36 protein-coding genes (1 of these 36 only partly in view) are annotated in these 41,814 nt (G+C 58.5%); 20 read left to right on the top strand and 16 right to left on the bottom strand.

Annotated elements, in window-relative coordinates; all coding sequences use genetic code 11:
- The 9 genes from COA55_RS02255 to COA55_RS02215 form a co-directional block, all read left to right on the top strand.
- The coding region (locus COA55_RS02255; RefSeq protein WP_290500427.1) for an MFS transporter at nucleotides 1–609 on the top strand (609 nt) is incomplete at its 5' end.
- The gene (locus COA55_RS02250; RefSeq protein WP_290500426.1) at nucleotides 606–1,538 is read left to right on the top strand and encodes a 2-dehydropantoate 2-reductase; all 933 of its coding nucleotides are present in this window, start codon (nucleotides 606–608) and stop codon (nucleotides 1,536–1,538) included. The genes COA55_RS02255 and COA55_RS02250, both read left to right, overlap by 4 nt.
- A 96-nt stretch (nucleotides 1,539–1,634) precedes the next feature.
- The gene (locus COA55_RS02245; protein WP_290500425.1) at nucleotides 1,635–4,148 is read left to right on the top strand and encodes a TonB-dependent siderophore receptor; all 2,514 of its coding nucleotides are present in this window, start codon (nucleotides 1,635–1,637) and stop codon (nucleotides 4,146–4,148) included.
- A 54-nt stretch (nucleotides 4,149–4,202) separates the two neighbouring features.
- A complete protein-coding gene (locus tag COA55_RS02240; RefSeq protein ID WP_156497107.1) occupies nucleotides 4,203–4,463 on the top strand; it encodes a hypothetical protein in 261 nt (86 codons plus the stop codon).
- Nucleotides 4,463–4,768, top strand: a complete 306-nt coding sequence (locus COA55_RS02235; protein WP_063521088.1) for a hypothetical protein — start codon at nucleotides 4,463–4,465, stop codon at nucleotides 4,766–4,768. Before COA55_RS02240 ends, COA55_RS02235 begins: the two co-directional genes overlap by 1 nt.
- A 1-nt stretch (nucleotide 4,769) precedes the next feature.
- Nucleotides 4,770–5,621: a PepSY-associated TM helix domain-containing protein gene (locus COA55_RS02230; protein ID WP_290500424.1), complete on the top strand. Its 852-nt coding sequence runs from the start codon at nucleotides 4,770–4,772 to the stop codon at nucleotides 5,619–5,621.
- Entirely contained in the window at nucleotides 5,522–6,409 is an 888-nt protein-coding gene (locus COA55_RS02225; RefSeq protein ID WP_290500423.1) for a PepSY-associated TM helix domain-containing protein, read from the top strand. Before COA55_RS02230 ends, COA55_RS02225 begins: the two co-directional genes overlap by 100 nt.
- A gap of 325 nt (nucleotides 6,410–6,734) precedes the next feature.
- Complete coding sequence (locus COA55_RS02220) at nucleotides 6,735–10,085, top strand: Ig-like domain-containing protein (RefSeq protein WP_290500421.1); 3,351 nt, start codon at nucleotides 6,735–6,737, stop codon at nucleotides 10,083–10,085.
- Nucleotides 10,086–10,099: 14 nt separating this feature from the next.
- Complete coding sequence (locus COA55_RS02215; RefSeq protein WP_231880690.1) at nucleotides 10,100–10,972, top strand: OmpW family outer membrane protein; 873 nt, start codon at nucleotides 10,100–10,102, stop codon at nucleotides 10,970–10,972.
- A 71-nt stretch (nucleotides 10,973–11,043) separates the two neighbouring features.
- On the opposite strand, the gene COA55_RS02210 is transcribed toward COA55_RS02215, so the two are convergent.
- The 4 genes from COA55_RS02210 to COA55_RS02195 form a co-directional block, all read right to left on the bottom strand.
- Complete coding sequence (locus tag COA55_RS02210; protein WP_063520846.1) at nucleotides 11,044–11,283, bottom strand: YheU family protein; 240 nt, start codon at nucleotides 11,281–11,283, stop codon at nucleotides 11,044–11,046.
- A gap of 132 nt (nucleotides 11,284–11,415) precedes the next feature.
- On the bottom strand, nucleotides 11,416–11,808 hold the full coding sequence (locus COA55_RS02205) for an MAPEG family protein (protein ID WP_290500418.1): 393 nt from the start codon (nucleotides 11,806–11,808) through the stop codon (nucleotides 11,416–11,418).
- On the bottom strand, nucleotides 11,805–12,983 hold the full coding sequence (gene mnmC / locus COA55_RS02200) for an FAD-dependent 5-carboxymethylaminomethyl-2-thiouridine(34) oxidoreductase MnmC (RefSeq protein ID WP_290500416.1): 1,179 nt from the start codon (nucleotides 12,981–12,983) through the stop codon (nucleotides 11,805–11,807). The genes COA55_RS02205 and mnmC overlap by 4 nt, the downstream gene beginning before the upstream one ends.
- A gap of 113 nt (nucleotides 12,984–13,096) precedes the next feature.
- Nucleotides 13,097–13,762 carry a hypothetical protein gene (locus COA55_RS02195; protein ID WP_231884025.1) on the bottom strand — a complete coding sequence of 222 codons (666 nt, stop codon included), beginning with the start codon at nucleotides 13,760–13,762 and terminating at the stop codon, nucleotides 13,097–13,099.
- 118 nt (nucleotides 13,763–13,880) lie between these two features.
- On the opposite strand from COA55_RS02195, the gene COA55_RS02190 reads away from it, so the two are divergent.
- Nucleotides 13,881–16,487: an ATP-binding protein gene (locus COA55_RS02190; protein WP_290500414.1), complete on the top strand. Its 2,607-nt coding sequence runs from the start codon at nucleotides 13,881–13,883 to the stop codon at nucleotides 16,485–16,487.
- On the opposite strand, the gene COA55_RS02185 is transcribed toward COA55_RS02190, so the two are convergent.
- Nucleotides 16,477–16,770, bottom strand: a complete 294-nt coding sequence (locus tag COA55_RS02185; protein ID WP_156496930.1) for a hypothetical protein — start codon at nucleotides 16,768–16,770, stop codon at nucleotides 16,477–16,479. The genes COA55_RS02190 and COA55_RS02185 overlap by 11 nt on opposite strands.
- A gap of 290 nt (nucleotides 16,771–17,060) precedes the next feature.
- Here COA55_RS02185 and COA55_RS02180 point away from each other — a divergent pair, with 290 nt between their 5' ends.
- The 3 genes from COA55_RS02180 to cmoB all read left to right on the top strand — a co-directional run bounded on the left by COA55_RS02180 (nucleotide 17,061) and on the right by cmoB (nucleotide 19,322).
- Nucleotides 17,061–17,507 (top strand): hypothetical protein, encoded by a 447-nt coding sequence (locus tag COA55_RS02180; protein ID WP_290500413.1) that lies wholly within the window; start codon nucleotides 17,061–17,063, stop codon nucleotides 17,505–17,507.
- Between the two features lie 115 nt (nucleotides 17,508–17,622).
- Nucleotides 17,623–18,354 carry a carboxy-S-adenosyl-L-methionine synthase CmoA gene (cmoA, locus tag COA55_RS02175; RefSeq protein WP_197468593.1) on the top strand — a complete coding sequence of 244 codons (732 nt, stop codon included), beginning with the start codon at nucleotides 17,623–17,625 and terminating at the stop codon, nucleotides 18,352–18,354.
- Nucleotides 18,354–19,322, top strand: coding sequence for a tRNA 5-methoxyuridine(34)/uridine 5-oxyacetic acid(34) synthase CmoB (cmoB, locus tag COA55_RS02170; protein ID WP_063519428.1), 969 nt, complete (start codon nucleotides 18,354–18,356; stop codon nucleotides 19,320–19,322). Before cmoA ends, cmoB begins: the two co-directional genes overlap by 1 nt.
- Here cmoB and COA55_RS02165 read toward each other — a convergent pair.
- The gene (locus COA55_RS02165) at nucleotides 19,277–20,035 is read right to left on the bottom strand and encodes a diguanylate cyclase (protein ID WP_197468592.1); all 759 of its coding nucleotides are present in this window, start codon (nucleotides 20,033–20,035) and stop codon (nucleotides 19,277–19,279) included. The two genes, cmoB and COA55_RS02165, sit on opposite strands and share 46 nt — an antisense overlap.
- A gap of 197 nt (nucleotides 20,036–20,232) precedes the next feature.
- Here COA55_RS02165 and COA55_RS02160 point away from each other — a divergent pair, with 197 nt between their 5' ends.
- Nucleotides 20,233–20,553, top strand: a complete 321-nt coding sequence (locus COA55_RS02160; protein ID WP_063519426.1) for a hypothetical protein — start codon at nucleotides 20,233–20,235, stop codon at nucleotides 20,551–20,553.
- A 63-nt stretch (nucleotides 20,554–20,616) separates the two neighbouring features.
- Here COA55_RS02160 and COA55_RS02155 read toward each other — a convergent pair whose 3' ends face one another.
- Entirely contained in the window at nucleotides 20,617–21,369 is a 753-nt protein-coding gene (locus tag COA55_RS02155) for a hypothetical protein (RefSeq protein WP_290500411.1), read from the bottom strand.
- A gap of 232 nt (nucleotides 21,370–21,601) precedes the next feature.
- On the opposite strand from COA55_RS02155, the gene COA55_RS02150 reads away from it, so the two are divergent.
- The 3 genes from COA55_RS02150 to COA55_RS02140 all read left to right on the top strand — a co-directional run bounded on the left by COA55_RS02150 (nucleotide 21,602) and on the right by COA55_RS02140 (nucleotide 23,790).
- On the top strand, nucleotides 21,602–22,822 hold the full coding sequence (locus COA55_RS02150; protein WP_290500410.1) for a hypothetical protein: 1,221 nt from the start codon (nucleotides 21,602–21,604) through the stop codon (nucleotides 22,820–22,822).
- A complete protein-coding gene (locus COA55_RS02145) occupies nucleotides 22,823–23,143 on the top strand; it encodes a hypothetical protein (protein ID WP_290500409.1) in 321 nt (106 codons plus the stop codon).
- 191 nt (nucleotides 23,144–23,334) lie between these two features.
- Nucleotides 23,335–23,790: a phasin family protein gene (locus COA55_RS02140; protein ID WP_063521673.1), complete on the top strand. Its 456-nt coding sequence runs from the start codon at nucleotides 23,335–23,337 to the stop codon at nucleotides 23,788–23,790.
- Between the two features lie 227 nt (nucleotides 23,791–24,017).
- Here COA55_RS02140 and COA55_RS02135 read toward each other — a convergent pair whose 3' ends face one another.
- Nucleotides 24,018–24,983 carry an NAD(P)H-quinone oxidoreductase gene (locus COA55_RS02135; protein ID WP_290500408.1) on the bottom strand — a complete coding sequence of 322 codons (966 nt, stop codon included), beginning with the start codon at nucleotides 24,981–24,983 and terminating at the stop codon, nucleotides 24,018–24,020.
- 45 nt (nucleotides 24,984–25,028) lie between these two features.
- Here COA55_RS02135 and COA55_RS02130 point away from each other — a divergent pair, with 45 nt between their 5' ends.
- Entirely contained in the window at nucleotides 25,029–26,057 is a 1,029-nt protein-coding gene (locus COA55_RS02130) for an MBL fold metallo-hydrolase (protein ID WP_290500407.1), read from the top strand.
- 177 nt (nucleotides 26,058–26,234) lie between these two features.
- Here the strand turns inward: COA55_RS02130 and COA55_RS02125 are convergent, their stop codons facing one another.
- The gene (locus tag COA55_RS02125) at nucleotides 26,235–27,629 is read right to left on the bottom strand and encodes a hypothetical protein (protein ID WP_290500405.1); all 1,395 of its coding nucleotides are present in this window, start codon (nucleotides 27,627–27,629) and stop codon (nucleotides 26,235–26,237) included.
- A gap of 249 nt (nucleotides 27,630–27,878) precedes the next feature.
- Nucleotides 27,879–29,036, bottom strand: a complete 1,158-nt coding sequence (locus COA55_RS02120) for an acyl-CoA dehydrogenase family protein (RefSeq protein ID WP_290500403.1) — start codon at nucleotides 29,034–29,036, stop codon at nucleotides 27,879–27,881.
- 370 nt (nucleotides 29,037–29,406) lie between these two features.
- Here COA55_RS02120 and COA55_RS02115 point away from each other — a divergent pair, with 370 nt between their 5' ends.
- The gene (locus COA55_RS02115) at nucleotides 29,407–30,609 is read left to right on the top strand and encodes a 3-oxoadipyl-CoA thiolase (protein ID WP_063520196.1); all 1,203 of its coding nucleotides are present in this window, start codon (nucleotides 29,407–29,409) and stop codon (nucleotides 30,607–30,609) included.
- A 128-nt stretch (nucleotides 30,610–30,737) separates the two neighbouring features.
- Nucleotides 30,738–31,904: an acyl-CoA dehydrogenase gene (locus tag COA55_RS02110; protein ID WP_290500400.1), complete on the top strand. Its 1,167-nt coding sequence runs from the start codon at nucleotides 30,738–30,740 to the stop codon at nucleotides 31,902–31,904.
- A gap of 1,116 nt (nucleotides 31,905–33,020) precedes the next feature.
- Here the strand turns inward: COA55_RS02110 and COA55_RS02105 are convergent.
- The 6 genes from COA55_RS02105 to COA55_RS02080 form a co-directional block, all read right to left on the bottom strand.
- Nucleotides 33,021–34,850, bottom strand: a complete 1,830-nt coding sequence (locus COA55_RS02105) for a long-chain-acyl-CoA synthetase (protein WP_063521100.1) — start codon at nucleotides 34,848–34,850, stop codon at nucleotides 33,021–33,023.
- Nucleotides 34,851–35,084: 234 nt separating this feature from the next.
- Nucleotides 35,085–37,043, bottom strand: a complete 1,959-nt coding sequence (locus COA55_RS02100; RefSeq protein ID WP_290500399.1) for an acetyl/propionyl/methylcrotonyl-CoA carboxylase subunit alpha — start codon at nucleotides 37,041–37,043, stop codon at nucleotides 35,085–35,087.
- A gap of 124 nt (nucleotides 37,044–37,167) precedes the next feature.
- A complete protein-coding gene (locus tag COA55_RS02095; RefSeq protein ID WP_290500398.1) occupies nucleotides 37,168–37,980 on the bottom strand; it encodes an enoyl-CoA hydratase-related protein in 813 nt (270 codons plus the stop codon).
- A 148-nt stretch (nucleotides 37,981–38,128) separates the two neighbouring features.
- Complete coding sequence (locus COA55_RS02090) at nucleotides 38,129–39,286, bottom strand: acyl-CoA dehydrogenase family protein (protein WP_063519686.1); 1,158 nt, start codon at nucleotides 39,284–39,286, stop codon at nucleotides 38,129–38,131.
- Nucleotides 39,287–39,434: 148 nt separating this feature from the next.
- Nucleotides 39,435–41,045: an acyl-CoA carboxylase subunit beta gene (locus COA55_RS02085; protein WP_290500397.1), complete on the bottom strand. Its 1,611-nt coding sequence runs from the start codon at nucleotides 41,043–41,045 to the stop codon at nucleotides 39,435–39,437.
- A protein-coding gene (locus COA55_RS02080) for an SDR family oxidoreductase (RefSeq protein ID WP_290500395.1) crosses the window boundary here: on the bottom strand, nucleotides 41,045–41,814 show its 3' portion. It continues 100 nt past the right edge of the window; the window shows 770 of its 870 coding nt (coding positions 101–870); the start codon falls outside the window, past its right edge; it ends in the stop codon at nucleotides 41,045–41,047. Before COA55_RS02080 ends, COA55_RS02085 begins: the two co-directional genes overlap by 1 nt.

Raw genomic sequence — 41,814 nt, 5'->3', positions numbered from 1 at the left:
ATGTCCATGGTGATCGGTGCCGGGGTGTTCGCATCCACCTATGTGACGCCGCTGTATTTCCAGCAGGTGCTGGGTGAGAGCGCCGCCAGCGCCGGCCTGATGCTGATGCCGGCGGGCCTGGCCATGGCCTTCACCTTTCCCGTGGCCGGGCACCTGACCGATCGTTTTTCCGAAACCCGTATCATGCTGGCGGGGCTGCTGTTGTTCGTTCTCAATATGCTGCTGATGGCCGGTGCCAGCCTGACTACCTCGGCGGTGTGGCTGGTGTGGTGGACCTTGCTGGGCCGGGTGGGTTTGGGGCTGATGATGCCGCCATCGTCCACCGGGGCATTGGGTTTGTTGCCGCCGGGCCTGATTCCCCAGGGCTCGGGCATCTTCAATTTTGGTCGCCAGATTGGTGGCGCGCTGGGCGTGAATCTGTGCGCCCTGTGTATTCAGTTTTTCAGTGAATCTTTTGCACAGACCCGGCCGGATGCGTCGGCGGCGCAATCCTTTGAGGCGGGTTTTGATATGGCATTTCTGCTGTTGCTGGCCATTTTTGTGGTGGCGCTGTTGCCGCTACGCAGCATGCAGCAGGGGATGCGACATTTGGGAGAGCAAAGAGCATGAGCAAGACCGGGAATAACAAGCCGGACATTCTGGTAATCGGCGCCGGCGCCATTGGCAGTTTTTATGGCGCGATTCTGAAGCGGGCGGGTTGTACCGTGAGCGTGGTACTGCGGTCGGATTATGACGCAGTAAAAGCTGACGGCTTTCGCTTTACCAGCCCCCTGGGTGAACTGTCGTGGACACCGGATCAGGTCTATCAACCGGGCGATACTCCGGGGCGCCTTCCGGATTATGTGTTGCTGTGCGTCAAGGTGCTGCCGGGGGTGGACCGGGCTGAACTGGTGCGTCCCTGGATGGGGGCGCAGACCGGGCTGGTGTTGATTGAGAACGGTCTGGATATCGAGCGTGAGCTGGCGGATGCCTTCCCGCGCAATCCTCTGGTGAGCTGCCTGGCGTTTATTGCGGTGAGTCGCACTGGCCCGGGTACCGTTAACCATCAGGCCTATGGGCAGCTGGTGATGGGCAATTTCCCCACGGGCTTTGATCACCACTGCGCGCAGTTGGCGGGCTTGTTCCGCGAGGGTGGTATCGATATCAACGAGACGGATGCTGTGGTTGGCGAACGGTGGCGCAAATGTGTCTGGAATACCCCGTTCAATCCGTTGAGTGTACTGGCCAACGGGGCCGATACCTTGGCCATGCTTGATGCGCCGGGCGGCGAAGGGCTGATTCGCACCTTGATGGAAGAGGTGATTGCGGTGGCCCAGGCCGATGGCTACCCCATGCCGGACGGCATTATCGAGAAGAACCTGTCGGGCACCCGTGCCATGGGCGCGTATAAAAATTCCATGGCGCTGGATTACCTGAACGACAGGCCCATCGAGCTGGATGCGATTCTTGGCAATGTGGTGGCCATCGCGGACCGCCTGAATGTGCCCGTGCCGCACTTGCGCACTGTGCTGGTGGCGCTGCGTATGCGCCAGGCATGACGACTCGCCACTGAAGCCAATAAAGCACCTCACTTGAGCAGGGTTCGCAATGTATATAGTATTGCGAATCATTTTCATTTGTATTGGGGTGTATTGATGAATTTCCGAATTAGCCGTCTCCACGGGGGAGTGCTGCTGGGGTTGGCTTCGCTGGCGTCAGCAGGGGCAGTGTTGCCGCAGAGCGTTTTGGCCGACAACGCCCAGAGTAGCGCGCACCAACAACAGCGGGTCCGTGTCGCCTTACCGGCCCAGGCCCTGTCACGCTCCCTGGCACAAATGTCCCGGCAGACCGGAATCCAGATTCAGCAGGCCAGTGGACTGGTAGGAAACACCGTGGTCAACGCGGTCAATGGCACCATGGCGCTGTCGTTGGCGCTGGATACCCTGCTGGCAGGGACTGGTATCACCTACCGTTATACCGATGACGGTGCGGTGCTGGTGGGCGAGCCTTCTGCGGCATCAAGGCAGGATGCCAGCACGTTGGCAGCGATCAATGTGTCCGCCCAAACCGAGGTAGAGGAGTCGGCTTGGGGGGCGGCGAGTCAAGGATACATGGCGACGCATAGTGCCACCGGCACCAAGACTGACGCACGAATTGTTGAAATTCCCCAATCCGTTTCCGTGGTCACACGTCAGGAAATGGATGACCGTGGCTCTGAAACGGTGATGGATGCCGTGCGTTATACCGCCGGGGTGCAAACCGAAGGGCAAGGTATCGACAGCCGGGTGGACGATATTCGCATCCGGGGTTTTGATGCCTCCAGCTGGAGCAATAATCTGTACCTGGATGGGTTGCGTATGCCCCGGGGTGGTCAGTGGACTACGCCGCAGATCGATGCCTATGGCCTGGAGCGGGTGGAAGTGTTGAAAGGGCCGGCTGCTGTGCTTTACGGTCAGGTGGCTCCAGGCGGTCTGGTCAACATGGTCGCCAAGCGGCCGACCTATGATCAAACCAACGAAGTGGTGCTGGAAGCTGGCAGCTTTGACCAGTACGAAGGCTCCTTCGATGTGGGCGGGGACCTGGGCAAAAGCGGCAAGGTGATTGGCCGTTTGGTGGGGAGCTACAACGACGGCGATTCCCAGGTGGATGAAACCGAACTGAGCCGCACCTACCTGGCGCCCAGTGCCACGGTATTTCTCACCGATGATACCGAGATTACCTTCCTGTCTTACTACCAGAAGGATGAGGGCGGCTCTACGTTCCAGTTTCTTCCGGTCAAGGGTGTGTTGGAGCCGACTCAATATGGCTACATTGATCGCAGCACGTTCCTGGGGGAGCCGGACTGGAATACCTATGATCGTGAGCAGTGGGCGATAGGCTACGATCTGACTCACTACATCAATGATGCTTGGTCTTTCCGTCAGAATGCCAAGTACAACCATGTCGATTCGCTTTTTAATACCGTCGTTTCTGCAACGTTCCCTCCTGCGAACCCCGGTGGTCTGCTGCCGGATAATCGCACCATCAATCGCCGCGCCGTTCGCGGTGAAGGCGATCTGGACAGCATTGCGGTGGATAACCAGTTCAAGGTGCTGTTTAACACCGGCGGGCTGCGTCATGACGTGATTATGGGGCTCGATTATCTGAATACTGACTGGACGCATACTCGTTTTGCCGTGACTGCCCCCATTACGCCGATTGATGTCTATGATCCTGTTTATGGTGGTGCCGCCGGCTTCGAGAACAATATGCGGGTGCAGAGTGATTATGATGTTAGCGATAAGCAGTTGGGTGTCTATCTTCAAGACCTGATCCGTCTCGACCAGTGGCGTTTTACCGTTGGTGCACGACAGGATTACTTTGATAGTAAGTCAAGAAACAAGGCCAGCGGTAGCCTTGATAAGGCCGACGATGAAGCCTTCACCTGGCGTGCCGGTGCTACTTATCTATTCGATAACGGTGCGGCGCCTTATGCCAGCTATGCCACTTCCTTCGAGCCGTTGACCGGTTTTGATACCAGCGAAAGCCCCTTTGAACCGTCTGAAGGCGAGCAGTTCGAATTGGGCGTCAAGTATCAGCCACCGCGCAGCAACAGCCTGATCACCCTGTCTGTGTTCGATCTTACCCAGACCAACCTGGTGGTGTCTGATCCCAACCCGCCGGTTTCCGCTGCCTGTAATGCGGATAATTCCTGCCGACGCCAAACCGGAGAAACCCAAACCCGGGGTGTGGAGCTGGAAGGCAAGGCCTGGCAGGAAGATGGGCTCAGCGTGACGGTGAGCTACACCTATCTGGATGCAGAAATTACCAAGGAAACGGACGCAACCTTGAAGGGCAACGACAAGGAATATGTGCCCAGGAATAGCGCGGCCCTGTGGTTGGACTACAAGTGGCAACAAGGTTTCCTGCGCGGTCTGGGGCTGGGGGCCGGTGCACGGTTCACCGACAGCCTGTATGGCGATGCAGCCAACAGCTACAAAGTGGACAGCTACACCCTGTATGACGCCTCCGTGCGTTATGACATGCGCTACGTCGGCCTCGATGGCGTCATGTTATCCCTGACGGGACGTAATTTGGCGGACGAGGAATTCCTCAGCTCCTGTAGCCAATATGGCTGTTCCTACGGCACCGCTCGCCATGTAACGGCGGGGGTCAGCTACCGCTGGTAAACCATCAGCCGGCCCGCCATTGAGCGCGGGCCGGCCTGATTGGATGGACAGGTTATGACATACCTTTTAACCGGTCTCGCCACGTTGGGTGCGGGCCTTTTCTTTTATCTGACGCTGAATAATCAGCAATGGTTAAAGCAGCCATTGTCGTCGCGCTGCCGACCGTTGGCGTTAGTCGTCCTCGTCGCCAGCGTCGCGGGGTGGATGTTTCTCATGGATAGCAAAGCCGGTTTCTTTGCGGTGCTGGTGGTGTTGATGCTGGTGTTTGGCACGTTACCGTTGCTGTCGCTGCTGAAAACCGGGGAGGGGAAATAATGGCCAAGCCCAAAACGCCGGCGATACAACCGGACTGGATCAGCAAAACGCTCGCCGGTGCCCTGTTGGGCTTCGCGCTGGCGGTGGCCATTAGTGGTCTGTTTGCCTGGTGGGGCCCCGGGGGCATAGGGGCGCCGGACAAGGTGCAGTTCAATATGTGGGCGATCTCTCTCTACTGGATGACCGTATGGAGCCTGGTCTACCTGTTCCGCACTGGGCTGCGTGCCTGGTTGGTACTGGGCAGCGCCACAACGGCAGCCCATGTTGCCTTGTTTATTACACCGCAGATTCTTGGGGCTGCCTGACATGCGTGCGGATATCATCAAGACCTACAAAACCCTCCATACTTGGACGGGCCTGATTGCCGGCATGGCGCTTTTTATCTGTTTCTTTGCCGGTGCCATGACCATGTTCAAGGGGACGCTGGATCGCTGGGCAAAACCGCCTGGTGCTCAAGCCCAGTGGGTGGCGGGGGATCAGTGGTTACTGTTGATGCAGAAAACCCTGGCAGCCCATCCAGAAGCGGCAAAGGGTTTTACCCTGCACCTGCAGCCCAGCGAGAATATTGGCGCGCCACTGGTGTGGGATGCCAACCCGGAACGCTCCCGTTTCGACCCCCAGGCGCCCTGGGGGGCTACCCTGGATGAACAGGGCGAATTGGTAACCGCACCGTTCAGCACCTCGCCCATGGCCAACCTGGTGGACATGCTCCACCAGACAGCCGGGATTCCGGGAGACGGGCATCATCTGTTCGGGGTCTATGTGATGGGAGCCATCGGCGTGGTGTATGCACTGGCGCTGGTGTCTGGTCTGGTCGTGTTGCTGCCGACGTTGGTGAAAGACTTTCTGGCCCTGCGCAGGGGCAAGAATCTGAAGCGTTTCTGGCTGGATGCCCATAACGTTATTGGCCTGACCAGTCTCCCGTTCCATCTGATGATTGCACTGACCGTCATTGTCTTTGCGTTCCATGACTTTCTCTACGATGCCCTGTCACTGACCACCTACAAGGAGCGCCCGCTGTTCGAAATGCATGAGCATCACGATAGGGGGGGGAAACCGTGGCAGGCAATCTCCTGCCTCCACAGACGCTGTTGGCTAACCTGCAACAAGCCGCTCCGGATTTTATTCCCCGGGAAATGCAGTATTTGGGGCCGGTGAGCGAACATGCGGAAGTGCGCATTGGTGGCGAAAATCTGGATCATATGGTGCGCGGGGCTGACCGTGGTTTTGCTGCCATGGACCCTTACACCGGGGAACTGGAAGGCACCGAGTACCTGCCCGGTCACGAGAATGCCTGGACGGACATCGTCATCAGTATTTTTGCGCTGCACTTTGGCAGCTACGGTGGTGCCTTCATGCGCTGGGTGTATGTCTTCATGGGGCTTGCTGGTGCGTTTCTGTTTTATACCGGCAACCTGTTGTGGGTGGAAACCCGGCGCCGCAAACAGCGTCGTAATGGTGGGCAAGTGGAACAAAAGCGCAGCACGCGTTTGATGGCCAGCGCTACCGTGGGGGTGTGCTGGGGCTCCGTGGCCGGTATCGCGATTGCCATGACTGCCGGCAAGTGGTTGTACCGTGGGGTCGATCCGGCATCGCTGTACCTGTGGGCGTATTACTTTGTCTTTCTGGCGGCGGTGGGCTGGGCGTTTGTCCGTGGTCCGGGGCGCAGTGCGGTGGAGCTGATTGCCTTTGCCGGGGTCGCCTGGTTGACCGTGCCGGCCACCGCTCTACTGGCGTACCTGTTCCCGGCCATGCCGGCATGGATACAAACCGCACCGGGGCCACTGGCGGTGGATGGTACGGCGCTGGTTGCGGGTGTATTGCTGCTGGAAATGGCCCGGCGTACGGCAAAGCGCGTTTTCCATGGTAATACCGACAGTGTTTGGTATGCCGGCAAACCGGCGGGCGAGCCGGGTAGTGTTGCCGCCAGGGTAGAACACGCCTGACGGGGTGCCAAATCCGTTGCAATATCGGTTTCAATCAGGCCGCAACATGATACTAATCGTCATGTTGCGGTTTTTTTTGTCACCCTTTTATTGGGCAATAAATTGATAAACACAAAAACGGTTATCGTCTACGAAGTGAGATATCACTCTGTAAAAGAAGGAGTTAGCGGTTGAGATAAATGTACTAAAAATGTCTTTTATGCCGAAAAGGTAAATAAAATACTGATTTTTATAGGTTTTTAAATTACAAAAGCTAACGTGCAGGGGCTGGCGCAGTGTCGCATTCATCCGTGACTATGTAGTCCGAAAACAAGAACAGGGTGACATGATGCGAACAATAAAATTCCCCACCATCGCCTGCCTGCTGCTTTTGCCGTTGCTGCATGCCTGTGAAGAAGAACCGGATGTGTTCGTGCCGCCGGATCCTGGCAATGCTCTCATTTACGCCTATCCGGCCAGCGGCATGGTGGACCTGCCTTTGGGTAGCAAGCTGCTGCTGACGTTTTCCAATGGCATTGATGAGGCCGCGGCCAAGGAAGATTGTCACCCTGACGGTGATGACTTTGTCGGCGCGCTTTGCCTGGCGGATAGCGAAGGCAATCTGGTCGATCTCAATAGCGCCGAAGTGTCGAACCGGGACCGTACCTTGACGTTTTCCATGGAAAGCCTGCGTGCCGGTGAGCAATACCGCCTTTGGGTATCACCGGAGATTGCCCCGGGGGTGGTGAACTTGGAGCAGGACGGTCCGCTGATCACCTTCCGCACTCGCCAATACGATCCGGTGCCGGACCAGGCGCCGGAGGTGCTGGTCATTAATCAGGAAAACCCCGAGGCCTATCTGCCCGACTCTGAAGGCGCGGCACGTTTTCCGTTCATGGATTTTTCGTCGGTACGCATCACCCTTACCGAACCACTGGTGCAAACCACCGTGCGCTACGGCGATACGGTCAAGTTGGAGCATCAGCAAACCGGTGAACTGGTGGATGTGAGGATTCTCAGTGAACGCCATTACATCACCCTTGATCCGAAGGAAGACTTGATCGGCGGGGATACCTACACGCTGACACTGGATGGCCTGGAAGATTTTGATGAGGACTTGTTGGAAACGGTCACCTATACGCTGACGCCCCGGCTGTCCAAAGATGATGTGGCGGACCGCAACCCGCCGATCAAGCAGTTGATGAAGGCCCAGCCTGCACTGGGAGATCCGGGGTATCCGCAAACCTCGCGCCTGCATGGGTTGCCGCTCAACCAGTTCAACCTGGAAACCGAGGCGCTGGGGATCACCCAGGTGAATGCCATGCCTCTGGTGCTGGAAGGCTGGATGGGGCGCCCGGATGAGCATGTGGAAGCGGTACCGGTGGTGGCCCGTGCCGGGCAGCAGCTGCGCATTACCGGTATTGACCCGATCCTGTTGGGCGGTGAAGTACGCACGCCCATGTTCACCGGTGACCTGATCGGCACCTTTGTCACTGACGTGACCGGCTATCTGACCACCAATCCCTATCGGCCTGAGGGCTTTCAGCCCGATGACGATTTTGCGCCGATGTATGTCTACATGAATTTCGATCTCGCCATGCATGCGGTGGAACCGCGAGGCAATGCATCGGTGAACCAGAATCTCATGCACGTCCAGGCGGTCGGTGTGGTGGACGTAAAAGATGGGGCGTTGACGTTTGAGGTCTTCCGCACTCTGGAACTGGATATTCTCAGTGGCGCGGCCAAGGTTAGCGCCGACTTTGCCTTGGGGGTGCGTGCCGATTCGGAATTCGAGTTTGATCAACTCAACCGCGACCCGCTGCAGGCCACTGGCTCCTTCCCCGAACATAATCAGGTCCAGGTGGAACCCAGCAACAATATCATTGTGGTATTCAACGAGCCGGTGAGCGATGACGGCATGGAGGGGGTTCAGCTGTTCCGTCAAAACAGCAGCGAGCCGGTGCCGATCCAGGTACGCAGCAGCGGTTCCAATCTGGTCATTACACCGCTCAATGAACTGGCGGCGGGGGAGCGCTATAACCTGGATCTGGGCGATAACCTGAAAGACATGGATATCTTCGATCCCTCGCACCTGGAATTTGTGCCCGGTGATGCCACCGACGGCAGCGGTCAGATTGTTTTTGATACCGCCAGCTACGCGGCCAACGCGGATGCACCGGTGCTGCCGCCCGTGGTGCTGGGGCTGTATCCGGGTATCGGTTGTGCCCTGGAAGACCGTGGCGTCGAGCAGCAGGATGCCCAGGGGAACACCCTGGAAATGGCTGGGCGCTGTGCCGGCGGCCTGGCAGAAGATTCACTGTATTACCCGTTCTTTTACGACGTCAGCCGCCCCATTGAAGTGAGCTTCAATATGCCCATGGAGCTGGCGTCCATGACCTTTGGCACCATTGCTGCGGATGGCGAGTCCTGTGAAGGCGGAGCCATGTGTCTGGCTGAAGCAACGGATAGCGGTTGGGAGTCTATTCCGCTGTCTGCCCGTCGTAACAGCCTGCGTCTGCGTGCGGTGCCGCCCCCCAACACCATGGTGCCGGGGAAGGCATATCGGCTGGTGATCAACGGTGGTGACAATGGGGAGGACGTATTCCGTAGCCATGACCGGTTCGACAATCTGGGTATCAATACGGATCCGCTCAATGGCATGGGCACCTGTGGCTCTCTGTCCAATATGCCCTGTGAAGGTGGCCCGCCAATTCTGATTGATTTTACCGCGACGGCTGACGTCGGGGCGGCTTATGCCACCGTGCTGACACGCAAGTACACGGACGTAAACGGTAACGGGGGTCAGGATGCCGATGAACCGGAGGCGGAAAAAAATCATGGCCGGGGGTTCGTCAAAAATACCGGTGGCCTGATTGGTGGTGCCAATCTGGATCAGGGCGACCAGATATTTACCCATGCGGCCTTGCCCATGGCCTTTTTGCCCAAGGCGCCGCTGGACTTGAGTTACATCGGTCTGGTGGATGAAGGCAATGGCCGTTGGTGTGCCACCCAGGAGGATGCGGATGGTGATGTGTATTGCATCCAGACGGTGGGTGATACGGCCATTCCGGTGGAAATCAATGCCCAGCATGTGATGGGAACGTCACTGACCGCCAACGCCAATCTGGCGATCCCGGTGCTGGGTGATCTTATTCCCTTGCCGCTGGAAACCGGTGCGCTGGTGCTGCGTTTCCGGCCCTATGACGACATGCCGCCGCAGCCGTTGCGCGGTTTTGTTATCAATGCCATCGATCCCGACACCGGTGAGGAAATGGAAGACCCGGTTTTCATTACCCGCCTGGATGCCTGGCTTGATGCTCCGGATGTTCGTCTTTTTTCAGCACTGATTCCTGGTGGCGCAGCCATTCCCAATGTGGCTGACGCCAACGTGAGAAGCCTGCCGGTGTCCGCCTACCTGAATGGGCCGGTGAAGTTCCTGCGCAATGGTCAGATAACGCTGGAATCCAGCAATGCCTCGGCCATTGCGGCCTCACTGAATCTGAGTATCGACCTGGGTGCCCTTATCCCGGTGTTGGGCGACCTGCTTGATCTGATTATTGGCGGGGTGCTGCCGGAAGAGGGGGTTGGCTCTCTTGAGCTGGGTATTGGCAAGGATGACTTCCGTATCCGTGTGGTCAACAACCCGGCCCACGCACGCTTTACCTCGGTGGGTCAGGAAAATGCGGGAGACCAGTAACAATGAGAACAACAATGAGCCATAAAAAACGTTTTTATCTTGCTGTTGTATTGGGGCTGCTTGGCGCTAATGCCTCTAATGCCTCTGCTGCTCAGGATCTTTACGGGCCGGACTATCCCGGGGTGAAGTTCACTCAGAAACTGTTCGGCGAGGACCGGCTCTACTTTCGTCTCGGGGCGATCTACATGAGCCCGGATGTGAAGACCAACTCCATTACCCTGAGTAACTTGTCGGAAATCGCGGAAGTGGCGGTGGAACCGGGGGAACAGGAAGGGGATGCGTTCAGTGATCCGCTCACCATCCCGGCGGCCACCATTGGTTATAAGCTGCGTTGGGGCGTCTGGGGCGGTGGTTGGTCGCTGGAGACCATGGCCGCCATGCCGCCGACTCTTGAACTCAAGGCCAAGGGGCGCATTGCCGATGTGCCTCTGGTGACGGAAGCGAATGGCATCCCTACCGGTGTGCCAGCGCTGGGAGAAAAAGTGGCGGAAACCAAGGTGGCGCCTCCCATGGTGACATTGGTTAAGCGTTTTCGTAACGAGCGAAATTTCCGCCCTTATGCCGGGTTGGGAGTGGTGTATTTATTCACCTATGACAGCCACGTGACTAACCCCATTCTTACTGAAGTGGGCGAGCCGGAATTGGAAATCGAGAACAAGTTTGGCTGGGTTGGCCAGGTGGGGGTGGACTGGCGGATGACGGACTACTGGTGGCTGGCGGCGGATTTTAAATACATCAGCGTGAAAGATGTTTCGGCCACGGTGGAAAGAACCTTCATCCGGGCGCCAGGTTTGCCGCAGTACCAGTATGCGGAGGTGGGGGACGCGGAGTTCAACGCTGACATGAATGTCTATGCGTTCAGTCTGGGAGTGGGATTCACCTTCTGAAACCCGTTGCCAGTTGGGTTGCTCCGCAACGCGGCGTAACCCAACCATTCGTCAAAAAAACGAGGCAGGTATCACAGGCTGTTTTCTATTTCCGCGAGTTGCTCCTTGCTCAGCACGGAAACACTCTCGGTGGTCTCATCGAAGACCACAAAGACCTGTTCCTTTTTCAACTGTTCACGCACTTGTTCTACTTTGGTGGCGGTGGAAATTTCCGTGTCGCCGTAGTCGGTGCCGTCCCGGGTGACGAATTCTTCAATCAGGTTGTGAAGGGTATCCGCAGGCAAGTCTTTCCAGGGAACAATGATGGGCATAAATCCAGTTCTATAAAAGTGAATAGGGTAAGGGCCGAATTCGATAACGTGTGCAGCCCCTGAATTTCAGTTTTCCGCTTTTGTCTTTTTCTTTAGCGTCAGGCATCAGGCTTGGGGCGTCGTGCTTGCGTCTTATGACAACAGCAACTGGATGCCCGCGCCGATGATGACAATCCAGGACGACAGGACGCCGAGCTGGCGGGGCAGGTTGGCGCTGCTGCGGGGCACCAGCATGCCATAAGCGTAGGACAAGCGCCCGGCCAGCAGCAGGATGCCGTACACGTGCAGGGCGCTATTGCCGCCGCCATTGATTTCCAGCAATGCCATCAGGATCAGCGCCAGCGGAATGTATTCCACCGTGTTGCCGTGGGCGCGGATGGCACGGTTCACGTCTTTATGGCCACCATCGCCCAGGGAGACTTTTTTCCCCAGCCGGTAACGGACCACGTTGGCGGCCAGGGCGATGACTAGAAAACCGCACAGGGCGGCGTACAGGGCGGTGACTGGCAAGCTTACTAGGGTCATGGTTTCCACTCAGGTTGTCTTTTTCGTTTGCGAACAATAAACCGCGAAGGGTCCAGGGCGTCAACCAATTGTGCGTCCACGGGCAGCGGCTGCCCGGTAATTTTGCTGGCCAGCAAGTCGGCGCACAGCGGCGTGCCGGTAATGCCACGGCTGCCGTGGGCCAGGTTCAGGTAGAGGCCGGTGGCCGTGCGATGTGGGTTGTCGGTGGCCACGGGCAACGGGCCGCACAGAGGAACAAAGTCAAGGCTCTGGCAACGAAAGGCCACGCGCCGGTCCTGGATGATAATGGCTTCCCCGCCTAACGCCTGCCAGTGTCCGGGCAGGTAGTGTTTCAGTTGTGCCAGGTTGTCAGCGTCGTCTGCATCGGTGGGGGCGGGTTGGCTGTCGTGTAGATTGAAGGTGGCACCCACGCAGTGCAGATCATCCAGTGCGGGTGTCAGGTAGCCGCCATGGCATTGCGCCTGCTGCCATTGCCGGGACGCCTCGGTGGCCTGGCAATAACTGACCTGACCCCGAATGTGCTTGAGCGGTAGCCAGCCCAGCCCTGGTAGCTGCTGGCTGGCGCCGGCGGCGCAGACTATCACGGCGTTGGCATGCAGCCGGGTGCCTTTGTCCAGCGTGACGCTGGCGGGGGAGCCTTCCTGTAGTGACGTCACGGAGTCATCAAGCAATGTAATCGCTGGATGGTTGAGAAGGTGCCGGCACCAGCGATCCGGGCGCAGGTAACCGCCGCCCACCAGTTCCACTCCATTGCCGGCCAGCGCCGGGCGAAGCAGGTCGGCAGGCCAGGCACCGCTGTCCATGGCGGCAGTGAATTTGTCCCGTTGTTTGTCGTTTACAAAGTGCTGAATGACGCCATTGAGCTGGCCGTCCTGGTCACTGGAGGGAAAGCCGTAATGGTGGAGCCAGCGCAAGGCATGGCGGTAGCTCGTCTGGTAGAAACGATTCTGTGGTGTCAGGTGTGGGCTGGCGGTGCTATAGACGACACCGGCCAGATTCCCGGACGCGCCGGCGGCAATGCCCTGCGGATCCAGGACGGTCACGGTCCAGTGTTGCTCGGCCAGGGCGCGGGCTGTAGTGGCGCCGGCCAGGCCGGCGCCGATGACGATGGCGTGCCGGGATGTGCTGGGCTGGTCGGTTGGGTGCTGGGTGAGGAGGGTGCCGGTCTTGGTCATAGCAAATGTGGTCCCTCTAGTCGGACCGGGATCAGCGCAGTGAATAGGGGAGCGGTCATGGAATCCGTGTGGTAGGCGGCGTCGCTGTGAGGCCCTAGGGTAACACGCTGCGATTACGGAGCTGGCACGTTCTGGGCCGCCTTGAACTCAGCCAGTACACGTTTTGTCTGTTGCAGTAACCAGACGGTTTTCTGCCGGTAGCTGGCGTTGCTGATGCGGATGAAGTTGTCGTTGATCAAGGTGACCAGTAACGCCTGGTTTTGAATTGGGCGGTTGGGTTCTACCCAGCGCATTTGGGCCTGGGCACTGGGGTTGCCTTCCAGGTCCACCAGTCGCTCACTGATGATGCTGAGCGCGTTGGCGCTGTTGCTGAGTGCCTTGTCGACCCGGCGCTGGCGCAGTTCACTGTAGTAGCCCGCCACGGCGCGCCGGGGTTGCATGGTGTCCCAGCCCGCAGGCAAGCCGGACAGGGTAAGGGAAAGCTGTTCCTTGCCATCCGCATCCCGGTAACGCAGGGTGCGCGCGTGCTCGGAACTGATTTCGCCGTCGAATTGCAGGCCCGCCAGGGTCTTGGGCGCCTGGTAGAGATCCAGTTGTGCTTTACGGTCTGGCAGTGCGCGGGCCTGGTTCTCCGAACCGGTGGCTTTAAGGGTGGCCTTGTCCAGTTTTTGCACGTGAAGCGGTGAATCCGGGGTTTCCTCCACAGGCTTGTCGGCGCAGCCAGAGAGTAGGCTCACCAGTGTGAAGACTGGCAAGAGATAGCAAACTTTTACATTCATGGATCGCAGCATAGGGCAAGGTAAATATCTTGTTAGAAGGGATATGCCGTTGTGTGCAGAGATGTGGCAAAGCATAAGTGTGGCAAACTACGAGCATAACCGTTTTCAGGGCAGGCGGATGGAAAAGCCATCACATAATATGTCGCCAGACAGGCCACGGTCATCAGCACCGGGGTTGCCGGTTGTCGGCCTGAGAACCAGTGCGGCCATGTTGTTGCTGTTTGCGCTGATCACCGTGCCATTCGCCATCGCCTCGGTCCTTCTGATTCAGCATCGCCTGGGCATGCTGGATACCTACGATACCATGCGTGAGGACGTGCGCCTGTTCGATGCGGGTCTGGCCGCGTTCCCGCCGCTTAACGACATGCGCGACCTGGCGCCGGTCGCTATTCACACCCAGGAACCGGAAATCGTGTCCCGCTTTGAACTCAGCCGCTCCCGTGCCGGCAGCCGTTTGCTGGACTTCCTGCAGCGTGTCCGGCAGCGGGATATTCCGGGGCTGAATGATCAGGGCGGGTTGCTGAGCGAGGCCTGGCGCGACCTGACGGTGAAAACCGGTATTCCCCTTGAGGATGTGGTTGGCCCTTTCGACAACGTGAACCAGATTACCCAACGGTTGAGCAATGCCTTGTCCACGGTGTTGTTTGTGTCGGATCTGTCCATTGGCGAGGGGCTGGAACCCAATGAGGTGCTGTCTTTGCCGCTGGGGTCATTCCGCCAGGCCCAGGAAGATATCGGCCTGATCCGGGCGCTGGCTCTGTATGTGAGTCTGCGTGGCGGTTACCTGGGGGACAATGACGCCCGGCGGTTGGAGAATGCCTGGCAGCGTTTGCAGCACCAGGTGACTATCATCGATAGCGAAATCAAGGCGCTGGTGGCACGTACCGGTGCCATTGAGTTGCAGCAGCAGTGGCGCTTGGTGCAGGGCGGTTTGCTGTCGTTTCTGGAGTGGTCCGAGCAGGAATTGATTCTGGCGCCACGCATTCAGGTCTCCTGGGAAGAGGCTTACGACCACAGCCGCAGTGCCATGAAATCCCTCGACGGGCTGTCCGCCACGTTGATTTCCCTGGCGGACCAGCTGCTCAGCAATGTTCGCCAGGAAAAGGCCCGGGCCACGGTCTGGATGATGCTGGGTATCGTGCTGCTGTATGGGCTGGTGTTGGGGTTGGCGTTGTGGGTGTACCGGGCCAATTACCGGGCGATCAATGCCCGTGCCGAGAGCCAGGCCAAGGGCCTTTTCCTTGCCCGCATGAGCCACGAAATCCGAACGCCGCTGAACGGCGTGATCGGCCTGGCGGAATTGTTGCGCGAGACCGACCCGTCGCCACGACAGCAGGAATATATCAGCCTGATTGATAGCGCCGGCCGTACCCTCACAGCGCTGCTCAACGATGTGCTGGATTTCGCCAAGATTGAAGCAGGCAAACTGCAATTGGTTGAAGAACGCTTTGACTTGCCGACGCTACTGGCGGAATGCGTGCAGATGTTCAATTTGCCGGCCAGTGATAATGGCACCCTGGTGATTCTGGATGTGGATCCGCACACTCCTTCGGATGTGGTGGGGGACGCGATCCGGCTACGCCAGATCCTGATCAACCTGGTCGGCAACGCAGTGAAATTTACCCGCAATGGGCGGGTTGTATTGTCCCTGGTGTGCCGTCGCAGTGGCGGCGAAGCCCCGCTGTTCACCTTTGCGGTGACCGATACCGGCATTGGCTTGACCCAGGACGAGCAAGCGCAACTGTTCCAGCGTTTTTCTCAGGCTTCCGCCAATACCGCCCGTCGCTATGGAGGTACCGGGCTGGGGCTGTCCATCAGTCGCGAACTGGTGGGGCTGATGGGCGGAGAGATCCATGTGCACAGTACTCCGGGGCTGGGGTCCCGGTTCAGCTTCAGTATCCAGATGACCAGCGAGCAGGGTGACATCCCGATGATGGCGGAGCTGCCGCCAGCCAGTTGGCTCTGGGATGTGCAGGGAAGCCTGGTGGATTGGCTGGCCGATGACCCGCGTTTCGACACCGTGAAAGTGGTGAGGAGCATGGGGCAACTGGCGGAGGTGAACGGGGAGATCCGCAGTGGTGTTCTGCTGATCAATGGCCTGCCTGAGCAGGCGCTACTCGACGAAGCGCTGCAGATGGTGCGCCTGAATCCGGCCCGTATCCAGGTCTTGTTATTGCTTGGCATGCGTAGTGAAACGCCGGACTGGCTACCCGGGGAGGTGCGTGTGCTACGTCGCTCGGTGGTGACGGTCAGTGACCTCCAGCAGCTACTGGGGAGCTATGTACCCGGGGCGATCCCGATTGTCACTGAGCCGGTGGCGGTGGAATCCATCTCCAGTTTGCGTGTTCTGATTGTGGAAGATAATCCGGTGAATCAGATGGTCACCAAGGGCTACCTGGAGCGGCTGGGCGTTGCGCACATCATCGTCGCGGAGGATGGCCAGCAGGGGGTCGATTGTTTTGATGCTGAAGAGGGGGGGCTGGATCTGGTGTTGATGGATCTGGATATGCCGGTGATGGACGGATTTACCAGCGCCCATCATATCCGCGAACTGGAAATTCAGCATGGTTGGCCTGCGTGCCAGATATTGGCACTGAGCGCCCATGCCATTACCGAGCACGGAGGTCGGGTGCCCAGGGCGGGGATGAACGGGCAATTGATCAAACCCTTGACTCTGACGGCAATGAAACAGGCCCTTTCCCAGTATCTGGGTGTTACGGCATAAGGTAGATCAAGGTGTCCTGCATGGCCGGGGGGAGCAGAGGCGCAGACCATACCAGCGCTATCAGGCCTGCCAGAATCGCGCTTTCGATGCGCCAGGCCCGATGACGGCGTATGGCGTGCAAAAGGCAAGCGCAGGCTGCCAGCATCATGCCACTGAAAAAGCTGGCCATGCTGACCAGTTGCCATTGAACATCATTGAACGTCAGGCCGATGCCGCAGGCGGTGAGCGCTGCAGCGCAGACGGTGAGGAATGAAAATGACGAGTGATGATGAGTTGTTTGCATGTCCAGCATCCAAAGATAATCCCCATGGTTACGATTGATGCAAGCAAGCACCGTGCCGAAACCTATCCTTTCTACTTTGATGCTAATCCTTATTTATGAACTGTCTGTGAAATTGCTAGCCTCATTGGGTTAGCTTTTGTCATCTTTCTATCATGTTAATGATTAAAAATGGTTAACAAGTGTACGTATTAGTTCGTATAATGCGGGCCGCAGTAGCGGCAATCGTGATTTATTGATTTCTTGCTGTGCACGCCTATGGGGGCTGGCAACAGGAAGAAATGGGGTTAAATATGCGTTTTTTTGCAATTGTTCTGACTCTTTCCGTTATGTTGCCTGCCCAGGCTCAGTTAAATCCGGCGGTTGAGGGGCGCCTGTGTCAGGCGGCGTCTCAGGACAGTGCCTTTGGCGCGCTGGTGGATCAGTTGATTGAAAGCGGAGACGTGCAGATGACTGCCGGGGAGTCTCTGCTTTCCATCCATTGCCCGGATGGGCAAACGGTGCTCTCCCATATGGTCAAAGGCCGTCAGGCGGAGAACCTGGAATATGCGGTGATTGATATGGGCCTGAGTTTGTCGGCTTCCCGGGTAAGCCTGAATGGGCAGACAGTAAGCCTGGGGGATGCCCTGACGCGCCTGGGCGCTGACAGCGATACGGCGACCCGGAATTTTGTCGATAGTTACCTGGATGACCTGGCCGACGAAGACTTTAATCCCAACTTGCGGGTCAGTCTGAAGTAATCATCGTTCCTGTCGCCCCGCGTTTCCCGTTTTTTCAGACGGCTGCATCCGCAGCCGTTTCTCCCCGGCTCCCCACACCGCTATAATCGGCCCGCAGATGAATACCGGGGCCTCTATGTCAGACCAGCATGATCGCATTTACGCCACGTCCCACCAGCAGGTGGCGCGTTTTTCCTTCGACGATACGGTAGTGCGGGTTTTCCCCGACATGATTCGTCGTTCGGTGCCCGGTTACCCCACCATTATCGATATGATCGGGGTGCTGGCGGCCCGTTATGCCCAGCCCGATACCTGTCTGTACGACCTGGGGTGCTCTCTGGGGGCGGCCGCCACTGCCATGGCGTCTCTGACCGGCGACACCCGCAACCCTATTGTGGCCGTGGATAATTCCCGTGCCATGATCGAGCAGGCCGCCACCTTGCTTTCTGATGCAGGACAGGCCCACCGGGTGACCCTGGAAGAAGGTGATGTGGCTGAGATGGCATTCGAGCCTTGCTCCATGGCGGTGCTTAATTTCACGTTACAGTTCATCGCCCCGCAAAAGCGTGATGCCCTGATTCAACGCCTGGCAGATGCTACGGTGCCCGGCGGCATTCTGGTGTTGTCGGAAAAAATCCGCTTTGCCAACGAAGCTGAAAATGCCTTGCAGACCGAACTGCACCATGCCTTCAAGCGCAATAATGGTTATTCGGATCTGGAAATCAGCCAGAAGCGTACCGCGCTGGAGAATGTGTTGATCCCGGAGACTCTGGCGGACCACGAGGCGCGCCTGAAAAAGGCGGGCTATCGGCATATTCATGTCTGGTTCCGTTGTTTTAATTTCATGTCATTACTGGCCGTGCGCTGATGCTTACCGATTACCTTCAGGCCTGTGAACGCGGGCTTGCGCCCCTGTTTGCTCCGCAACCCCTGGCCGCAGTGATGACGCTGTCCCGGGAGCGTCTGGTCGACCGTCCCCACGGGGATTTGCCCCGTTGGCTGGCGGCACTGGAGGCGTTGCCAGCGGGGCCAGCTGAGTGCGCCCTGGATCAGAACACACTGACCATTGGTGCTGCCGGTGAGCAAGACGAGGACGGGGTAAAGCAGGCGTTGCAGGGGTTGATTCCCTGGCGCAAGGGCCCGTTCGAGTTCTTTGGCGTGCCTGTGGAAACAGAATGGCGTTCTGACTGGAAGTGGCAACGGGTGGCGCCGCATTTGTCACCGTTGGCGGGGCGACGGATTCTCGATGTGGGCTGTGGGAGCGGTTACCACTGCTGGCGCATGGCGGCCGCCGGCGCCAGTGCGGTCGTGGGGATCGATCCGACCATTCTGTTTCTGGTGCAGTACCTGGCAGTGCGCCGCTATGCCCCTGAGTTGCCCGTGTGGTTCCTGCCTTTGCGCATGGAAGAGCTGCCGGCAGACGGTGGGCAATTTGATACGGTGTTTTCCATGGGCGTGTTGTACCACCGGCGTTCCCCGTTGGACCACCTGCTGGAATTAAAGGGTGCATTATGCGCCGGCGGCGAGCTGGTGGTGGAAACCCTGGTGGTGGAAGGGGATGAGCGCACCGTGCTGATGCCGGAAGATCGTTACGCGGTCATGCGCAATGTCTTTTTCCTGCCTTCCGTGGCTATGCTCACCCGCTGGCTGGAACGGTGTGGTTTTGTGGATGTGCGGTGTGTGGATGAAAGCGACACCACGGTGCAAGAGCAGCGATCCACTGACTGGATGCGTTTCCAGTCGCTCCCGGATTTTCTGGATCCGAACGACCACCGCCTTACCCGTGAAGGTTACCCGGCGCCACGCCGCGCAGTGCTGGTTGCCCGAAAGCCGTAAGGTTTGGCCGTCGATGTCGTGCGCGTGGAGGCGTCGAGCAGGTGATCCACCAGCTCCAGGCGCGCGCTTTCATCCAGTGCGTTGATGAAAGGGGTGAGGGTGTCGAGCAAGCCATCTTTACGGGCCTGCGCCAGTAACGCATCGCTAAGCGCCTGGGGCGGGTTTGCTTCATTTTGTTGTGTGTCGTCCTGAGTCTGAGCTTGCTGGCTTTGTTGTTTCTGCGCCTGGGGGGAGAGAATGCGCTGGCCGCGCTCCGCGGGTTGGCGCAACAGCTTCAGGGTATCGTTGACCAGTCGTCCGGTGCCCTCGTTGTCGGCGCCGCTGTGCACATGTACGGCGATGCGCACATTCAGCGTGACACGAAAATCATCGACCTTGAATTCGTGGTGGTCAAGCCAGTCCAGTAGCCGCGCGGCTGCGATGTCGGCGCCGTCTGCATTGGTGCCGGGCAGGGCCAGAAACACCACCTGGTTGCTGCGTGCGGTAATCAGGATATCTTCACAGCGTTTGCGGCTGTTCAGGTGTTCGCAGAATTGCCCAAGCAGGGGCGCAATGTGGTGCTCGCCTATTTCTGCCTGCAGTGTTTTCAGTTCCTGCAGGTCGATGGCAAGCAGTGCCAGGGGTTGTTTGTGGCGTCGGCAAAAGGATAACGCTTGTTGTAAAACATGTTGGCTATGGCTTTCTGCGCGTTGCGGGTTTGTCACGGCAGTCATTGGCACCTCGGGACCAGAGATTATGATGGCATCCTGCTCAACGTTGTAGGCTTCCATTCCCGCTAGTATGACTCTAGCGGGTTCACGGCTGTCCGGCATCGGGTGCATACTCTATTTAACAACAATGTCGGCCACTGTTACGCAAACAGTGGCCAGCACGCGTGGCCCGGAACGGGTTTCACTCAGAGGAATCAATCATGTCGGTTACCTGGATTGTCGCGTCGGCGCTGCTCAGCTCCCTGTTCACACTGGTGGCTGTCGGGGTGTGGGCTCATTTTTATTTTCAGCCCCGTTTGCGCGACAGTCTGCAACGGGAACTGGATGAGCAGGTGGAAAAGGCTGCACAAGTGCTCTCGGACCGTGTAGAGGAAGGGGTTCGCCGGGGCCTGGTGGAAGGGGTACGTAATTTGCCCTCCAAGGAATTACTGGAAGGCGCGAGCCGTAACCTGGCGCGCACCAGTGCCGAGATGGTGGGGGAGCGTCTTGGACAAATCTTCGGGCGCAAAGACAAGCCCTGATTTTGGCCGGCTTTGCCGGTTCCGGGTTATAGCGTCAGGCGTGGTGCCACCAGCGCCGGGCTTTTATTGAAGCCGTTTTGGCAGTAATCGAATTACCAGGCAGGCGATGCCCAGGCTGAGCATCGCCAGCGACAGGAAATCCTGCTGCAGCGCATGCCAGGTAGTTTCCCACAGATTGGATGCTTTCATCAGCGATAGCAAAATCAGCAGCATGCCCGTGAGGGTAAAGAACTGATCCAGTTTGCGTGCCCGCTGAAACTCGCCGCGCAGTTGTCGCAGCTCATCCAGAATGTCTTCCTGCAACAATTGTTGTTGCGCCATCTGTTCAGCCAGCTGGCCCACTTGGCGGGGCAGGGTGGCCAGCTGCTCCAGCCAGACAGGATCTTCCCGGCGCAGCAGTGCCAGCAACTCCTTGAGGCGCACATGATCGTCCAGCCAGTTGCGAATTAATGGCCAGAGGCTGAACTGGTTGATCAGCTCGGCCAGTTGGGCCACATGTTCTTCGCTGCCGGTAATGCGCAATGATTCGTGTTCTTCCAGCGGTTCGCTGGCAAACAGCCAATGGACCATACCACCCAGCGGGCCGCGCACCCGGATGTCCACATTGCCTTCGTAGTCGGTGAGCAGTTCCACACCATCTTCATAGATCAGTACATACAGGACCGAACGCGGGCGCTCGGCACGAATGCGCACCACGGTTCCATGGAGAGCGGCGAGACGTTCCCGTCCTTGTTGTGTACCGGTGAGCGCCTGGTTGAGGGCGCTCTCCAGCCCCCCGAGCACGATAAGCTGGGGGAAACTAGTGGTTTCAGGCATGGTTGCAGCGCTGTCCTGTCATTATGTTGGGCCGGGGTGATCGTTCCGGTCCCGTTTTGTTGCCAAAAATTACGCGATGCTGCTTATATTTGGTATGGCGGCTCCCTATACTATGCATTTTCATAATTAAACAACATTGGCTTTTTTGACTTGGATAGGTGTACACGGGACCTGTTCGCCTTGGCGCTGTCGAGTTACAGTGCACCAGCCCTTGGAGGGGAGTTGTTTTTCAATGCTGGAATCTTTGCTTGCGTACCCGGATTTCTGGAAGTACGTCAGTATTCCGTTCATCGCTGGTGCAGTCGGTTGGACAACCAACTGGATGGCCGTGCAGATGACATTCTATCCCCTGGAGTTTCTGGGTATCCGACCTTTTTTCGGCTGGCAGGGCATTATTCCCTCCAAGGTGGAAAAGATGGCCGGTATCGTGGTGGACAAGGCACTCTCGAAGCTGGGTAGCCTGGACGAGTTCTTCCGCGAAATGGAACCGGAAAAAATCTCTGCCCACCTCACCCGAACGATCCAGATTCGTATCGAAGAATACACCGACGAAGTGATGACCGAGCGCAACGCTGTGCTGTGGGAAAACCTGCCGCTGCTGGTGCGCAAGCGGGTCTACAGCCGTGCCCGCCGTGCGATTCCAGCAGTCATGGATAATGTGGTTGACGATATCAGCCGTAATCTGGATAGCCTGGTGGACATGAAACACATGGTTGTCACCCAGATGAGCGAAGACAAGCAGCTCATGGTGCAGATGTTCCGTGAAGTCGGTGATCCCGAATTTCGCTTTGTCACCAACTCCGGCCTGTATTTCGGTTTTCTGTTCGGCTTGATTCAGGTTCCCGTCTTTATATTTATGCCTGAAAACTGGGTGTTGCCGCTGTTCGGCTTTATTGTCGGGATTGCCACCAACTGGCTGGCGCTGAACCTGATTTTCCGCCCACTGAACCCCATCAAGGTTGGACCATTCCGAATTCAGGGGTTATTCCTGAAACGGCAGAAGGATGTGGCGGAATCCTTTGCCCGGCTATCCACGGATCAGGTTATTACCCTGCGCAATATCATGTATCAGGTGGTGAACGGGCCGCGGGGCGACCGTACCAAAGCGTTGATCAAGCGCCATTTAAAACCGCTGCTTAATGGTGGCGTGGTGCGTACTGCGGCCCAGCTCACGGTCGGTCCGGAAGGGTACGCTGACCTGAAGAAGGCGGTGGAAGAGAAAGCGGTGGATCTGGCGGTGGAGCCCTTTGAAGACCAGGGGTTCAACAAGGAGCGAGGGCAGATTGTCGAGCGGCTTATGTCCGAGCGTATGCAGGCGCTAAGCTCCGATGAATTTCAGGACCTGTTGCGCCCCGCCTTTCAGGAGGACGAATGGATCCTGATTGTGGTCGGCGGTTTCCTGGGTGCCATGGCCGGTGTCTTCCAGCTTGTGTTCATGTTTGGAGCCAGTTGAATGCAGGTGCTGCAGATAGACATGGCCACCCTTGGGTGGTTGCTGTTTGCGGCGGCGGCGGGGGCTTCGCTGCTTACCCTGATTCTTCTGGGGCTTATCGGCCACTTTTGGTTGGGGCCCCGGCTTGAGCGCAAGGTAGACAGGCGTCTTGAAGAGGGCGCCGCACAACTTGAAGAACGGTTACGGCAGCGTTTTATGGATCTGTTGACCGGCCGCTCACGAGAAGTCATCCGTGAAAGGGCCCGGGACCTGGCCCGTGGCGTTGGCTTGATCAGCGGCCGCCGGCAGGGCCCCATGGACAAGGATGATGCTGACGAATAATGCCGATTGCCCGGATTTTGAGCAGTTGGCACGGCAGGGAACGATTCTTGACTATTCTTGAATGATTGTTTGACAATGCGCCGGCTGGCTGGCGTCACCACCCCCCTATAATTTGTCCCGCGCGCTAATGATGCTTGTGTGTTGTTTTCCCGCTGCATTCGCTCGTGGAATTGCCTTCGGGAGTTTGGACCATGTCCGACCAAGAACAGAACCAGAACGAAAAAGACGGGCGTCAAAACCCGCTGAAAGCCCTTACCGGGGCTTCACGAGACATTCGCAAGTATACCCATCAGATCTGGCTAGCCGGTCTGGGCGCGTTTGCTCGCGCCGAAGAAGAGGGAAGCGGTTTTTTTGATGCCCTGGTGGAAGCCGGTCGTGAAGTGGAGCGGCACACCAAGGACAAAACCGAGTCCCGGGTGGAAGAGATTAAAGAACGGGTTCGCCACCATACCGGCGAGACCATGGATAAAATGGAAAAAGCCTTTGATGACCGCTTTAACAAGGCTTTATCCCGTTTAGGCCTCCCTAACAAACGTGAGGTCGAACAGCTTGAAAAACGGGTGCAGGAATTGACTCAGGCGCTGGATAACGCTGAGGAAAAACCCGAAAAACCTGCCCCGAAACGCCAGACTCGCAAAAAGAGTTAACGGCATTCAAACCGTGTTGTAGCGCACACCGCTAACCCCTTAGTGGTGTCTTTCAGCGGGTACCCTCCTTGGGTACCCGCTTTTTTTTTGGTTCCATGAAGCGGTTGCGCGAATGCCCGCGGACCGACCACCTGATCGTTTTGGTCATTGAGGCGCAGGAAGAAAACGTGAAATAGTATTCCGAATACTGTTTCCTGCGGGCCGCAATGCATTCTCTGACCCTCCGATTATTCGACCACGATTACACGCTTGCCACTGAAGTCGTTGCTAGCCATGTGTTGATGGGCGGCGTTGGCGTCGTCAAAGGGAAAGGTTTCCAGCGGGAGGGGCAACAGGGCGCCGCTGGCAAACAGTGGTGCCAGGCGGTCGTTAAAAATTTGCGCCAGACGAACGCGGTTTTCCAGCGGCTGGCTGCGCATGGTCATGCTTTTCAGGGTCTGGCGTTTCATCAGCAGGGCGCCAAGATTCAGTTCGGTGCTCAAGCCGCCAAGGATGCCGATGTTCACCAGGCTGCCTTCTGCGCGGAGCCCGCCGAGCAGATCGTTCCAGTCCGGTCCGACCATATCCAGAATCACCGCCACGCCATCGCCGTGGGTAATGGCGTTGAGCTGGGTGGTGAGGGTGCCGTCGTCGCACACCTGGGCAGCGAGGCCCATGTCGTTGGCGGTGTCGAGCTTGCTCAAGTCCCGGCTACTGCCGATGGGTCGGGCGCCAAGGGTATTGGCCAGCTGGGTGGCGGCAAGGCCAACCCCGGCTGTAGCCGGGCGCACCAGGCACCATTGCCCCGGTTGCAGGCCGCCTTCCAGAAACAATGCCCGGTAGGCGGTCAGAAACGCTTCCGGCAACGTGGCGGCGCGGGCAAAGTCCATGCCTTCCGGCATGGTCAGGGCTTCGCGTTCATGGGTGATGATCTGTTCGGCATAGGCGCAGCCCGGTACCAGCCCCATCACCGCGTCGCCGACTTTTCGTTGTTGCACACGTTCGCCCACGGCGCTGACAACGCCGGCATATTCGAGTCCGGGGATACGGCTGCTGGTGCCAGGTGGCGCCGGGTAGCGGCCCAGCACTTGCAACAGGTCTGCACGGTTAACCCCAATGGCTTTGACCTGTACGCGGATTTCCTCCGGCCCGGGTTGCGGGTCGGGCAGGGTGTCCAGTTGCAGTTGCTTATCTTCAATACACCAGGCGCGCATGGTTGTGCTCCTATTCGCCGTATTTAGCAGTAGAAGGAAAACGTTATGACCACGTCCCCATTAATCTACCCGTTTACTGATCTGCCGCCGGCAGGCCAGCGTTTCAAGGTGGCCGATGGGGTTTACTGGCTGCGGTTTCCGCTGCCGTTCGCCCTCGACCATATCAATCTCTGGTTGCTGGAAGATAACCAGGGTTGGGTGATCGTGGATACCGGGCTGGGAGTCCGCCGCAGCCGGGACATCTGGCAACAGCTTCTGGCCGAGCAACTGGACGGCAAGCCGGTGACCCGCATCATCGTCACCCATTACCACCCGGATCATCTCGGCATGGCCGGCTGGCTGCAGCAGCACTGCCAGGCGCCGGTGATTATGAGCCGCGGCGAGTGGCAACTGGCCACCAGTATTTGTGATGCCACCGATGCCCAGACCATTGAGCGCTTCAAGGGCTTTCTGGGCAGCCATGGGTTGAAAGGTGAAGACCTGGCGAAGGTGGCGGGCAAGGGGAACGGTTTTCGCCGGGTGGTGATGCCCTTGCCTGAGAGCCCCGAGTTGGTGGCCGAGGGTGACACGCTGACTATTAATGGGGAGCGTTGGCAGGTGTATATCGGCCGCGGCCATGCACCGGAGCATCTGTGTCTGTATCGCAGTAGTGACCGGGTATTGCTCAGCGGGGATCAGGTGCTGCCGACCATTTCCAGTAATTTGATGGTGCGCCCCACGGAGCCGGACGCCAATCCGGTAACCGCCTTTGTGGATAGCCTGACAGTAATCCGCGATGCATTGCCGGAAGACACGCTGGTGCTGCCCGCCCACGGTTTGCCTTTCCGGGGGCTGCATACGCGGATCAATGCGTTGGCGGATCACCATGCCGAGCAGCTGGATCAGGTGCATGCTGCCTGCTGTGAGCAGCCTCATAATGCCCACGATGTGTTGCCGGTGATGTTCAAGCGGACCCTGGATGTGCAGCAAATGATGTTTGCCATGGGCGAGAGCATTGCGCACCTTAATTGCCTGCTGGAGCAGGGCAGGGTGCAGCGCGAAGACCGCGATGGAATCTGGCTCTTTGCGGCCTGATCTGAGGGTAAGTTGAAAGTTCAAAGTACAAAGTTGAAAAGCGCGCACGAGCCTGGCATGAACAGTTAAGCCGTGTCCGCGCTGAGCGTTTGGTGGAAACACGTGGGAAGCCATTGATCGGTTGGTTGTCCCATTTTTCGTCCTTTTTAACTTTACACTTTGAACTTTCAACTGCTCTCACAACCATTGCGTCATCACCCCGATCCACAACGCCAGCATCGGCACGACCAGCACAAAGAACAATCCGTTCCAGCGCCAGGCGATCCGGTAGGGCGAGCGGCCGATCAACTGGCTGAGTACCAGCATCGATGCAGTGAACGGCGAGGAGATCATCGACAGGCTCCAGGCGCACATCAGGCCCACAGCCAGCAGGCGTGGGTCTGCGCCCACTCCATCGCCCAGCAGCGAAGCCAATAGTGTTACCGACACAATAGGATTGAGCCCTACCTGTGCCAGTGCCACCACCAGCAGCATGGCAGCCACGGCCATGGCGGCGCCTTGCAGATGGGTGGCCAGTAGCAGCTCGTGCAGGGCCTGTTGATTCACCAGCGGGGTAATCAATGCGCCCAGGCAGGCGGAGCCGCCCAGCACCGCAATTTCTCCCCGGTTGGAACCGAAGATCAAACGCGAATGACGGGCGAGCAAGGTGAGCGATCGACGCAGCCCGGTGCCGCCACCCAGTCGCCGCCTCTGCTTTGCCATCCACAGGATGGCAGCAAGCGGGCAGGCAATCAGGACGGCGACGGGCAAACGCAGATTTCCTGCCAGGGCGACGGCAAATACGCTCAGGGTGATCAGCAAGGCCAGCAAGGTGAAGCGAATCAGTGGCGATAGTGAGGGCGGCTGTGTTGCAGGTACCCGTTGCGCCAGTTGTTTGGGTCTGAGCTGCCAGTCCAGCCACCAGCCGAGCAGAAAAAAGAGCACGGCGGTGGGCAGCGCCACCGGGGCCAGGCTGGCCCAGGTGAGACTGGGTATATTGGCCAGAATGACTGCCATGGTCACCCCCAGCGGCGATACCAGAGGGGCCAGGGCAAAGCCGCGTAAAATGGACAGCATCATCCGCCGTTCGCGGGCTTGCTGGATATCATCGTGGCCACCAGCAGCCTTGAGGGTATTGCTGCGCATCACCATGGCGCCGAACAGGTTCAGCACTCCGATGTTAATAATGATGCCGAACAGCGCTGTCCCCAGGGACAGGGTGGGGTAGCGTAGGGCGGGCTTCTGGCGGATCAGGGTCTGCCCGGCATCGCGAACCAGCCGCGAGCGCATGGCAGAGACGCGCAGCAGGCCCAGTGATGAAACGAAAGTGGCGAAAAAACAGAGGCGGTCCAGGGCCTGCAGCAAAACCGGAACCGGCTGGGCTTCACGGCAGATGACAACGCCGGCCATGGCGATAACCACCAGCAGAATGCCTTTGGCCATGCGTGCTTGCCGGGGCCATTGCACCAGCAGGTAAAGCAGCAGTGTGATCCGCGCCAGCCAGGCCCCGGCGTCCAGATCGAACACCAGAGACAGTATTGTGCCGATCATGCACAGGGGGAGGGTGTGATCGAGGGGGCGGGTTAGGGACATGGGTGAGTTGCGAATTGAAAGTTTAAAGTTGAAACGCGAATCGCTGTTGCTGCCAATCGAACAAAGCCGGAACCGCGCCGGTAGGTCTTATTCGCGATGCGAGCATCGCTTCCCACAGGGCCCAAAGAACGATAGGTTTTTTGTGGGAAGCTATGCTTGCATAGCGAATAGAGCATTGGACTGCGGGCACTGATTCCATCAATTAGCTTTGGCATGGAACGCGTTGTTGAACTTTCCACGTTTCAACGTTCAACTGCTTTTCGCCTGACGTGCCAGTTCCCGGGCAATAACTATCTGTTGGATCTGGGTAGTGCCTTCGTAAATGCGGAACAGGCGCACATCGCGGTAGAAGCGTTCCACCGGATAGTCCGCCATGTAGCCTGCGCCGCCGTGAATCTGTACGGCGCGATCGGCCACCCGGCCTACCATTTCAGAGCAGAACAGCTTGCAGCAGGAGGCGTCCAGGCTGACCCGTTCTCCCCGGTCCTTGCTGCGGGCGGCTTCCAGTACCATGGAGCGGCCGGCGAAGGCTTCTGCCCGGGAGTCAGCCAACATGGCCTGAATCAGCTGGTGCTCGATAATGGGTTTGCCGAACTGTTGGCGTTCGGCAGAAAAATTCACCGCGTCCTCGATGAGCCGGTAGGCAACGCCCACGCAGATGGCTGAAATATGCAGCCGGCCCCGGTCCAGCACTTTCATGGCGGTTTTGAAGCCCTTGCCTTCCTGCCCACCGATGATGTTCTCTGCGGGCACACGACAGTTTTCAAAAATGATGTCGCAGGTGTGGGCGCCTTTCTGGCCCATTTTCACGTCCGCCTTGCCGCGGTGGATGCCGGGGGTATCGCCATCGACGATAAAGGCGGTAACGCCGCCACCGCCAGGGATATTCGGGTTGGTGCGCGCCATCACGGTGAAAAGGCCGGCGTGGGGGCCGTTGGTGATGAAACGCTTGGTACCGTTGAGAATATAGTGGTCGCCGTCTTTTTCGGCACGGGTTTTCACTGCGCCGGAGTCGGAGCCCACGTCCGGTTCGGTCAGGCAGAAGGCGCCGATCACGTCCCCGGTAGCGAGCTGGGGAACGTATTTTTGTTTCTGTTCGTCGGTGCCATCAATCAGGATGCCCTGGGCGCCAATGCCATTGTTGGTGCCCATGAGGGAGCGAAACGCGGGGGAGGTGCGACCCAGTTCAAAGGCCACCATTACTTCCTCTTCCATGGTCAGCCCGAGTCCGCCAAGCTCTTCCGGAATCGACAGCCCGAATAGCCCCATGGCCTTCATGTCGGCGACAATGTCGTCGGGGATGGCGTCACTTTCGGCCACTTGCTGTTCGGCGGGAACGAGGCGTTCGCGCACAAAACGGGCAATGGTGTCGGTCAATTGAGAGAGAATTTCGGCATCACGAATCATGGCTGGGTCCGGCGGCTATAATCGGGTTTGGGGCGGTAACGGCTGATTCTTGCTGGGTGGCTGCGGCTTGAGGAGGCATGTCCTGTGACTGCCCGGTTGCACCACTTGCATCGCACTCTGTCACGGCCTATTCTGCCCGTCAAGTTTCAAAACATCATTCCGCATAGCGGACAAGAAGCAGTTGAACGTTCAAAGTTGAAAGTTGAAACGCGTTTGAACTTGGTGCTATCTGTAGCACCCACTTTCCCGTGTTTGCGGGCTTGAGGGCCAGCATTGAGGCGCGGCGATATGGCTTATCGAATGGCAGGATCCCATCCCGCGTTTCAACTTTGAACTTGAAACTTTCAACTCCCCTGAACGGGAGAATGTAATGCTTGATGCCTATATCTACGATGGTCTGCGTACCCCCTTTGGCCGCCACGGTGGCGCGTTGGCGCCGGTGCGGCCGGATGATTTGCTGGCCGGGGTGATCCGTGAGCTGGTGCAGCGCAACGGGTTCGAGCTGTCTCGCTACGAAGACGTGGTGATCGGCAATACCAACCAGGCCGGTGAAGATGCCCGTAACGTGGCCCGCCATGCCGGGTTGCTGGCAGGGCTGCCGGAATCCGTGGCCGGAATCACCGTTAACCGCTTGTGCGGCAGTGGCCTGGCGGCAACGCTGGATGCCGCGCGCATGGTTTCCGTGGGTGAAGGTGATTTGATCGTTGCCGGTGGCACGGAATCCATGAGCCGCGCGCCCTTCGTCATGGCCAAGGCGGAAAAAGCGTTCAGCCGCGACATGACGATTTTCGACAGTACTATTGGTGCCCGTTTCCCCAACCCGAAAATCCTCAACCAGTTCGGTGCCGATACCATGCCGGAAACCGCCCAGAACGTGGCGGACGACCTGGGCATTAGCCGCGAGGAAGCCGATGCCTTTGCGGCACGCTCCCAGCAGCGTTATGAGGCAGCCAGAGAGCGCGGTTTCTATCAGAAGGAGATCCTGCCGGTTATTGTTCCCCAAGGCCGCAAGAAAGAGCCGCTGACGGTGGCAGACGATGAGCATCCCCGTGCTGGCACCACTGCTGAAAAATTGGCAAAACTGCCTGCTATCGTTGAGGGTGGCATCATTACCGCAGGGAATGCATCAGGCATAAATGACGGCGCGACGGCGCTGATTATCGGTTCCCGTGTTGCCGGTGACGCGGCGGGCATTGCCCCCCGCGCACGGATTCTAGCCGGCGCCGTGGCCGGTGTGGCGCCCCGGGTCATGGGACTGGGGCCGGTGGAAGCCTGCCGCAAGGCACTGGGCCGGGCCGGACTGACGCTGGACCAGATGGATGTAATCGAGATTAACGAGGCATTCGCCGCCCAAGTATTAGGCTGTTGCAAGCAGCTGGGCCTGGCCGGGGATGATGAACGCCTGAACCCGAATGGCGGCGCTATTGCCGTGGGTCATCCACTGGGTGCCTCCGGCGCCCGTCTGGCCCTCACCGCCACGCGGCAACTGGAGGCCACTGGCGGTCGCTATGCGCTGGTCAGCCTGTGCATTGGCGTGGGTCAGGGCGTGGCTATGGTGATTGAAAGGCAATGACCAACATAGTTGACAGTGGACAGTTGATAGTTGACAGCTAAAACCAGCCCAATTTCTTGGTGTTTCGCTGTCAACTTTCCACTATCAACGCTCAACTTACTGAACATGATTTGGCTGAGACATTGACGATGCAAAACTTTATCTGGAGCGATCCATTACTGCTGGAAACCCAGCTCACCGAAGACGAGCGCATGATCCGTGATGCGGCCCATGATTACTGTCAGAGCAAACTGATGACCCGGGTGCTGGAAGCCAACCGGCACGAGATTTTCCACCGGGACATCATGACGGAAATGGGGGAACTCGGCTTTCTCGGTCCCACCATTCCTGAGCAGTATGGTGGCGCCGGGGTGAACCATGTGAGCTACGGCCTGGTGGCCCGGGAAGTGGAGCGGGTGGACTCCGGTTACCGTTCAGCCATGAGTGTGCAGTCGTCCCTGGTGATGTTCCCTATCTACACCTTCGGTAGCGAAGCGGTGCGGGAGAAATACCTGCCGAAGCTTGCCACCGGTGAATGGGTGGGCTGTTTTGGCCTGACCGAGCCGGACCACGGTTCTGACCCGGGCTCCATGAGTACCCGCGCGAAGAAAGTGGATGGCGGCTATGTGCTCAATGGTGCCAAGACCTGGATTACCAATTCGCCGATCGCAGATGTGGCGGTGGTGTGGGCGAATCTGGATGGCAAGATTAACGGCTTTGTGGTGGAGCGGGGCTTTGACGGCTTCAGTACACCGAAGATCGAAGGCAAGTTCTCTTTGCGGGCGTCGATCACCGGGCAGATCATGCTCGATGACTGCTTTGTGCCGGAAGAAAACCGGTTGGACGTGGAAGGCCTGAAAGGGCCGTTCAGTTGCCTGAACAAGGCGCGCTACGGGATTAGCTGGGGCGCCATGGGGGCGGCGGAATTCTGTTGGCAGGCAGCTCGCCAGTACACCCTGGATCGCAAGCAGTTTGGCCGCCCGCTGGCGGCCACCCAGCTGATTCAGAAAAAGCTGGCTGACATGCAGACCGAAATTACCCTGGGCCTGCAGGGGGCGTTGCAGTTGGGCCGGTTGATGGATGCGGGAAACTGGTCACCGGAAATGGTCTCGCTGATGAAGCGCAACAATTGCGGCAAGGCTATAGATATCGCCCGCCAGGCCCGTGATATGCACGGCGGTAATGGCATCAGTGATGAATACCATGTGATTCGCCATGTGATGAACCTGGAAGCGGTGAACACCTACGAAGGTACGCACGATGTCCATGCGCTGATCCTGGGACGGGCGCAGACCGGCTTGCAGGCCTTCGGCTAAGTGAACCCTGCCACTCTTGCCCTGAAGGTCTGCTTGAGGGGCAGGGTGGCAGTGGCGAACCGGATAGAGGGAAAGGAAAGTGGCCTGTTATATGCACGGCTGTACCAGGGTGTCACCCTTGGTAACGTGTGGGTGCCCCAATTTTGTACACAGTTTTTTGTCAATGCTCTTTTTCTGCAGAAAAAAATGACAGCTACGTTAAATAGCCATAAAAAATAGCGTAACACGTTGATTTTAAATTAAAAAAATCATTGATCAAAATTTAGCCATGTCGTCCAGAGACGTGATTTTTGGGTGATGTTGCCATGTTTTCTACCGGCTATGCACAGGGTTATCCACAGGATCTGTGGAAAAAGTCTGTCAGTCCCAAGGGCGTGGATGCGTCATAGACCGAAAACACAGGTTCGTTATGTCAGATATATGATTTATCTGGCGCTTTTGCACAAGTTGATCGTTCCCGCCGTTTTGCTGACCGGGTCAAGCCTTTTCTGTGATCAGTGTAAAAAAACACCAATAAGTCACTGAATAATCAATACTTTACGATTCGTGTAAAAATGAAGCAGTTTGCGTAAAGGACGGAATGGCGGGCCCTGCAGCGACTTTTCGTCAGGTTGTTCACAAAGTTGTCCACAGCTTTTGTGGAGTAATCCCCAGCAGAGAAAAAAATCGCAACAGTCTTGACGTTTGGCAATGGATCAGGACGTGGCCGGCCCTGGTGAAAAACCATGCAAGTCGCTGTAACCTTTGCCACCACTGGCTTTCAGGGGGTTATCCGGCGTTCGTTAACAGTTTTATCCACAGATGCCGTGGATATAAAACGGGGTGTGGGTAACCTTGTGTTAAGGAGGGTGGGACGAAACAAGGGCCTTATGGTGGCATTCAAAGATGAGCCGAATGCAGATAGCTGACGTTTTATTCAGGCCCTGACTTGACCGCTCGCTGCTATATTTTGCTTCGTGTATGGCCTGGATATTCCCGGCAGGCATACCGCAATAGCGACGGCCTCCCGGGCCCGGTGGTTTTGGTCGTGTCATTCTGCGTGGCACGTTCAGGCAACTCCAGAACCAAAAAAGGCGCCGTTAAGGCGCCTTTCTTGTACTTCGGTGTCGGTATTACCTAGAAGCGGTACTCACCACCGTCGATGCCGTTTTGCGTGGCTTCGTCCAGTTGCTGGTAGCAACTCTCGCCAGGTAGCAGCGCGTAGACGGCGTTGCTCTGCTGGCTCAGGTCGTACTTCTGTTCCTTGAGCTTGTTTTTCTGGTGCTTGAAGGTGCCAGTGGTTTCCATGGCTTCTTCGTTGATACGCAGGAAAACAGGAATGGCGTAAGGCGGCAGCTCTCGCTTCAGGTAGTCACACAGGCCCTGGAAGTCAAAGTCGCTGTGGTTGCCGGTCAGGCGGATCTGGCCCATGCCGGCACGGCCGTTGGTGTTGGGGATTTCCACACCATAGACCACGGATTCCTGAATGCCGTCGTAGCCATCGAGAATCTGTTCCACTTCGGTGGTGGATACGTTTTCGCCTTTCCAGCGGAAGGTATCCCCCAGGCGGTCCACGAACTGGGCGTGGCGGAAACCGATGTCGCGCATCATGTCGCCGGTGTTGAACCAGGCATCACCCTTGGTGAAGACATCACGGTAGATGGACTTCTCGGTCTTTTCCGGGTCGGTGTAGCCGTCGAAAGGCGTCTTTTCGGTGATTTCGCCCAGCATCAGCCCGGATTCGCCTTTGCCGACCTTGATCATGTGACCTTTGCTGTCACGCACCGGCTCGTCACGCTCTTTGTCGTATTTGACGATGGCGTAGCTGACCGGGGAGAACCCTACGGTGTTGTCGAAGTTGAATACGTTGGTGAAAGCCACGTTGCCTTCCGAGGAGGCATACAGCTCGACCACACGATCAATGCCGAAGCGGTTCTTGAAGTCTTTCCAGATGCTCGGGCGCAGGCCGTTACCGACAATGGTATGGACCTTGTTGTCCTGATCGTTGGGCTTTTCCGGCTGCTCGTGCAGATAACGGCACAGCTCGCCCACATAGCCGAAGGCGGTGCAGTTATGGCGGCGGATGTCTTCCCAGAAGCCACTGGCGGAGAATTTGCGCGCAATGACAATGGAGCCGGCACTGGCGATGACCGATGCCCAGCAGATCACCATGCCGGTGGCGTGGTAGAACGGCAGGGTGGTGTAAATGCGGTCGTCCTTGGTCAGGCGTACGGCGGAGAAGCCGAAGCCGCCATAGGCTTTTTCCCAGCGGCCGTGGTTGAAGACCACGGCTTTGGGCAGGCCAGTGGTACCGGAGGTATAAATGTAGAACAGCGGGTCGCGCAGGAAGGTCTGCTTGCTGGACGCCGGGTTCTCGCTGGAGCAATCGCGGCTTTCGCTGGCCAGGTTCTTGTAGCCGGCCGGCGCTTCACCGGGGTCGTCCAGGGTGTTCTGGTCGGCAAAGAAGAAAAAGTTGTCTTTCAGATCCAGATCACCGCGGATGTCTTCCACGGCATCGATCAGCTCTTCGCCAACGATGGCAGCTTTGGGTTTCACCAGATTGAAACTATGGATCAGTACCTTGCCGCGCTGGGATGTGTTGATCAGGGCCGCACACACACCGAGTTTTGCGCAGGCGAGGACCGCAGCCAGCAGCTCGGGACGGTTTTCCACGTTGACGGCAACGGTATCGCCTTTTTTCAGGCCGATGGAGGCCAGGTAGTCTGCCAGGCGGTTGGCCCAGGCGTTGAACTGCTTGTAGGTAAGTTCTGTGTCCTGGTAGATCACGGCAGCGCCATTCGGGTTCATGCTGGTGGCGCGCTCGATAGCAACGCCCAGCCCCAATGGCTTGCTGGTGTCAGTGATTTTCGCCATCTTCGAGCCCTTGATCAGGCCGGGAAGATTGGTGATTACCTCTGGAACCTTGGACAGAAGCTTGGGCAACGTGATGATGTCGGCGTTGCTCATAGGATCTCCATTGTCTGTGTTCTTGGAAGGCTCGGAAAAGCCCGTAGCCCAGTGTTGGCAAGCGGGCGCTTACCTTAACCGTAGCACCAGGGCAGGGCAAGCACCCTGCCCGGTGGCAGTGCCCGGGGAAATCGGAGGGGCCGTTTTGGCCCGATCTGCCCGGCGCGGATTATTGGATCACAGCGGAGTGTCCTTCTCCGTGGGAAAATTGTCACTGACCGAATGTGACGGGGGTTACTCCGCTGCATCCGGGGTGACAGTAACCAGCAATTGCTGGCGTTTTACCTGGCTGCCCACGCTGAGATCCAGTACTTCAATGGTGCCGTCGCAGTCTGCTTTGAGGCTGTGTTCCATTTTCATGGCTTCCATCACCACCAGAACCTGCCCTTTGCTGACGGTATCGCCGGCTTTGACGTTCACATCGATGACGGCGCCGTCCATGGGGGCACGGATCAGGCCGGAACCGGCCTGGTCACTGCTGCCGGCAGCGGTGTGGGTAGCATCACTGAAACAAGCTGTGTGGCCTTGACTCTGCAGCCAGTATTGATTGCCATGCTGGATCACGCTGGCGGTTACTTCCACGCCGTTCACGTCTACGCGATCGCCGCTCAGCGGCGTCAGCGTGAGGGTGTCGGAGGTGTTCTCAAAAGTGATGGTGACCTGGTTGCCCTGATAGCGGATGTACAGCGTCTGTTTATGTTCACCGCTGCGTAACGCCACCGGTTGGGCTCCTAGCGTACTGGAGTGCCAGCCTCGCAGGGTGTCATTGGGTGTTTCGCGTCGACAGTGATGCAAAGCGGCCAGTGCCCACAGGGTGTTGTCAGGGGCGTCGCCGGCCAGGCTGCTGTCGTCGGCAAAGTCTTCGCCGATAAAGGCGGTGGTGGCATCGCCATTGGCGAATACCGGGTGGGCCAGGATCGCTGCCAGAAACCGGCGGTTGTCGTTTACGCCCATCAGGGTGGTGTCCTGCACGGCACGAATCAGCCGGCGGCGTGCATCTTCGCGGCTGTCGCCCACGGCGATGATCTTGGCCAGCATGGGGTCGTAATGGCTGCCAATCTCGGCGCCTTCCACCAGACCGTGATCGATGCGAATTCCGTCACCACTGGCCGGTTGCCAGCGCAATACCGGGCCGGTTTGCGGCATGTAGTTCTGCGCCGGGTCTTCGGCATAGAGACGGACTTCCATGGCATGGCCGGTGAGCTGTACCTGGTCCTGGGTCAGCGGCAGGGCTTCGCCTCTAGCGACCTTGATTTGCCAGGCGACCAGATCCAGACCGGTGACCAGCTCGGTGACCGGATGCTCTACCTGCAGGCGGGTGTTCATTTCCAGGAAGAAAAAGTCACCTTCCGGCGCCAGCAGAAATTCCACCGTGCCGGCCCCCACATATTGGCAGGCCCTGGCCGCCTGTACGGCGGCCTCGCCCATGCGCTGGCGCAGGGATTCGTTCACTGCCGGGGAGGGCGCTTCTTCTACCACTTTCTGGTGGCGACGTTGCACTGAGCAGTCGCGCTCGCCCAGATGGATCACGTTACCGTGGCGATCACCGAATACCTGGATTTCCACATGCCGGGGCTGCAGGACAGCGCGTTCCAGTATCAGCTCGTCACTGCCGAACGCGTTTTTCGCTTCCTGGCGGGCACTTTTCAGCTGAGCGCTGATATCACTGGCGTCGGTAACCACGCGCATGCCCCGGCCACCACCGCCGGCGCTGGCCTTGATCATCAACGGCAGGCCAATGCGCTCTGCTTCCTGCTGTAGGCGCTCATCACTTTGCTCTTCACCCTGATAGCCGGGGATACACGGCACGCCAGCGTCCTGCATGGCGATCTTGGAAAGCCGTTTGGAACCCATCAGTTGAATGGCGTCTTCATCAGGGCCGATAAAAGTGATGCCCGCCTCTTTGCATGCCTTGGAGAAGGCGGCGTTCTCGGACAGGAAGCCGTAACCGGGATGTACCGCATCGGCGCCGGTTTGTTGGCAGGCGGCGAGCAGGGCGTCCATGTTCAGGTAGGAGGCGCTGGCCAGGGCCGGGCCGATGCAGACGGCTTCGTCAGCCAGTTGCACATGACGGGCACCGGCATCCGGCTCGGAATAGACCGCCACGGTCCGGTAGCCCAGGGACTGGGCGGTGGAGATGACCCGGCAGGCAATCTCGCCACGGTTGGCAATCAGGATTTTTTCAAAGCTCATTGTGATTCCTTACCGGTGTTCCGGTTGAAAATGCTTTCCTGTAGGAGCTTGCTTGCAAGCGAACCATCGGCGACGGATCTGCTACATCGGTTCGCCTGCAAGCAGCCTCCTACGGTGTATCGGTTCAGCTTGGGGTGTTCCAGGACGCCGGGCGTTTTTGTACGAACGCCATGGTGCCTTCCTGGCCTTCCTCGCTGTTAACCGCCGCGGCAAAGTCGGTGGCGGCCTGGTCCAACAGGGTGTCCATGGGAATGTGGCCCACGTTCAGCACCAGCTCCTTGGTAACCCGGTTAGCATGGGGCGCGCAGCGACGCACCGCCTTTAGGGTGTTTTCCAGGGCGGTATCCAGGGCGTCGCTGTTGTCAGCAACCTCATGCACGATACCCAGCCGCAAGGCTTCGTTTCCTTTGAAGCGTATGCCAGTCAACGCCAGGCGGCGGGCCTGGGTCAGGCCGATACGCTCTACCACAAAGGGGGCAATTTGTGCGGGGATTACGCCCAGCCCGGTTTCCGGCAGGCCGAAAGTGGCGTCTTCGCTGGCGATGGCCACGTCAGAAATACACGCCAAGCCAAAGCCGCCGCCAAGGACAGCCCCTTCCAGCACGGTGATCATTACCTGTGGCTGACGGTTGGCTGCGGTGATCATTTCCCCGAAGCGGCGGTTCAATGTCTGGAAGGCATTATCGTCGCCGCCGGCGGCCTGCTGTCGCGCCCCGGCCATATCCTTGATGTCGCCGCCGGCACAGAAATGACCGTCGGCGCCGCGCAAAACAATGGCGCGAACCCCGGTGTCGCCAGCCACGCTTTCGAATACCGCCATCAATTCGTTCACCATGGTCAGGCTCATGGCATTGCGGCTTTCGGGCCGGTTCAGCGTGATATGCAGAACCGGGCCGTCCTGGTTAAGGGTGATTGTTTCGGTTTGCGGTAGGCTCATTGCTTTGTCCTTCGAAAATGCGGGCCTGACGCTGAACGCCAGATGCTTGACGCGAAAAAATCAAAACACACAATTTGTCCGGCGTCCGGCGTCCGGCGTCCGGCGTCCGGCGTCCGGCGTCCGGCGTCCGGCGTCCGGCGTCCGGCATCTAGCGTTTCTTGCCCGGCAGAATGTCCATGGTCTTGCAGATAATGCCCAGCATGACTTCGTCGGCGCCGCCGCCGATGGAGCCCAGGCGACCATCGCGGTAGAGCTGGCCGGCGGGGTTTTCCCACATGAAGCCATTGCCGCCCCAGTACTGCAGGCAGCTGTCGGCCACTTCGCGGCTCAGGCGGCCCACTTTCAGTTTGGCCATGGAGGCCAGCTGCAGGACGTCCTTGCCGTTCACATACAGTTCGCAGGCCTGGTAGGTGAGGGCGCGTAGCGCTTCCACTTCGGTCTGCAGCTCGGCCAGGCGGAAATGCACGCTCTGGTTATCGATCAGCGACATGCCGAATACCTTGCGGTCCTTGGCGTAGGCGATGGTTTCGTCGATCACATGTTCCATGCCCTTGAGGCTGTTGGCGGCGGCAAACAAGCGCTCTTCCTGGAACTGCATCATCTGCATCATGAAGCCCATGCCTTCCTGACCGATCAGGTTGCGCTGGGGCACGCGCACGTTATCGAAGAACACCTGGGCGGTTTCCGAAGAGCGCATGCCCAGCTTGTTCAGAGGCTTGTCCACGGTGATGCCAGCCGCATCCCTGGGCACCACGATCAGGGATTTATTGACGTGGGGTTTGGCGTCGGAGGTGTTGGCCAACAGGCAGAAAAAATCGGCGCTGGGCGAATTGGTGATCCACATCTTGGTGCCGTTGATCACGTAGTCATCGCCGTCTTTGACCGCAGTGGTTTTTACGGCTGCCACATCGGAGCCTGCATGGGGTTCGGAAACCGCAATGGAGGCCACCATGTCGCCGGCGATGGCGGGGGCCAGGTAGTCACGACGCAGTTCATCGGAGCCGAAGCGGGCGATGGCTGGGGTGGCCATGTCGGTTTGTACACCCACAGCCAACGGCACGCCGCCACAATGGACGCGGCCCATTTCTTCGCTCATAACCATGCCGTAGGAGTAGTCCAGCCCCATGCCGCCAAACTCTTCCGGCTTGGTGACCCCGAGCAGACCCAGATCGCCCATTTTCTTGAACACTTCGTGAATGGGGAAACGGCCAGCGTCTTCCCATTCACGCACATGGGGGTTCAGTTCCTTGTCGACAAAATTACGGACGGTACGGCGAAGTTCTTCGTGTTCCTGAGTGAATTGCATGGGAGGCTCCCTGTTGTGTTCGTTATGTTCGGTTGTGTCGGCCATTCTTGGCTATGTGGGTTGCCAAAGCGGCTAGCCACGAGCTTCTAGCTGCCAGTAAAAACAAGACCGCGTTTTCTGGTTGCTCGTAGCTAGAAGCTCGTAGCTTTTATAGTCTCGCCACCCCGAATGAATTCGGGTGTAGCTGGCGTTGCTCTGCGTCATCGCAGATATCCAGGGCGTAGGCCACCACCTGGCGTGTGTCGCGGGGGTCGATAATGCCGTCGTCCCACAAGCGCGCCGTGCCGTAGAGGGCAGTGGACTGGCTGTCGAGTTTCTGGGCGGTGGTCTGTTGCAGCATGTCGAGCACTTTGGGGTCCGGTTCGATACCGTTGGCCCGCTGTTTTCCCTCGGCCACGATTCGCAGCACCATGCCGGCCTGCTGGCCACCCATGACGGCGACTTTGGAATTGGGCCAGGCAAAGATGAAGCGCGGGTCCAGGCCGCGCCCGCACATGGCGTAATTACCGGCGCCGTAGGAGCCGCCCACCACGATGGAGATTTTGGGCACCCGTGCGTTGGCCACCGCCTGCAGCATTTTCGAACCGTTCTTGATAACGCCGTTCTGTTCCGCGTCGGTACCGACCATGAAACCGGTGGTGTTGTGAAGGAACAGTAAGGGGCGACGGGTCTGGTCGCACAGCTGGATAAACTGGGCCGCCTTGGCGGCGCCGCGTGGGGTAATCGGGCCATTATTGCCAATGATGCCCACGGGTTTGCCTTCGATGGTGCTCCAGCCACAGACGGTGGCGCTGTCCCACTCATTCTTGAAGTCGAGAAAATCGGAACCGTCAACGATACGGGCGATGATTTCGCGCACGTCGTAGGGCTTCTTGGCGTCAGCAGGTACCACGCCGAGCAGTTCTTCCGGCGGGAATTTCGGTTCTTCATGCTCGGGAGTGGTTGCCGCCGCCCGGCGCCAGCCCAGTAGCTTCACCAGATCTCGAGCCTGGCTGATACCGTCTGCATCGGATTGCGCCAGGTACTCGGCGGTGCCGGCGGTACCTGCATGCATTTCGGCGCCGCCCAGCTCTTCGTCGGTGGCGATTTCCCCGGTGGCGGCTTTCAGCAGCGGCGGGCCGGCCAGAAACATCTTGGCGCGTTCGCGAACCACCACGACGTAATCAGACAGGCCCGGCTGATAAGCCCCGCCGGCGGTGGCGTTACCGTGCACCACGGTAATTTGAGGGATGCCTGCGGCGGACAGGCGTGCCTGGTTGGCAAAGGTGCGGGCGCCATCCACGAATACTTCTGCGGCGTAGTTCAGGTTGGCACCGCCGGATTCCACCAGGCTGACCACCGGCAGTTTGTTTTCCAGGGCGATGCGTTGCAGGCGCAGGGTCTTGTGCAGGCCGGAGGGGGAAATAGTGCCGCCCTTGATGGCCGAGTTAGAGGCGGTGACCAGACAGCGTACGCCGGACACATAGCCAATGCCGGCAATGGTGCTGCCGCCGGCTTCGGTGCCGTCCTTGTCGTCGTGCATCTTATAGCCGGCCAGATTCATCAGACTCAGAAACGGGGAGCCTGCATCCAGCAGCCGGGAGATACGTTCGTGGGGAAGCAGCTGGCCGCGCTTTTCAAACTTGGCGCGTTTGCTTTCCGCGGTATCCACGACGGCCTGTTCGATGGCACGGAATTCCTCCACGGCCGCGAGCAAGGCCTCGCGGTTCTGGCGGTATTCTTCGCTGTTGGGGTCAAGTGCGCTGTCGAGAGTCGCCATTAGAGATCCTTGAACACGTCCGGGGTGGTGGCACGGTGGAAGCCATCGAACGGCTTGCTCTTGTCGTGGGCGGGCAGCGGGAAGATCGCCACATTGCCCTGGCTGGCGGCACCATCAATGCGCAGGGTGTCGCCACTGATAAAGGCGGCCGCGTCGCTGAGCAGGAAGCAGATTGCGCCGGACACTTCCGATTCATTGCCCATGCGTTGTAGCGGTACGGCGGCGCGCAGGGTTTTCAGGGTTTGCTTGAAGCTTTCCGGGTAGGTGTCCATGCCGCTGGACATGATCCAGCCCGGGGCCACTGCGTTGACGCGCACACCACAGCTGCCCCATTCGTAGGCCGAGGTCTGGGTGAAGTTGACCATGCCCGCGCGAGCCGCGCCGGAGTGGCCCATGCCCGGCATGCCCCCCCACATGTCGGCAACGATGTTGACGATGGCACCGCCGTTTTTGTTCATGCCCTGCAGGAACACTTCCCGGGCCATCAGAAAGCCGCCGGTCAGGTTGGTGCGTACCACGGTTTCCCAGCCTTTCTGGCTGATCAGGGCCAGCGGGGAAGGGAACTGGCCGCCGGCGTTGTTGACCAGCCCATGGACAACCTCGACCGCCTTGTAGACATCGGCCACGGTGGCTTTCACCGCTTCTTCATCGCGGATGTCGCAAGCGAATCCCAGAGCCTGGCCGCCGTCTTCGGCAATTTCTGCAGCCACCGCATCAAGTTTTTCCTGCTTGCGGCCGATGAGCACAACACGGGCGCCCAGTGCTGCCA

Source organism: Alcanivorax sp., from assembly GCF_002733835.1.
Taxonomy (GTDB): Bacteria; Pseudomonadota; Gammaproteobacteria; order Pseudomonadales; family Alcanivoracaceae; genus Alcanivorax.
This window is presented reverse-complemented; position numbering and strand designations above follow the sequence as displayed.

What these genes read in the sequence shown, in the direction of transcription:
- COA55_RS02100 (WP_290500399.1), bottom strand. Translation starts at nt 37,043, where the DNA reads ATGAGCTTTGAAAAAATCCTGATTGCCAACCGTGGCGAGATTGCCTGC.
- COA55_RS02235 (WP_063521088.1), top strand. Translation starts at nt 4,463, where the DNA reads ATGGCCAAGCCCAAAACGCCGGCGATACAACCGGACTGGATCAGCAAA.
- COA55_RS02240 (WP_156497107.1), top strand. Translation starts at nt 4,203, where the DNA reads ATGACATACCTTTTAACCGGTCTCGCCACGTTGGGTGCGGGCCTTTTC.
- COA55_RS02135 (WP_290500408.1), bottom strand. Translation starts at nt 24,983, where the DNA reads ATGCGCGCCTGGTGTATTGAAGATAAGCAACTGCAACTGGACACCCTG.
- COA55_RS02085 (WP_290500397.1), bottom strand. Translation starts at nt 41,045, where the DNA reads ATGGCGACTCTCGACAGCGCACTTGACCCCAACAGCGAAGAATACCGC.
- COA55_RS02205 (WP_290500418.1), bottom strand. Translation starts at nt 11,808, where the DNA reads ATGACCCTAGTAAGCTTGCCAGTCACCGCCCTGTACGCCGCCCTGTGC.
- COA55_RS02230 (WP_290500424.1), top strand. Translation starts at nt 4,770, where the DNA reads ATGCGTGCGGATATCATCAAGACCTACAAAACCCTCCATACTTGGACG.
- COA55_RS02195 (WP_231884025.1), bottom strand. Translation starts at nt 13,762, where the DNA reads ATGAATGTAAAAGTTTGCTATCTCTTGCCAGTCTTCACACTGGTGAGC.
- COA55_RS02180 (WP_290500413.1), top strand. Translation starts at nt 17,061, where the DNA reads ATGCGTTTTTTTGCAATTGTTCTGACTCTTTCCGTTATGTTGCCTGCC.
- COA55_RS02250 (WP_290500426.1), top strand. Translation starts at nt 606, where the DNA reads ATGAGCAAGACCGGGAATAACAAGCCGGACATTCTGGTAATCGGCGCC.
- COA55_RS02245 (WP_290500425.1), top strand. Translation starts at nt 1,635, where the DNA reads ATGAATTTCCGAATTAGCCGTCTCCACGGGGGAGTGCTGCTGGGGTTG.
- COA55_RS02165 (WP_197468592.1), bottom strand. Translation starts at nt 20,035, where the DNA reads ATGACTGCCGTGACAAACCCGCAACGCGCAGAAAGCCATAGCCAACAT.
- mnmC (WP_290500416.1), bottom strand. Translation starts at nt 12,983, where the DNA reads ATGACCAAGACCGGCACCCTCCTCACCCAGCACCCAACCGACCAGCCC.
- COA55_RS02120 (WP_290500403.1), bottom strand. Translation starts at nt 29,036, where the DNA reads ATGATTCGTGATGCCGAAATTCTCTCTCAATTGACCGACACCATTGCC.
- cmoA (WP_197468593.1), top strand. Translation starts at nt 17,623, where the DNA reads ATGTCAGACCAGCATGATCGCATTTACGCCACGTCCCACCAGCAGGTG.
- COA55_RS02215 (WP_231880690.1), top strand. Translation starts at nt 10,100, where the DNA reads ATGAGCCATAAAAAACGTTTTTATCTTGCTGTTGTATTGGGGCTGCTT.
- COA55_RS02210 (WP_063520846.1), bottom strand. Translation starts at nt 11,283, where the DNA reads ATGCCCATCATTGTTCCCTGGAAAGACTTGCCTGCGGATACCCTTCAC.
- COA55_RS02115 (WP_063520196.1), top strand. Translation starts at nt 29,407, where the DNA reads ATGCTTGATGCCTATATCTACGATGGTCTGCGTACCCCCTTTGGCCGC.
- COA55_RS02125 (WP_290500405.1), bottom strand. Translation starts at nt 27,629, where the DNA reads ATGTCCCTAACCCGCCCCCTCGATCACACCCTCCCCCTGTGCATGATC.
- COA55_RS02105 (WP_063521100.1), bottom strand. Translation starts at nt 34,850, where the DNA reads ATGAGCAACGCCGACATCATCACGTTGCCCAAGCTTCTGTCCAAGGTT.
- COA55_RS02145 (WP_290500409.1), top strand. Translation starts at nt 22,823, where the DNA reads ATGCAGGTGCTGCAGATAGACATGGCCACCCTTGGGTGGTTGCTGTTT.
- COA55_RS02140 (WP_063521673.1), top strand. Translation starts at nt 23,335, where the DNA reads ATGTCCGACCAAGAACAGAACCAGAACGAAAAAGACGGGCGTCAAAAC.
- COA55_RS02130 (WP_290500407.1), top strand. Translation starts at nt 25,029, where the DNA reads ATGACCACGTCCCCATTAATCTACCCGTTTACTGATCTGCCGCCGGCA.
- COA55_RS02110 (WP_290500400.1), top strand. Translation starts at nt 30,738, where the DNA reads ATGCAAAACTTTATCTGGAGCGATCCATTACTGCTGGAAACCCAGCTC.
- COA55_RS02155 (WP_290500411.1), bottom strand. Translation starts at nt 21,369, where the DNA reads ATGCCTGAAACCACTAGTTTCCCCCAGCTTATCGTGCTCGGGGGGCTG.
- COA55_RS02150 (WP_290500410.1), top strand. Translation starts at nt 21,602, where the DNA reads ATGCTGGAATCTTTGCTTGCGTACCCGGATTTCTGGAAGTACGTCAGT.
- COA55_RS02190 (WP_290500414.1), top strand. Translation starts at nt 13,881, where the DNA reads ATGGAAAAGCCATCACATAATATGTCGCCAGACAGGCCACGGTCATCA.
- COA55_RS02095 (WP_290500398.1), bottom strand. Translation starts at nt 37,980, where the DNA reads ATGAGCCTACCGCAAACCGAAACAATCACCCTTAACCAGGACGGCCCG.
- COA55_RS02090 (WP_063519686.1), bottom strand. Translation starts at nt 39,286, where the DNA reads ATGCAATTCACTCAGGAACACGAAGAACTTCGCCGTACCGTCCGTAAT.
- COA55_RS02160 (WP_063519426.1), top strand. Translation starts at nt 20,233, where the DNA reads ATGTCGGTTACCTGGATTGTCGCGTCGGCGCTGCTCAGCTCCCTGTTC.
- COA55_RS02220 (WP_290500421.1), top strand. Translation starts at nt 6,735, where the DNA reads ATGATGCGAACAATAAAATTCCCCACCATCGCCTGCCTGCTGCTTTTG.
- COA55_RS02185 (WP_156496930.1), bottom strand. Translation starts at nt 16,770, where the DNA reads ATGCAAACAACTCATCATCACTCGTCATTTTCATTCCTCACCGTCTGC.
- cmoB (WP_063519428.1), top strand. Translation starts at nt 18,354, where the DNA reads ATGCTTACCGATTACCTTCAGGCCTGTGAACGCGGGCTTGCGCCCCTG.